Source organism: Fulvivirga sp., assembly GCF_040218215.1.
Classification (GTDB): domain Bacteria; phylum Bacteroidota; class Bacteroidia; order Cytophagales; family Cyclobacteriaceae; genus Fulvivirga.
In genome coordinates this window covers 230,686-288,356 of sequence record NZ_JAVJQL010000015.1, presented here as the reverse complement: position 1 = coordinate 288,356, position 57,671 = coordinate 230,686, and the positions used below count along the sequence as shown (strand labels likewise).

General features: G+C 38.8%; 46 protein-coding genes (2 of these 46 only partly in view). 23 read left to right on the top strand and 23 right to left on the bottom strand.

Annotated elements, in window-relative coordinates:
* From RIB54_RS12685 to hpf, 4 genes are all read left to right on the top strand, one after another.
* Positions 1-891, top strand: the 3' portion of a protein-coding gene (locus RIB54_RS12685) for an acyl-CoA dehydrogenase family protein (protein ID WP_350068313.1). 249 nt of this gene lie to the left of the window's left edge; only the last 891 of its 1,140 coding nucleotides appear in the window; its start codon lies off the left edge, out of view; the stop codon is at positions 889-891.
* A gap of 103 nt (positions 892-994) precedes the next feature.
* Positions 995-1,189 carry a 30S ribosomal protein S21 gene (rpsU, locus tag RIB54_RS12680; protein ID WP_350068305.1) on the top strand — a complete coding sequence of 65 codons (195 nt, stop codon included), beginning with the start codon at positions 995-997 and terminating at the stop codon, positions 1,187-1,189.
* A 73-nt stretch (positions 1,190-1,262) separates the two neighbouring features.
* Entirely contained in the window at positions 1,263-2,144 is an 882-nt protein-coding gene (locus RIB54_RS12675; protein ID WP_350101250.1) for a tyrosine-type recombinase/integrase, read from the top strand.
* Between the two features lie 25 nt (positions 2,145-2,169).
* Entirely contained in the window at positions 2,170-2,466 is a 297-nt protein-coding gene (gene hpf, locus RIB54_RS12670) for a ribosome hibernation-promoting factor, HPF/YfiA family (RefSeq protein WP_350068309.1), read from the top strand.
* 50 nt (positions 2,467-2,516) lie between these two features.
* On the opposite strand, the gene metK is transcribed toward hpf, so the two are convergent.
* From metK to RIB54_RS12655, 3 genes are all read right to left on the bottom strand, one after another.
* Complete coding sequence (gene metK, locus RIB54_RS12665) at positions 2,517-3,770, bottom strand: methionine adenosyltransferase (protein ID WP_350101249.1); 1,254 nt, start codon at positions 3,768-3,770, stop codon at positions 2,517-2,519.
* Between the two features lie 81 nt (positions 3,771-3,851).
* Positions 3,852-4,562, bottom strand: a complete 711-nt coding sequence (locus tag RIB54_RS12660; protein WP_350101247.1) for an SAM-dependent methyltransferase — start codon at positions 4,560-4,562, stop codon at positions 3,852-3,854.
* A complete protein-coding gene (locus RIB54_RS12655; protein ID WP_350101246.1) occupies positions 4,559-5,320 on the bottom strand; it encodes an alpha/beta fold hydrolase in 762 nt (253 codons plus the stop codon). The genes RIB54_RS12660 and RIB54_RS12655 overlap by 4 nt, the downstream gene beginning before the upstream one ends.
* A 113-nt stretch (positions 5,321-5,433) precedes the next feature.
* Here RIB54_RS12655 and RIB54_RS12650 point away from each other — a divergent pair, with 113 nt between their 5' ends.
* Entirely contained in the window at positions 5,434-7,152 is a 1,719-nt protein-coding gene (locus RIB54_RS12650; protein ID WP_350101245.1) for a hypothetical protein, read from the top strand.
* Here the strand turns inward: RIB54_RS12650 and RIB54_RS12645 are convergent, their stop codons facing one another.
* The 3 genes from RIB54_RS12645 to RIB54_RS12635 form a co-directional block, all read right to left on the bottom strand.
* Positions 7,153-7,704 (bottom strand): DUF2911 domain-containing protein, encoded by a 552-nt coding sequence (locus RIB54_RS12645; RefSeq protein ID WP_350101244.1) that lies wholly within the window; start codon positions 7,702-7,704, stop codon positions 7,153-7,155.
* A 153-nt stretch (positions 7,705-7,857) separates the two neighbouring features.
* Positions 7,858-9,096, bottom strand: a complete 1,239-nt coding sequence (locus tag RIB54_RS12640; protein WP_350101243.1) for a toxin-antitoxin system YwqK family antitoxin — start codon at positions 9,094-9,096, stop codon at positions 7,858-7,860.
* Positions 9,097-9,299: 203 nt separating this feature from the next.
* Positions 9,300-9,686, bottom strand: coding sequence for a RidA family protein (locus tag RIB54_RS12635; protein ID WP_350101242.1), 387 nt, complete (start codon positions 9,684-9,686; stop codon positions 9,300-9,302).
* 47 nt (positions 9,687-9,733) lie between these two features.
* Between RIB54_RS12635 and RIB54_RS12630 the strand changes: the two genes are divergently transcribed.
* From RIB54_RS12630 to RIB54_RS12620, 3 genes are all read left to right on the top strand, one after another.
* Positions 9,734-10,315, top strand: coding sequence for an LOG family protein (locus tag RIB54_RS12630; protein WP_350101241.1), 582 nt, complete (start codon positions 9,734-9,736; stop codon positions 10,313-10,315).
* Between the two features lie 220 nt (positions 10,316-10,535).
* On the top strand, positions 10,536-10,925 hold the full coding sequence (locus RIB54_RS12625) for a hypothetical protein (protein ID WP_350101240.1): 390 nt from the start codon (positions 10,536-10,538) through the stop codon (positions 10,923-10,925).
* Positions 10,926-11,029: 104 nt separating this feature from the next.
* Positions 11,030-12,271, top strand: coding sequence for an aspartyl protease family protein (locus tag RIB54_RS12620; protein ID WP_350064184.1), 1,242 nt, complete (start codon positions 11,030-11,032; stop codon positions 12,269-12,271).
* Here the strand turns inward: RIB54_RS12620 and RIB54_RS12615 are convergent.
* Complete coding sequence (locus tag RIB54_RS12615; RefSeq protein WP_350064182.1) at positions 12,268-12,735, bottom strand: hypothetical protein; 468 nt, start codon at positions 12,733-12,735, stop codon at positions 12,268-12,270. The two genes, RIB54_RS12620 and RIB54_RS12615, sit on opposite strands and share 4 nt — an antisense overlap.
* A 79-nt stretch (positions 12,736-12,814) precedes the next feature.
* On the opposite strand from RIB54_RS12615, the gene RIB54_RS12610 reads away from it, so the two are divergent.
* Positions 12,815-13,939 carry an NAD(P)/FAD-dependent oxidoreductase gene (locus tag RIB54_RS12610; protein ID WP_350101239.1) on the top strand — a complete coding sequence of 375 codons (1,125 nt, stop codon included), beginning with the start codon at positions 12,815-12,817 and terminating at the stop codon, positions 13,937-13,939.
* On the opposite strand, the gene RIB54_RS12605 is transcribed toward RIB54_RS12610, so the two are convergent.
* Positions 13,936-14,796, bottom strand: coding sequence for a UbiA family prenyltransferase (locus RIB54_RS12605; RefSeq protein WP_350101238.1), 861 nt, complete (start codon positions 14,794-14,796; stop codon positions 13,936-13,938). The genes RIB54_RS12610 and RIB54_RS12605 overlap by 4 nt on opposite strands.
* 50 nt (positions 14,797-14,846) lie before the next feature.
* On the opposite strand from RIB54_RS12605, the gene RIB54_RS12600 reads away from it, so the two are divergent.
* The 3 genes from RIB54_RS12600 to RIB54_RS12590 all read left to right on the top strand — a co-directional run bounded on the left by RIB54_RS12600 (position 14,847) and on the right by RIB54_RS12590 (position 20,188).
* Positions 14,847-15,920, top strand: a complete 1,074-nt coding sequence (locus RIB54_RS12600) for a type III polyketide synthase (protein WP_350101237.1) — start codon at positions 14,847-14,849, stop codon at positions 15,918-15,920.
* Entirely contained in the window at positions 15,913-16,620 is a 708-nt protein-coding gene (locus RIB54_RS12595) for a methyltransferase domain-containing protein (RefSeq protein ID WP_350101236.1), read from the top strand. Before RIB54_RS12600 ends, RIB54_RS12595 begins: the two co-directional genes overlap by 8 nt.
* A 313-nt stretch (positions 16,621-16,933) precedes the next feature.
* The gene (locus RIB54_RS12590) at positions 16,934-20,188 is read left to right on the top strand and encodes a WD40/YVTN/BNR-like repeat-containing protein (RefSeq protein ID WP_350101235.1); all 3,255 of its coding nucleotides are present in this window, start codon (positions 16,934-16,936) and stop codon (positions 20,186-20,188) included.
* A gap of 71 nt (positions 20,189-20,259) precedes the next feature.
* Here the strand turns inward: RIB54_RS12590 and RIB54_RS12585 are convergent, their stop codons facing one another.
* Positions 20,260-20,841 carry a nitroreductase family protein gene (locus RIB54_RS12585; RefSeq protein WP_350101234.1) on the bottom strand — a complete coding sequence of 194 codons (582 nt, stop codon included), beginning with the start codon at positions 20,839-20,841 and terminating at the stop codon, positions 20,260-20,262.
* A 37-nt stretch (positions 20,842-20,878) separates the two neighbouring features.
* Between RIB54_RS12585 and RIB54_RS12580 the strand changes: the two genes are divergently transcribed.
* The 7 genes from RIB54_RS12580 (at position 20,879) to RIB54_RS12550 (ending at position 30,857) form a co-directional block, all read left to right on the top strand.
* Positions 20,879-22,615, top strand: a complete 1,737-nt coding sequence (locus tag RIB54_RS12580; protein WP_350101233.1) for a M14 family metallopeptidase — start codon at positions 20,879-20,881, stop codon at positions 22,613-22,615.
* Between the two features lie 30 nt (positions 22,616-22,645).
* Positions 22,646-24,136: a cryptochrome/photolyase family protein gene (locus RIB54_RS12575; protein WP_350101232.1), complete on the top strand. Its 1,491-nt coding sequence runs from the start codon at positions 22,646-22,648 to the stop codon at positions 24,134-24,136.
* 55 nt (positions 24,137-24,191) lie between these two features.
* Positions 24,192-24,650, top strand: coding sequence for a DinB family protein (locus tag RIB54_RS12570; protein ID WP_350064162.1), 459 nt, complete (start codon positions 24,192-24,194; stop codon positions 24,648-24,650).
* 97 nt (positions 24,651-24,747) lie between these two features.
* Positions 24,748-27,558, top strand: a complete 2,811-nt coding sequence (gene polA / locus RIB54_RS12565) for a DNA polymerase I (RefSeq protein WP_350101231.1) — start codon at positions 24,748-24,750, stop codon at positions 27,556-27,558.
* Positions 27,559-27,584: 26 nt separating this feature from the next.
* On the top strand, positions 27,585-29,063 hold the full coding sequence (locus RIB54_RS12560) for a DUF5687 family protein (RefSeq protein ID WP_350101230.1): 1,479 nt from the start codon (positions 27,585-27,587) through the stop codon (positions 29,061-29,063).
* Between the two features lie 3 nt (positions 29,064-29,066).
* Complete coding sequence (locus RIB54_RS12555) at positions 29,067-29,795, top strand: ABC transporter ATP-binding protein (protein WP_350101229.1); 729 nt, start codon at positions 29,067-29,069, stop codon at positions 29,793-29,795.
* 9 nt (positions 29,796-29,804) lie between these two features.
* Positions 29,805-30,857 (top strand): hypothetical protein, encoded by a 1,053-nt coding sequence (locus RIB54_RS12550; RefSeq protein ID WP_350101228.1) that lies wholly within the window; start codon positions 29,805-29,807, stop codon positions 30,855-30,857.
* 20 nt (positions 30,858-30,877) lie between these two features.
* Here the strand turns inward: RIB54_RS12550 and RIB54_RS12545 are convergent, their stop codons facing one another.
* Positions 30,878-31,393: a PepSY-associated transmembrane domain-containing protein gene (locus tag RIB54_RS12545; RefSeq protein ID WP_350101227.1), complete on the bottom strand. Its 516-nt coding sequence runs from the start codon at positions 31,391-31,393 to the stop codon at positions 30,878-30,880.
* A 353-nt stretch (positions 31,394-31,746) separates the two neighbouring features.
* Between RIB54_RS12545 and katG the strand changes: the two genes are divergently transcribed.
* A complete protein-coding gene (katG, locus tag RIB54_RS12540) occupies positions 31,747-33,957 on the top strand; it encodes a catalase/peroxidase HPI (RefSeq protein WP_350101226.1) in 2,211 nt (736 codons plus the stop codon).
* Positions 33,958-34,125: 168 nt separating this feature from the next.
* Positions 34,126-37,401, top strand: coding sequence for a two-component regulator propeller domain-containing protein (locus RIB54_RS12535; RefSeq protein ID WP_350101225.1), 3,276 nt, complete (start codon positions 34,126-34,128; stop codon positions 37,399-37,401).
* A gap of 10 nt (positions 37,402-37,411) precedes the next feature.
* Here the strand turns inward: RIB54_RS12535 and RIB54_RS12530 are convergent, their stop codons facing one another.
* From RIB54_RS12530 to RIB54_RS12505, 6 genes are all read right to left on the bottom strand, one after another.
* Complete coding sequence (locus RIB54_RS12530) at positions 37,412-38,428, bottom strand: cupin domain-containing protein (protein ID WP_350101224.1); 1,017 nt, start codon at positions 38,426-38,428, stop codon at positions 37,412-37,414.
* 84 nt (positions 38,429-38,512) lie between these two features.
* Complete coding sequence (locus RIB54_RS12525; protein WP_350101222.1) at positions 38,513-40,084, bottom strand: beta-N-acetylhexosaminidase; 1,572 nt, start codon at positions 40,082-40,084, stop codon at positions 38,513-38,515.
* Between the two features lie 32 nt (positions 40,085-40,116).
* Positions 40,117-41,229 carry an acyltransferase family protein gene (locus tag RIB54_RS12520; RefSeq protein WP_350101221.1) on the bottom strand — a complete coding sequence of 371 codons (1,113 nt, stop codon included), beginning with the start codon at positions 41,227-41,229 and terminating at the stop codon, positions 40,117-40,119.
* 130 nt (positions 41,230-41,359) lie between these two features.
* The gene (locus tag RIB54_RS12515) at positions 41,360-42,370 is read right to left on the bottom strand and encodes a cyanophycinase (protein ID WP_350101220.1); all 1,011 of its coding nucleotides are present in this window, start codon (positions 42,368-42,370) and stop codon (positions 41,360-41,362) included.
* Between the two features lie 82 nt (positions 42,371-42,452).
* Positions 42,453-45,050, bottom strand: coding sequence for an ABC transporter permease (locus RIB54_RS12510; protein WP_350101219.1), 2,598 nt, complete (start codon positions 45,048-45,050; stop codon positions 42,453-42,455).
* Positions 45,047-45,382 (bottom strand): PadR family transcriptional regulator, encoded by a 336-nt coding sequence (locus tag RIB54_RS12505; RefSeq protein WP_350071206.1) that lies wholly within the window; start codon positions 45,380-45,382, stop codon positions 45,047-45,049. Before RIB54_RS12505 ends, RIB54_RS12510 begins: the two co-directional genes overlap by 4 nt.
* Before the next feature lie 206 nt (positions 45,383-45,588).
* On the opposite strand from RIB54_RS12505, the gene RIB54_RS12500 reads away from it, so the two are divergent.
* A complete protein-coding gene (locus tag RIB54_RS12500; RefSeq protein WP_350101218.1) occupies positions 45,589-48,846 on the top strand; it encodes a WD40/YVTN/BNR-like repeat-containing protein in 3,258 nt (1,085 codons plus the stop codon).
* A gap of 203 nt (positions 48,847-49,049) precedes the next feature.
* Positions 49,050-50,603 carry a M20/M25/M40 family metallo-hydrolase gene (locus tag RIB54_RS12495; RefSeq protein WP_350101217.1) on the top strand — a complete coding sequence of 518 codons (1,554 nt, stop codon included), beginning with the start codon at positions 49,050-49,052 and terminating at the stop codon, positions 50,601-50,603.
* Between the two features lie 372 nt (positions 50,604-50,975).
* Here RIB54_RS12495 and RIB54_RS12490 read toward each other — a convergent pair whose 3' ends face one another.
* The 7 genes from RIB54_RS12490 to RIB54_RS12460 form a co-directional block, all read right to left on the bottom strand.
* Entirely contained in the window at positions 50,976-53,240 is a 2,265-nt protein-coding gene (locus RIB54_RS12490) for an aminotransferase class III-fold pyridoxal phosphate-dependent enzyme (RefSeq protein WP_350101216.1), read from the bottom strand.
* A 126-nt stretch (positions 53,241-53,366) separates the two neighbouring features.
* Positions 53,367-53,819: an energy transducer TonB gene (locus tag RIB54_RS12485; RefSeq protein ID WP_350101215.1), complete on the bottom strand. Its 453-nt coding sequence runs from the start codon at positions 53,817-53,819 to the stop codon at positions 53,367-53,369.
* Positions 53,820-53,825: 6 nt separating this feature from the next.
* Complete coding sequence (locus RIB54_RS12480; RefSeq protein ID WP_350101214.1) at positions 53,826-54,320, bottom strand: MepB family protein; 495 nt, start codon at positions 54,318-54,320, stop codon at positions 53,826-53,828.
* Positions 54,321-54,408: 88 nt separating this feature from the next.
* Positions 54,409-55,599, bottom strand: coding sequence for an esterase (locus RIB54_RS12475; protein ID WP_350101213.1), 1,191 nt, complete (start codon positions 55,597-55,599; stop codon positions 54,409-54,411).
* Between the two features lie 247 nt (positions 55,600-55,846).
* Positions 55,847-56,149: a helix-turn-helix domain-containing protein gene (locus tag RIB54_RS12470; protein WP_350101212.1), complete on the bottom strand. Its 303-nt coding sequence runs from the start codon at positions 56,147-56,149 to the stop codon at positions 55,847-55,849.
* The gene (locus RIB54_RS12465; RefSeq protein ID WP_350101211.1) at positions 56,133-56,474 is read right to left on the bottom strand and encodes a type II toxin-antitoxin system RelE/ParE family toxin; all 342 of its coding nucleotides are present in this window, start codon (positions 56,472-56,474) and stop codon (positions 56,133-56,135) included. Before RIB54_RS12465 ends, RIB54_RS12470 begins: the two co-directional genes overlap by 17 nt.
* A 359-nt stretch (positions 56,475-56,833) precedes the next feature.
* Positions 56,834-57,671, bottom strand: the 3' portion of a protein-coding gene (locus tag RIB54_RS12460; protein WP_350101209.1) for a DUF1444 domain-containing protein. Its footprint extends 101 nt past the window's final position; 838 of the gene's 939 nt are visible here — the last part of the coding sequence; the start codon falls outside the window, past its right edge — the gene reads right to left on this strand; the stop codon is at positions 56,834-56,836.

Genomic DNA, 57,671 nt, shown 5'->3' with positions numbered 1-57,671 from the left:
GGGCTATCTATGGCTGCTCATAACTCTTTATGTACAGGGCATATTATGCAGTTTGGAAATGAAACTCAAAAAGAAAAATATCTTCCAAAACTTGCTACCGGTGAGTGGATTGGAGCCTGGGGACTTACAGAGCCCAACACCGGTTCTGATGCCGGAAATATGAAAACTGTTGCAGTACAAGATGGTGATTATTATGTTATCAATGGTGCCAAAAATTTTATAACTCATGGAAAGTCCGGAGATGTAGCGGTAGTAATTGTACGCACAGGTGAAGTTGGTGATAGTCATGGCATGACGGCTTTTGTCGTAGAGCGAGGAACACCTGGCTTCACAGGAGGTCGTAAAGAAAACAAATTAGGGATGCGAGCCTCTGAAACTGCCGAAATGATCTTTGATAACTGCAGGGTTCATAAAGATCAAATGCTGGGCAATGTTGGTGAGGGATTTATTCAATCCATGAAAATACTTGATGGCGGAAGAATTTCTATTGCCGCCTTAAGTTTAGGAATTGCGGAAGGTGCATATCTTGCAGCTCTGCAATACGCACAAGAACGGCATCAATTCAATCAGCCCATTGCAAAATTTCAAGGAATCTCCTTCAAACTTGCTGATATGGCAACAAAAATTGAAGCTGCAAAATTATTGATTTACCAGGCGGCTGATTTAAAGAACAAAGGCAAGTCTGTAAATAAGGAGTCCGCTATGGCGAAACTATACGCTTCAGAAATTGCCGTTGAAGTTGCCAACGAAGCTGTTCAAATTTTTGGCGGTTATGGTTTCACTAAAGACTATCCGGTAGAGAAATTCTACAGAGACGTGAAATTGTGTACAATAGGCGAGGGAACATCAGAAATTCAAAAATTGGTCATTTCAAGAGCCATTTTGAAGTAACCAAAGCCTATTAAGATCATTCAATTTCTTTTTAATGCTCTATAGTTGCTTTAATCCAAATAATTTCTAGTTTTGCAGTCCATTTGAAAGGAGGTGATACAAAATGATTATAATTAACGTAAAAGAAAACGAGTCAATTGACAAGGCATTAAAAAGATTCAAAAAGAAGTTTGAAAAGACTGGTGTTTTGAAAGAGCTTAGATCAAGAACGTTTTATGAAAAGCCTTCAGTTTCAAGAAGAACTGAGATTATCAAAGCAAAATATATCCAAGGAAAATACGCTGAAGAAAATTACTAAGGCGAATTACTTTCCTGTTTTAATTTATTAAATTAGTACTACACAGCTAAGATGCTGGTAGTACTTTTTTTTTATGCAGGAAACCTTCTTAAAATACCTTGAATACGAAAAACGCTACAGCAAACACACCATACTTTCGTATAAACTAGACTTAAGCCAACTTTCCAGTTATATTAAAAATACTTCTCCTGAATTTGATCTGGAGAATGCCAATCATCTATTAATCAGGGGTTGGATTGTTTCTTTAGTTGAATCTGAAATTCAGCCAAAATCAATTAACAGAAAAATTGCCTCATTAAGATCTTACTACAAGTTTCTTTTGAGACAAGGGACAATTCAAAAGGATCCCACTTCAAAAATCAAAATTTTAAAGACCCGCAGGAAACTGCCTCAATTTGTCAATGAGAAGGACATGAATCTTCTGTTAGATAATTGTGAGTTTAATAATGATTTTGAAGGGGCCAGGGACAGACTAGTGCTGGAGATGCTTTATAGTACGGGAATAAGGTTAACAGAGCTTATTAACTTAAAAGGCTCAAACCTTAACTTTCACAATAGAACAATCAAAGTTCTGGGAAAACGAAATAAAGAAAGAGTTATTCCATTTTCTGTTAGTTTAGAAAAAGTAATTAAGCAATATCAGGTAGAAAGGAATAAACTCACTAATGGATATGAAAACCAAAACTTGATCGTTACAGGTAGTGGTGAATCATGTTATCCGATGCTGATATATAGAATCGTAAAAAAATACCTTAACCTTTTTACAACAATAGATAAAAGAAGTCCTCATGTGCTGCGTCACACATTTGCGACTCACTTGCTTAATAAGGGAGCAGAGCTAAATGCCGTTAAAGATTTACTGGGACACTCCAGTTTAGCGGCTACACAAGTTTATACTCACAATTCCCTTGATAAGCTAAAATCGGTCTTTGACCAGGCGCATCCTAAAGCATAATTTTTAACATTTAAATTTTAAGACTATGAAGCTACAAATTCATTCCATCCACTTCGATGCTGACCAGAAGTTAATCGCTTTCATACAGAAAAAAGCAGATAAGCTAGAAACATTTTATGACCGTATTGTGGACGGTGAGGTCTTTTTAAGATTGAATAATTCAGGAATAGAAAATAAAACAGTTGAAATAAAACTTAATGTACCTGGCAACCAACTCTTTGCTAAAGAGCAAGCAACATCATTTGAAGAAGCTACAGATTTGGCTACTGAAGCTTTGAGGAGGCAGTTAAGGAAAGCTAAAGCAATACAACTAGAACACTAATAAAAAAAGGGGCTTTAAAGCCCCTTTTTTTATGTTTCGTTTAATACTCTTTACAGAGAAAACTCTTTTTTTACAGTATCAACAAAGTCGAGTTTCTCCCATGTAAATAACTCAACTTCTTTTATTATTTTTTCCCCATTAGCAGACACAAACTCCTTTTTAACAGTTACATTTTCTCTACCCATGTGTCCGTATGAGGCTGACTCGGAGTAAATAGGGTTTCTAAGTTTAAGCCTGGTCTCAATTGCGTATGGTCGCATGTCAAATATCTTAGCAATCTTATTTGCAATCTCGCCATCTGACAAACCAACCTTAGAAGTTCCGAAAGTATTCACAAAAATTCCCATTGGCTCAACAACACCAATTGCATATGAGACTTGAACCAACATTTCATCGGCTACTCCTGCTGCTACCATATTTTTAGCTACATGCCTGGTTGCATAGGCTGCTGACCTATCAACTTTTGAAGGATCCTTTCCAGAAAATGCACCTCCTCCATGGGCTCCCTTACCACCATAGGTATCTACAATAATCTTTCTGCCTGTCAAACCCGTGTCACCATGTGGTCCACCAATAACAAATTTACCAGTTGGGTTAATGTGGTATTTTATCTGGTCATTAAATAGTTTTTGCAATTCAGGTTTTAATTGCGATTTAACTCTTGGAATAAGGATTTCAATAATATCCCTTTTGATTTTGGCCAGCATCTTACCTTCTTCATCAAAATCATCATGCTGAGTAGATACTACTATAGCTTCTATTCTCTGAGGTGTATTATCATCAGAATATTCTATTGTAACCTGAGACTTAGCATCAGGTCTTAAATAAGTTATATCTTTATTTTCTCTCCTCAATGCTGCAAGCTCAATCAATATTTTATGAGACAGGTCAAGTGCTAAAGGCATATAGTTTTCTGTCTCGTTAGTAGCATAACCAAACATCATTCCCTGATCTCCAGCTCCTTGCTCTTCAGGATTGCCTCTATCCACACCCTGATTAATATCTGGTGATTGCTCGTGTATTGCCGAAATTACACCACAAGAATTTCCATCAAACATGTACTCTCCTTTGGTATACCCAATTTTATTAATCACCTCACGGGCAATTTTTTGAACATCCAAATAGGCAGTTGATTTAACTTCCCCACTTAATACAGTTAATCCTGTGGTAACCAATGTTTCACAGGCCACTTTGGAATCCTTATCAAATGCTAAGAAATTATCAATAAGAGCGTCAGAGATTTGATCAGCTACTTTGTCAGGGTGTCCTTCAGATACTGATTCGGACGTAAATAAATATGGCATTGATTATACTTTAGTTCCTTATAAATTGAAGGCGCAAATTTAGAGTAAAATGGTATGATATTAAAATGAATAGTTTAGTTGTTAGCTGCCTGCATAAATTAAAAATACAGTTGGAACTTTGTGCAGGTCAATTTCCTGGCTTTTCCAATGCCCAATGCTATGTGTCTCAATAAACTCCTGTTCTCCGGTTAAGTCTCTGGCAACACATAGCTGAGTTGAATTATCACAGACAGATAAAATTGTTTTTAACAGTTGATTATTCCTATATGGTGTTTCAATGAATATTTGGGTCTGATTAAACCTGTTAGATTCCGTTGTCAACCTTCTTATTTCTGCTTCCAACGGTTTTTTATCAATTGGCAAATACCCATGAAAACAAAACTTCTGTCCATTAAAGCCAGAACCCATCAGTGCTAACAAAAGAGATGATGGCCCGACTAAGGGAATAACCCTAACACCTTTTTTATGTGCCCATTCTACAGCTTTAGCACCAGGGTCTGCAATACCTGGGCACCCAGACTCAGATAAAATTCCAACATTTTCCCCAGCCAATAGTGGCTGCATCAGACGGGATATTTCTTCGTCAGGTGTTTTTTTATCCAATAAAAAAAACTCTAAATCTTCAATGGTAACACCGAGATTTAGGCTACTAATATATCTCCTCGCTGTTCTGATGTTTTCCACAAGAAACAAGCTCGTTGTCTTTATAGCAGTAAGTACCTGTAAAGGGATGGTATCCACCTGGTTCTCAGAAACAACATTTGGTATAATATAGAGTTTCCCTATGCTCATTTATTTAAAAAATTTGTAAGTGTTTCCATAAACCTATCAGTCTGCTCTGCATGAACCCAATGCCCGGCATTTTCAATAGTCTCAACAGCAGCATTTGGGAAGCACTGATCTATTAATATAAAATCATCATCTTTTATGTAGTTTGAATTCTCTCCTCTAATAAAAAGTACAGGTTTAATTTCGGTAAGCTTTCCACTAAGACCTTCACCGATAATTTCAATGTTATCTGTAATTACAGGTAAATTAATCTTCCAACTAAATCCATTAGAATCCCTGTTCAGGTTTTTAAGCAGAAATTGCCTTACCCCAGGCTCCTGTACATACTCCGCCAGTGCCTTATCTGCTTCATTTCGAGAAGATAAGTTAACTAAGTTTAAAGCGTTTAATCCCTCCAAGATCGAATCATGATGGACTGGATAAGCCCTTGGTGCAATGTCTACCACACACAATTTAATCCATTCTTCGGGGTGATTAACTGCGTATTGCATTGCAGTCTTTCCCCCCATGGAATGCCCTATAATTATTGGATTCTTAATTTCCTGCTCCCGAATAAACTCTTCCAGGTCTGAGGCCATAACGTGGTAGTTGAACTCATCGTGATGCGGAGATTGTCCATGGTTTCGTTGGTCTAACAAATAGACCTTATATTTCTCACTAAGTGCCTTTCCTATAGTGAGCCAATTATCTGACGAGCCAAATAAACCATGAAGAACAATGATAGGCTGCCCCGCTCCCATTTCCCTAAAAAATAATTTCATAGATTAATTAGATTGAAATTTTAGTTGGTATAATCTTGGTATAAACTTAGCTTATTAATCTTTAACCCGTTATGTGGATATAAACTTGTTTAATTCATATATTGAAAAAAAGTATGACCAGAATTATGAATATGCTCAAGACCAGGCTTTCCATATTGTTTATTGTTGCTACTTACTCTCTGGCTCTTGGTCAGGATGAGATCAAAAAATTACCCCCAAATATCAATCACCCATCTTTGAATCTATTTGTTCCGGTGATAAGCGGTAATGGGGAAACAATAGTTTATCAGTCAGACTATTCAGATGACGGTTTTCATACCATGTATTTCACAACAAAAAAGAGTGTTTCCTCATGGAATGATGGTGTTGAAGTTTCGAAAAATGTCAACCGCCCTACATTAAATTATTATGGAGGTTATAGTCTGTCATTTGAAGGTGATATGCTGATTTTCACCTCCAGAAAATCAGGTCTTGGGGGTTTTGAATTATGGTATAGCAAAAGAGAAGGCGACAACTGGGGTGCCCCTAAAAATTTTGGCGCACCAATCAATTCTGCAAGCAATGAGGGTACAGCATCTCTGTCTGTTGATGGTGAGACAATGTACTTTATGAGATGTGATCAAATGACTGAGTATAAAGGTGCCACGGGTTGTAAGTTGATGGTGGCTACAATGAAATATGGCAAATGGCAAGAGCCTGTTGAACTACCAACTAACATTAATACAGGAAACTCGCAAAACCCTAAAATATTGGCCGATGGAAATACATTGATTTTTTCATCCGATCAATTTGGTGGTAAAGGGGGGCTTGATCTTTTTATGACCAAGAAATTGGGTGATAATTGGTCTGATCCAGTGCCTATGGACTTTATTAATACTCCACAAAATGATCAATTTATAAGTATCCCGTCAAAAGGCAGGTACCTCTACACTTCTATGAAAGATGACAGGGTATTTCATATAACGCAAGTTTTAATACCGGAAGAGTTTCAACCTAAGAAAGTTATGCGAGTACAAGGAACTGTTACCGATAAACAAACCGGAGAGCCAGTAAATGCAATGCTAACTGTTTTTAACATTGATTTGCGAGATCGGCTTTTTAATGAAAAGATAGGAGCTAAAGGTGAGTTTTCTTTGGTTATGAATGAAGGCTCCCATTACGATCTTGCCCTGACCGGTGATGATCAGACTTATATGTACTACTCTAAAATTTATGCTCTTGATGAAATTGGCAATAGAGATAAACAAAGTTTGCGTATTCAGCTTGAGCCTATGGCAGCTGGCAGCGAATATGAAACAGCCATTCGTTTTAAAGAATATAGCAGTGAAATTGATGATCTGAGTACATTTGAGCTGAGAAGGCTTGCAGATTTGACCAGAAGAAATTCAAATATGAAGTTTGAATTGGATATTTACCAAAACAACTACAAGGAGGACTCTGTCTTTAGCGATGAAGATTTAACTGAACTGATTGTAGATTCTGTCTACACAGAAAAAGAAGTGGTGGATACCGTATCTGTTGCAAGCGCAGTGTCAAAAATAGATTCTCTTGGGTTATCAGGTCAGCAGGTTGATTCATTACTAGCTGAAATAAATGAAGTCCCACAAAAGGATTCTTTAGTCTATTCAAAAGTAAGAGAACTAGAAATTAGAAAGACCTATCATAATGATAGAACTGAAAAACAAGCTGAAGCTGTGAAAGCTTACCTGGTGGAAAGAGGAGCTAATCCTGATAATATTAAAATAAGGCGATTTAAAAATGTAACTGATGCAACAAAAAGAGGTGATCAGCAAGAAGATGTAATTGTAAAATTAAAAATCCTTTCGCTTTAGCTAGTTCTGTGGGATCATAGGCACCACTACCAAAGTTTGGTCCCACATCAACACCATGTCGATTTCATCATGCATCTCTTCAAATGCTATGGTAAATTGCTCAAACATATTTTTGGTGCTAATAGGAGCTACCTCGACTACCAGCTCTTGAGTTGCAGGATCATTGGCTGCTTCTAATGACAATAATTCAACACCCCAGCCCGGAATGGTGCTATTAAAAATAATTTGCCAGCTTTCCCGGCCTGGTACAGTAAACAAAGCATACTCACCCTTAGGCAAAACCTCATCCCCAATTTTTAGGTCAACATTTGTTGTGAAAATGGTGGGTTCATTGGCTCCTGTCCTCCACACCTTGTCATAAGGCACTAACCCTCCAAATATTGTCCGTTCCTTTTTATAAGGCCTTCCATACACTACTGAAACATCAATATCGTTTTTGGTATAATTAGCTTTATCCTGCGGGCTGAATGATTTGGTATACATCCTGAGGCCGACCATAGACACAGCAATCACAGCAACTACAATACCGGCAATTACAATTATTTTTTTCATCAATTAGTATAAATCATCATTTGTGAGAAACTGATACGCCAATAATAGCATTTTGTTTCGACAAAGGGGTATAACAGGTAAATTAAACCTTTGTTCAGGCATGTAATGTGACTTTACAAGTTAAATAGAAAATTCTAATAAGAATAGGCTTAGCTAATGAGTGATGCTCTCACTTGGTTTTCCACTCCGATAAAAATACTGCCACGCTCCTGACTTTTCCCCGTCAACAAATAAACCTGTTGACTCTAAATTGCCATTTTTATGATAAAACTTCCAGATGCCTGACTTTACACCATTGGTGAATTGGCCTTCCTCAACCAAAGTCCCGTCATCCAAATAATATTGCCATTTCCCGTTAGGAATCCCCTGCTTAAACTCACATTTTATCTCAACTTCACCGTTTAAATAGTAATCAACTTTAACGCCTGTACCCTTGGATAATGTGCCAGAATTAAGGGTATCTCCTGATGTCATATAATAATCACTAATCTCCCATATCAGGCCTTGATTCCACGTTTCTTCAACCATTAGCTGGCCTGTGTTATGAAATATACCCCAAAGTCCATCTTCCAGCCCATCTATAAAAGTTCCCACGGTTTTTAGCCGCCCATTTTCGTGATAAGAAAACCATTGCCCATTTTGTAAGTCTTGTTTATATGTTCCTTCCTCCATCAAAACACCAGACTCGTAGAAAAACCTCCAGTTACCATCACGGAGATCATTTTTATAAAATCCGGTTATTCTTGGTTTACCATTGTTATAATAGCTTCGATAAATGCTGTCCTTTTTACCACTTTTATAAAAGAGTTGCTCTTCAATGGCTCCATTATCATAATAATACCTCCACACTTTATCCTTTTGCCCCTCCTTGTAAAACCCTTCGACAATCAGGTTTCTAAACAGGTTATATTCCTTCCAGATACCATGAGTGGTATCATTAGCATATTCAGCTTCTACAATTAATTCCCTGGTTGGGGCAAATTCCTGAACCAAACCTTCAATTTTTCCATCAACATATTCCACAATCTTCCGTCTTATGCCCAATTCATAGTAAAATGTCCATGTTCCAGACTTTTTTCCATCAACCAACCCTCCCTTTACACTTAAATTACCCGAAGGGAAGTACTGTAAGTATTTTACCGGAACTCCGTTCTCATAATCAATTTTGGCATAAACAGAACCATCAAGATAATAAAAACGCCAATTGCCTGATCGAACTCCCGCATTAAAATCACCTACTTTCTGGAGTACCCCATTATTAGTATAGAATTTCCAAAGTCCTTCCTGCTTACCATTTTCTATAATACCTACACCATAAGACAGGCTGTCCTCTTCATAGACTTTGGATTGTTGAGCCAACACACTATTACTGAATAAAAGAACTATTAACAAAAATTGGTATTGGTTGAAAGGATTTAAATTCTTCACAATAATTTTATAATGTTACTATCCGGTTTATATTTGTTCCCTAAACTTAATCATTATAGATATGTCTGCATTATTAGTTGTATTTGCATTGTTCGTTTTGGCGATTCTTTCTCCTAAAATTTTCCCTAACAAAATGTTCAGTGACAACCAGCACGACATCAATAATTCTACTGAACAATAGCAGTAGCTTCAATTTCTACCAAATATTCTGGAGAAATTAATTTGCTCACTTCAACCATAGAAGTGGCAGGTTTTATGTTTAAAAAGAACTCACCATGAGCCTTGCCAATATCATGCCATTGTTCAATATTGGTCACATAAATTCTTGTTCTAATTACATTTTCCATTTTAGCCTCTAGTTTTCCCAGAGATTCTTCAATTATTTCAAGGCATCTTTTAGTCTGTAAGTAAGCATTTCCTTGGCCAACCAGCTCTCCGTCCTTTAGCGCTACTGTGCCCGACACCTCAATGTGATTGCCGATTTTTACTGCCCTGGAATAACCTACTACATTCTCCCACTGGGCACCTGATGAAATATTAACCCGATTTGTCATATCTATATTTTGTGTAGTTTTAATTTTTGAATCTACAGATTAAAATTATGAAGAATATCTGTGTCTTTTGCGGGTCTAGTTATGGAGTAGAGAAAATTTATGAAGAACAGGCAAAAACCCTTGGCCAGCTGATTGCTTCAAAGGGACTTCAACTTGTATATGGCGGTGGAAAAGTTGGTCTTATGGGCGTGATTGCTGACAAGGTATTGAAGGAAGGTGGAAAGGTAATCGGTGTTATCCCAGAATTTTTAAAAGACAAAGAAGTTGGACACCCTCATATTACTGAAATGCATATTGTAAAAAGCATGCATGAAAGAAAACAACTAATGGCGGAGCTCTCTGATGCATTTATAGCCATGCCCGGAGGTCTGGGAACTCTTGAAGAGCTTGCGGAAATCTCAACCTGGGTACAACTAGAGCTAATAAAAAAGCCTGTAGGTTTGCTTAATGTCAATGGTTTCTATAACGCCCTAATCCAGCAGCTCGATTTCATGACTTCTCAAGGATTCATTAAAGAGCAAAACAGAAAGAATATTATCCATGAAAATAATGCACTAGACCTGTTCAATAAATTATCGAAATTCACTTTTGATGACTACTCACTTTGGTCAGACCTTGACAAATCCTAACTGTTCAATATTGTACATGCTTGTGTTTAAACATCGTACATTCTACTTTAGGCTACCCCTCTTATTTCGCTAGAAATAGCCATTATTAATCTGGTATGATATATGGCCTTTATTGGCCATGATAGGTTTCTATTATAAGATAATTGCTCGAAAGTTTAAATTTCAAAGTGCCAATACGGTATTTCGAATCATTTTTACTTTGCTTTTTTTAATAAACGCTATGATAGAAATTGAAAAAGGGCAAATGATTATCTCACTTATAACCGGATCAATCATTATTATATTACTTATAAATAAGTACACCTCATTCAAGCAAAAAAAATTTGATGCCATTCTCCAAATGCTTGGATCTAGCAAGAAACAGAGCATATTACATCAATTCTTAAATACTTCGTCTGCTGCCTTTATGTCGCTGCTCATACTGCTTGTTTTTGCCGACCTGGCAAAGCTCATCAATACTAATTTTAATTTCTTAGATACTTCCAGTATATTAAGTCTGGATAATCTGCTATTGGCATTCGGGTTAGTGTTAGGATTAAATTTAGCTACTAGTATTGGCGTTAATTTGTTCAAAAAGGATTCTAATTTTTTTCAGATTTTAAGGAAATAACAATATCACCCAGATTGGGTCATAAAGTATTCACTTAAAAAAAATAACCTTGTCTATTGGCTGATTATTACCTTGTTACGTATGATAATTGGCAGGCGTCTTTTATGAGAAAACTTTTACTTACTCTTTTAGCAGCATTCTTAATTTTCAGTCCGACCATTCTTAATGGTCAGGAGCTGGGATTTAAGATTATGAATGACCAAAAAAAGGTAAGAATTCCATTTCAGCTTTTCAATAACCTTATTGTTGTTCCGGTTATTTTAAATAATCAATTACCATTAAAATTTGTGCTTGACACCGGGGTACGAACCACTATTCTGACGGAAAAGGCATTTAGTGATATCCTAAATCTATCTTATGCCAGAAAATATACGATTGCTGGAGTTGGTGGAGAGAAAGATCAAGGGGTAGAAGCCTATATTACCAATGGTGTGTCTATTACACTTCCAGGTGTTCGAGGTTTAGGACATGCTATGCTGGTGCTGGAAGAGGACTATCTGGAATTAAGAAATTATTTAGGAACGGAAGTTCATGGAATATTGGGCTATGAGCTATTTAGCAGGTTTGTAGTCAAAATAGATTATGACAACAAGGTGCTTACCCTTTCAACACCAGAGCACTTTAAGCCTGGCAGGAAATATCATGAAGTACCAATAGAAATTCAGGATACAAAACCATATATCCATGGCACCCTTACTTATGACAAAGATCCTATAGATTTAAAATTGATGATTGATTCTGGTGCCAGCCATGGACTACTTATTGATCCATTATCAGACTCATGCCTTTATATTCCCGAGAATAATATTGAGGCAAATTTAGGTCGTGGACTAGGGGGGGAACTAAATGGCAAGATATCCCGGCTCAAAAGTTTTGAAATTGGGAAAAGAGGCTGGAACAACCTGTTAGTCACGTTTCCTGACAGCAATATTTATCTGGACAGTCTGAAAAAAACCGATGTATTCAGAAATGGCTCGATTGGCGGAGCTATTCTAAGCAGGTTCAAAGTGATATTTGATTTTCCCAATGAAAAAATCTATTTAAAAAAGGGCAGCAATTACAAGAAGAAATTCTTCTATAATATGAGTGGAATCGTTGTTAAAGCCAAAGGCAGCCGATTATCTACGTTCGAGATCGTTGATATTAGGGAAAATTCATCTGGAGCTTTGGCCGGACTAAAGCAAGGTGACATCATTACATCAATCAACAATATCCCAACCAACAGGTTGGAGTTGGGAAACATTGTGAGTATGCTCAATGAGAAGCAAAACAAACGCCTGAGGGTTGAGGTCAGGCGTGGCAACGAAAATCTTAAAGTTGTATTTAGGCTAAAAAATCAAATTTAGCCTTGAATCAAAGACATGATTCTAGACTTGTTCTTTTTATATTTCTTGTAAACATAGGTCTGCATTCTTTTAAATTTGATAGAATTTAATATCGAATGTGATAGAGTATCTGATGTCATAGATTCCTTAAGAACATAGTCCTGCACCTCACCAAAACCTTCTCTATAATTGGAGTTTTTGATAACAGTAATAGGTATGTTTTTAGTTTTATTATCCGATGATAGCCTTTTAATGAGCTTGGCTATATCAAGCCTGCTTAAGTTGTCATCAATTAATATGCATGATGGGCTAAACCTTCTGATTTTATTAACAAGCCCCTTCAATTCAAAACCTATTTCAGTCTTAAAAGTTCTACTTTTAATTTCCTTAAGTTTATCATAAATAGAACTAAGTTCTATAGGATTGTTTCCTATTAAGAAAACATTGATAGAGTCATTAACCGGGTTTGGATTCAGCGTTTCCATAAACAATACATTTTGCTGCAATTTAACGATTTGTAGATTAAATTGTTTTGAAACCAACGTAATTTTTATGTAAGATTTGATGCAAAAAGAAAGTTTTCATGTGATTGTAATTGGAGGTGGACTTGCCGGGCTTGTGAGTGCTATATTACTTCAAAGGCAAAATTTAAAAGTTGCTTTAATTGAAAAAAAACAATACCCCTTCCATCGTGTGTGTGGAGAATATGTATCTAATGAGGTAGTTGACTTTTTAAAACAGCACAATATTTACCCCGAATTTATAACCCCCTCAACCCTTAATGAATTTGTTCTCACTTCTATTAGCGGTAAAAAGGCCTCAGTACCATTGTCGCTCGGTGGTTTTGGTATAAGTCGGTATAATTTTGACCTTTTCCTTTTTGAGAGTGCCAAAGCAGCTGGAGTAGAAATAATTACAGATTCGGTCGATGACGTAAGTTATAGTACCTCCAAAGATATTTTCTCCGTCATTCTTAAAAAAAATGGCACACTGAATTCTAAAATTGCTATTGGAGCATTTGGCAAAAGATCCAATATTGATAGAAGTATGGACCGCTCTTTTTTTAAAAAACAGTCACCATATATAGGTGTAAAATACCACATAAAATATAACCCCCCAACAAACCAAGTTGCACTTCACAATTTCGAAGGAGGTTACTGCGGAATCAATGCCATTGAGAATGGAAAATTGAATCTTTGCTATTTAGGTGAAAGGTCAGCTCTAAAGAAATATGGATCCATACCAGAGATGGAAAAACAGATCTTACACAAAAACCCATACTTAAAAAAGATATTTACTGAGGCTGAATTTTTGTGGGATAAGCCTGAAGTGATTAACGAAATATCCTTCGAAACCAAGATGCCGGTTGAAGGTCATATTCTTATGTGTGGTGATGCAGCAGGTATGATTACTCCTCTTTGCGGCAACGGCATGGCCATGGCTATTCATAGTTCTAAAATTTTAGCCGAAGAGGTCATCGACTTTTTTCACAATCATAAAGACCGGAAAACCTTAGAAAGGTCCTACAAAAGAAAATGGAACAAACAATTTAAAAACCGACTATCGATCGGTCGGGTCATTCAGAATTTATTTGGATCAGCATGGCTTTCAGAATTGAGTGTGGGCATTTGTAAAGTGAAACCTTTAGCAAAATACCTAGTATCACTTACACATGGCAAACCATTTTAATTCAGGTATAGAATGATGAAAAACAAGTTCAGACAAGTAGCAGAAATTGCATTTAACCTCATTGTATATTCAAAATTGACAACATCTTTATTCTTTCGTGCCTTGAAATACCAATAGAAAAAGAATCCTACCACAGGTGACATGGCCAGCACATATAATGAAGCAATATTTAGATTATAATGTTCGATAAAATACAGGCCAAATAGCACCGTAGTTAATGAGAATAAAATCATAGTAAAATGAAAGGTGCCTAAGATCCCAAGTTTTAAACTCAGTGTATTGTCTCCCCTTCTACTATCTTCATCGTGCTGATAAATTTGGGTCATAGGGTATGAACCCCACAGCATTAGTGAAGTCAATAGTGCTGGAATTAAAATATCTTGTTTTAACAGCTCTTCTGGTCTAATCCCATTTAACCCTAAATAGACCATTAAAAAAGTAAAAAAGCCCTGAAAAAGCCCTGCTATAAACCAACTGCCGAAAGGGTATTTTTTTATCCGAATGTAAGGATGGCTATAGGCTTTTGAGACTAAGCCATAAATTAAAAACATCAATAAAACCCAGAAGTCAAAGGATACAAGAAGGAGGGCAATCAGATCAAAAACCAATGCCAAATAATAGAGCCCCTTGCTCACTTTGGGAGGATTCTTCAGTCCACCAATGCTATCCTCGTCCTTATCAAAGTAGCTGTTAAATCCATTGCTGGCCGGGTACAGAAATATATGCAAGGCAATGAAAACAATAATGGCATTAGAAGTATTAACATTGTCAGATACTGCCAATGAAAACAGGTAAACTGGCATTAAATAATATGAGAATGGAATGCGAAGATGCAGCCATGCAGATTTTGAAAACATATGCAGTTGTTTTGACCAAGATATCAAAAATTGACTATACTTGACCTTTAATGAATAGCCACATCACTTCTATATCAACAGCCGTACCTAAATATAAGGTGGGGCAAACGCAAGCCCTCAACTTTATGGCCGGAGTAAATGATATGAATGAAGCTCAAAGGCATGACTTAGAGGTACTTTATAGGGCCACAGGAATTGACACCAGATATTCGGTGCTTAAAGATTTCACAAAATCACCTGAAGAATCAGAGTACTTTAACAAAATCTCTTTGCCCACCACAGCCGAGCGGCTAAAGCTGTTTAGAACCGAGGCATTGAATTTAAGTCTGGAATCTACAAATAGTTGCATAGCCCAAAGCGGTATTAAAAAAGAAGAGATCACTCACCTTATTACTGTCAGTTGTACAGGGCTGAATGCGCCTGGTTTGGATATAGATTTAATCTACAAGTTGGGATTGCGCCACAATATCGAGCGACTGGCCATAAATTTTATGGGTTGTTATGCAGCATTCAATGCCATTAAAGCTGCCGACAATATTTGTAAATCATCAGATGCAAAGGTGCTTATTGTTTGTACAGAGCTCTGCAGTATCCATTTTCAAAAGGGTACAGATGAGGACACATTACTGGCAAATGCGCTCTTCGGAGACGGATCAGCCTCTTTATTGATGGAATCGAAGCCATCAATAAATCAATCTTTACAAATTATTGCAGCGCACTGTGATTTACTGCCTGCAGGAGAGATGGAAATGGCTTGGGGAGTGGGGAATTTTGGGTTTGAAATGAAGCTTTCATCTTATGTGCCAGATATTATTTCAACTGGGATAAGCACACTTCTCAATAAACACAATCAAAGCTTTGATTTCTATGCTATTCACCCTGGAGGAAAAAAGATATTGAAGGTTATTGAAGAACAACTAAACATATCAAAAGAGCAAAACATACAGGCTCACGAGGCACTTAGGAACTACGGAAACATGTCTTCACCAACTATACTTTTTGTTCTACAAAGCATTTTCGGAAATTTAAAAAATGCAGATTCAGGAAAAGATATTCTTGCCATGGCCTTTGGCCCGGGGCTTACCTTAGAGTCACTTACTTTAAAAGTTAATATTAATGCCTGATTTCAGTCAAAGATCCAGCGAAATAGAGTTAATGGACGACCTCGAAAGTTCAGGGGAGGTAATTGCTTTGACATTAAAGGAATTGGAGACTATTAATAAATGGCTAGGTGGAAATTTTGTGACTATAGATGGCATCAGTCAACTAATTAAAAATAAGAAAGAGAAAATAACCATTGCAGACTTAGGGTGTGGAGGTGGTGACATGCTAAAACTGATAGCCAGATGGGGCAGAAAAATAAAGGTGGATTTTGATTTAACAGGCATAGATGCAAACCCAAATATTATTGAGTTTGCCAGAGCGAACTGCAAAGGATACCCTGAAATAAGTTTTGAATGCATTAATATTAATGACGAAGCATTCACAAGTAAGGCCTATGACATCATAACAGCGACACTTTTTACGCATCATTTTACAAATGAAGAGTTAAAAGCACAGCTTTTCTCTTTCAGTAAGCAATCTAAAATTGGAGTGGTTATAAATGATTTGCACCGCCATTGGTTTGCTTATTATTCTATCAAATGGCTGACTAAACTTTTCTCCAAATCAGAAATGGTAAGAAATGATGCTGCGGTGTCGGTTATGCGATCATTTAGAAAAACGGAGCTGCAGTCCCTACTTAAGGAGGGTGGGTTAAATAACTATTCTTTAAAGTGGATGTGGGCCTTTAGATGGCAGTTGGTGATTAAAAGCAATAATTAATTTTACTCGAATACTATGTCCAACTCTCCCAAACTATTGAAAACAAGAAAAGAGAAAATTACTGCCCTGCTTCTAGTCCTTTCCTCCTTGGTGTCAATTTTATTTTTTATTTATGGGGTAACGCAAAGTATAGAGGCTCAAAAATTGAATGAAGAATTAATGAAGTGTCGAGGTATTGAAGTATCCGAATAAAGCATCTTTAATAAAGTTTTGCTCCTAATATTGCTTAAAGAAGCCAATCATCAACTTCCCCTTTTTATCCATCAATATAATTACTAGATTCAGTGCACTAACCTTTTAAACAGTGCGCATCATGAAAAAAACCATTCTTCTCGCCTTCTTTTTGGCAAGTTCATCTATCCTATTTGCTCAAAAGAAAAAATCCGAGCCAGCAGAAAGTAAACCGGAAGTCTCTCTATCAGGCTTAAAATTCAGATCAATTGGACCGGCCATAACCTCGGGGCGGGTATCTGATATTGCCGTAAACCCCAATAATTTTAAGGAGTATTATGTGGCTACATCTTCAGGTGGAGTTTGGAAGACTACCAACTCAGGCACAACATTTACTCCCATTTTTGATAGCCAAGGCAGTTATTCAATAGGTTGCATTACCATGGATCCAAACAATCCAAGCGTTATATGGGTAGGTTCAGGAGAGAACAACAACCAAAGAAGTGTTTCTTATGGAGATGGAGTTTATAAATCTATTGATGGAGGAGCTACATGGGAAAATGTCGGCCTCAAAACCAGTGAGCATATTGGTAAAATTATCGTGCATCCTGACAATTCGAATGTGGTATATGTAGCAGCTATAGGCCCTGTTTGGAGTGGTGGTGGTGAAAGAGGCCTTTATAAAACTACCGATGGCGGTAAAACATGGAAAGCTGTACTCACCATTGATGAAAATACCGGTATCAACGATGTAATCATGGATCCCAGAAACCCGGAAGTGTTATATGCTACTGCCTTTCAAAGAAGAAGACATGTATTCACCTATTTAGGTGGTGGCCCAAAATCAGGCATTCTTAAATCTACTGATGGTGGTGCTTCGTGGAGTGAAGTAAACGGTGGTCTGCCTGCGGTAGACAAAGGCCGAATAGGGTTATCATTGGCACCTTCAAATCCGGAGATCATTTATGCTATAGTTGAAGCCGCCCAAGGCAAAGGCGGTTTCTACAAGTCTACTAATCGTGGTGCTTCTTGGGAGAAGCAAGGTGGCTATAGCTCATCTGGCAACTATTATCAGGAAATCATTGTCGATCCGCTTGATGAAAATAAGATATATGCCATGGACACCTGGATGCAGATTTCCACCAATGGCGGCAAGTCATTTACAAATGTAGGTGAAGACACTAAGCATGTGGATAATCACAGTTTATGGATAGATCCAACCGATACTGACCATTTGCTAGCAGGCTGTGATGGTGGTGTGTATGAGACTTATGATCGTGGAAGCACCTGGCAGTTTAAAGCCAACTTGCCTGTCACGCAGTTTTATAAAGTTGCAGTTGATAATGCAGAACCTTTCTATTTTATCTATGGAGGAACCCAGGACAACTTTAGTATGGGTGGACCTTCACGTACAATCAGTGGTAATGGTATTGCCAATTCAGAATGGTTCATGACGCATGGTGGTGATGGCTTTGAGTCTGCCGTTGACCCTAAAAATCCGAATATTGTTTATGCCCAAGCGCAATATGGAAACCTTGTAAGGTATGACAAGCTGAGCGGAGAAGAACTAGGTATTCAGCCACAGCCAAGAAAAGGCGAGGATGCTTACCGTTGGAACTGGGATGCCCCTTTGGAGGTAAGTACTCATAAAGATGGCCGAATCTATTTTGCCGCTAATAAACTCTTTAGAAGCGATGACCAAGGGAATAGCTGGGAAGTGATAAGTGATGATCTTACCGCTCAAATCAATAGAAATGAATTAAAGGTAATGGGCCAGATTTGGAGCACTGATGCTGTTGCAAAAAACGGCTCCACGTCCCTGTATGGTGCCATTGTGGCATTTGCCGAGTCTCCTAAAAATGAGAATTTGCTGTATGTAGGTACAGACGATGGGTTGATTCAGGTAACAGAAGATGGTGGAGCTAACTGGCGTAAAGTATCATCAGTTAGTGGTGTGCCTGCCAGAACTTATGTTAATGAAGTACTGCCCTCAAAGCATTACGAAAATGTGGTTTATGCAGCCTTTAACAACCACAAAAACGGAGACTTTAAGCCTTACATTTATAAAAGTTCTGACAAAGGCAGAACATGGGTATCCATAAGCAATAACCTTCCCGCCAAGGGCTCTGTTTATGCGATTGAAGAAGATTTTCAAGACCCAAATCTTTTATTTGCAGGAACTGAATTCGGAGTATTCTACTCTTCAAATGGAGGCGCAAGCTGGACTCAGCTGAAGTCAGGCCTACCCACGATTGCTGTTAGAGATATTGCCATTCAAGAAAGGGAAACTGATCTTGTATTAGGAACATTTGGAAGAGGGTTTTACATACTTGATGATTACTCATCTTTGAGAAGTGTCAATACATTAGCATCTAAATCAGCTGAGCTGTTGCCCATCAGAGATGCACTTGCTTTTGAGTACAAATATCCACTAGGATTGCCAGGCAAATCATTTCAGGGCGATGACTATTATCTGGGCGAAAATTTAGGTTCAGAGGCCATATTCACCTATTACATCAAAGATGAAATCAAGTCAAAGAGAGATCAAAGGTTGGACAAAGAGAAAAATACAACTGATGATCGTTATCCTTCTTATGATGAATTGAAGGCTGAACAAACCGAGGAAGACCCATACATTCTATTCACCATCAAAGATACATCAGGCAATATTGTTAGAAAACTAACAACCAAACCTTCAACGGGAGTCAATAGAATACATTGGGATTTGAGAACCGCTTCTACTAACCCGATTGACTTAAGCACGCCAGCGTTTTATAATCCATGGTCAGGAATTACAACAGGTACTATTGTAGCTCCTGGAAAGTATTCTGTAAGTATGTCAAAATTTGTGGATGGTACTTTTACAGATCTTGCAGACCCTGTTAGTTTTAATGTTAAGTCATTAAATGGCTACACTATGCCAGCAACTGATAGAAATGCATTAGCTGCCTTCAAGAAAGAGGTAAACGAATTAGCAAGAGTTGTAGGTGGCGTTCAGAACAGCATATCAGAAGTTAGAAGTGAAATGAGATACGTCAAAGAGGCCGTTAATAGAAGCTCCGTTGATCAACAAGCACTGGCTAAGGCTGCAAATGAGATAAACATTAAGCTGCGTGATATTGCAACTAAATTAAATGGAGACAGAGTGGCGGCAGAACTTGATATGGACCAACCAGCTACTGTTGCTAGCCGTGTAGGCAATATTCAGTATGAGATGTATTATTCTACTTCAGCGCCTACTGCAACACATAAAATGAGTTTTGAGATTGCTAAAGAAGAATTTCAGCCCATTTTAGCAGATATTAGAAAATTGATTACTGAAGATTTGGTGAACCTTCAGAAGCAACTGGAAACTGCCGGAGCACCTTATACTCCTAATAGAGTGATGGTGCCTTAAATTTTTAAATGCTGTCATGTTGAGCTTGTCGAAACATTTCCTTCAGCTTTCGACAAGCTCAATCTGACAATCTATCTGACCCACTTCACTTTATCCTCAATACTTTTTCTTCTACCCTCTGGCCACTTGTCAGATTTAAGCATACCAATAAACAAGAACCCCAACAATTTGTCCTCCTCATCAAGTCCAAAGAATGGTTTGGCTTCTTCGTAAAACGTAACACCGCCAGTACTCCAATAGCACCCAATACCATAAGCGGCTGCAGTCAACAACATATTCTGAACAGCACAAGCTGTGGAACATACCTCCTCAACCTCTGGCACCACACCATGGCGCTTCATTCCTATGGCAATAATGTGTGAACATTCCAGCGGTTTAGCTGCTAGCTTATCAAATGTGGCTTCATTAAAATTGCCATTCCCAACAGCTCTGGTCTTATATAATTCAGATTGAAACTCGCCCAATTTCTTTAGTCCTTCTCCCTCAAAAACAACAAACCTCCATGGCTCTGTGAGCTTATGAGTAGGGGCCCAATTGGCATTTTCCAGCATCTTTTCTATAACCGCATTATCTACTTTCTCACCTGAGAACATACCTGTGAAAATCGATCTCCTGTTTTTGATTGCCTCATTTACAACCTCTGCATTATTCATATTATTGCTAACTTTATTTCGCACTAAAGATAACCCAATGAAAAGACTTCTTTTGCTAGTATTCTCATTTGCCACAATCAATGGATTCGGGCAAAATTTAAAAACAGTTTTTGAACAATCAGAAGGAAGAAAAACAGGCACTTACGATGAGGTAATCAGCTATTATGAAAAGTTAGCCGCTTCATCAGAATATATAGCTATAAAAACTGTGGGCATGACCGACAGTGGGTACCCATTGCATTTGGTGACATTAGATTTAGATAAAGACTTTGATTTTAAAAAGTCTTATAAAAAAGGTAAGACCATTGTCTTGATCAACAATGGCATTCACCCGGGTGAGGCAGATGGCATTGAAGCCAGCATGATGCTTTTGCGCGATTATGCCACACAAGCAGATAAAAAGGCCATGCTAGAGAATACTGTTATAGCTGTTATTCCTATTTATAATATCGGTGGTGCACTAAATCGAAATTCATTTTCAAGAGCTAATCAGGATGGCCCTGAAGAGTATGGATTCAGAGGTAATGCACGAAATTATGATCTTAACAGGGATTTTATTAAAGCAGATACCCGAAACACAAAGGCCTTTTACGAAATCTTCCATGAAGTTAACCCCGACATTTTTGTTGACACACATGTGAGCAACGGAGCAGATTACCAATATACCATCACTCATTTGATTACACAGCACAATAAAATGGGTGGTGCCATGGGAAAGTATTTGGAAAATACTTTCAGGCCACGACTGGAAAAATTAATGGTTGACAAAGGGGCAGAAATAACACCCTATGTAAATGTTTTTAACACTACCCCTGATGAGAGTGGCTTTCCTCAATTTTTGGACAATCCAAGATACTCCACAGGCTACTCCACACTTTTCGGAACGTTGGGTTTCATGATAGAAACACATATGCTTAAACCTTTTGACGTAAGGGTAAACAGCACCTACAATCTGCTACAAGCTACCATACAAATTGCTAAAGAGGATGGCAAAAAAATAAGGTCTTTAAAGGTAGAACGTCAGGCAGATTTTAAAGCTGGCACCAAGCATCCAGTAGATTGGAGATTGACCAGAAGTGAGTCTTCAGAATTGAATTTTAAAGGCTATGTGGGTGAAAAGGTTACCAGTAAAGTTACTGGTCAGGAAAGGCTCTTATACGGACATAATAGGCCCTTCACAAAAATTATCCCTTATTACAATACCTATGTTTCTACTGAAGAAGTAACCATACCAAAAGCCTATGTGGTTCCCCAGGGCTGGTATGACGTTATTGAGCTTTTAAAACTTAATAATGCTCAATTCAAAAGGCTGAAGCAAGACAGCAGTATCTCTGTGGAAGTATATCATATTGATAAATTTAACACCTCTAAATCCGCATATGAAGGTCACTATCCTAACAACAACACTAAGGTTATAACATCTATCGAAACCCTAAGCTTCAGGAAAGGAGACTATATCTTCACTACCGATCAGCCAGCTGCCAGGTATTTGATTGAAACGTTAGAACCAACAGCGCCAGATTCCTTTTTCAGCTGGAATTATTTTGACACCATTCTACAGCAAAAAGAAGGGTTTTCGCCTTATGTATTTGAGGATAACGCTCAACAATTGCTCGAAGCAGAGCCAGAGCTAAGAAAGGAATTTAACAAAAAGAAAAATGAGGAACTGGATTTCGCACAAAACTGGTATGCACAACTTGACTTCATTTTTAAGCGATCTCCTTATTATGAAGAGGCACACATGCGCTATCCAATTTTTAGAATTGTGGAATAAACATAGATACAATGTTGCTGTTAGTTAACAGTGACCATTGCACTAGTTTACCCACACCAATTATTCGAAAAGAACCGGCTATTTGACAAGACTGATGAATTCATTCTTGTTGAGGATGAGCTTTATTTCAAGCAATACAACTTTCATAAAAACAAACTCATACTTCATAGGGCATCTATGAAGTATTATGCCTCTTTGCTTGTAGAACTAGGTAAGTCCGTTAATTATATTGAGTGTTCACCAGGTAATACAACTAAATCAGCAATTGAAAAAGCCAAGTCAAAAGGGGCAACAGAAATCATCATAATTTCCCCAGATGACTATTTGTTAAAAAGACGAATTGACAGGTATGCCAGGAAATTGAGTCTTTCGATATGCTATACTGAAAACCCGGGATTTTTGACTTCTTCAAATGAGCTTGACTCAAGGCTTACAAAAAATAAGACTGGCTATTTTATGGCCTCGTTTTATAAGAACCAACGCACTGCTTTAAACCTGTTAATGGATAAAAATCAGCCTGCAGGAGGTAAGTGGAGCTTTGACGAAGATAATAGGAAAAAGCTCCCCAAAAATATAAAGCTCCCGGACATTGAACAGCTCAATGAAAATATTTTTGTAAAGGAAGCTAACAAATATGTTGAAGCGAATTTCAAATCCAATTTGGGCTCATCTGATGAGTTCAACTATCCAACAACCCACAAGGAAGCAAAGCAATGGTTAGATGCATTTTTAATTGAAAGAATGCAAAACTTTGGTGATTATGAAGATGCCATAGCTAAAGATCAAAATATCCTCTTTCATTCTGTATTGACACCGGCTTTAAATATTGGTCTTTTAACTCCACAACAGGTTATAAACCGAACCATGGAGCTTCATGAAAAGCATCATTTCCCAATCAACAGTCTGGAAGGTTTTATTAGGCAAATCATTGGCTGGCGTGAGTTTATGAGAGGGATTTATTTAAAAGAAGGTGTCTTCGAACGAACAAACAATTATTTTAATTATAGACGGAAAATACCAGCGTCATTCTATAATGGAACAACTGGGATTGAACCAGTAGACCAAACTATTAAAAAGGTATTAGCAACTGGCTATTGCCATCACATAGAAAGGCTCATGGTTTTAGGCAATTTTATGTTGCTCTGCGAGTTTGATCCGGATGAGGTTTACCGTTGGTTTATGGAACTGTTTATTGACGCTTATGATTGGGTGATGGTGCCCAATGTTTATGGCATGACACAATATGCCGATGGAGGGTTAATCACCACCAAACCATACATTTCAGGATCAAATTATATCCTCAAAATGAGCAATTACCATGAAGGTAATTGGTGTCAAATATGGGATGGACTTTACTGGAATTTTATTTATAAACATCAGGAGAAATTCTCCTCTAACCAGCGTATGAAGTTCAGTATCAACATGCTTAATAAGATGAATCCTGAAAAACTAACCAGCCATATTAACCATGCTCAGGAGTTTTTAAAATCTCTGGATAATTCCGTAGTTAAAGAAAGTTAAGTGCGTATCACTGCCTCTTTTTTGTTAATTTCACCCTTAGTTTTATGACATAGTTATGAAGAAGCATTTTAAAGATTTGTTGAAATACAATGAGTGGGCCAACTACAGAATATTGGTGGCACTGGAAGAATTAAAAACACCTGGCGATGAGCTTTTATCCCTGTTTAGCCATGTGCTTACAGCACAGATTATCTGGCTTAATAGGATCAAAGGCATACCTACATCCCCGTTTCCATTATGGGAGCAATATAAACTGACAGAACTCAGAAGTATGACAGAAGAGACATCCAACAATTGGAATAATTATCTGGATACCCATGCTCTTGATACTTTTGAAGAAATGATTTTTTATACCAATTCTGGAGGTAAAAAATATGAGAGCACCATTCGTGAAATCATGACACACATGCTCAACCATAGTAGTCACCATAGAGGACAAATAGCCAAGGCTATCAGAAATAAAGGTGTTCAGCCTCCTGCAACTGATTATATAATCTACGCCAGAATTAAATAATAAGCACCAAAATCAGCGGCCTGTAACTTTAATTTTACAGGCCATTTTTATTTATTTCACTCCTAATTTTTAACCATGCTTTCATACCTTTATAGGTATGACTACGCCTGAAAAAAAACTATTCCTACTTGACGCTTATGCGTTAATATATCGTGCGCACTTCGCATTTAGTAAAACCCCAAGAATTAACTCAAAAGGTATAAACACCGGGGTTATGCTTGGCTTTACCAACACCATGTTAGAAGTCCTTCAAAAACAGAAACCAACACATATTGCCGTGGTTTTTGATACTTCGGCACCTACTTTCAGGCATGAGCAATATGCTGAATATAAAGCCAACAGGGAAGAAACACCTGAAGATATAAAAATTGGTGTGCCTATCGTAAAGGACATTGTAAAGGCCTTCAACATTCCTGTTATTCAAAAGGATGGCTATGAAGCAGATGACATCATTGGCACCCTTGCCAAAAAGGCTGCCCGCCAAGGTTTTGAAGTATTTATGATGACCCCGGACAAGGATTTTGGTCAGCTTGTGGAAGAGCATATTTACCTATACAAGCCAGCCTTTATGGGCAATGGCGTTGATATAATGGGTGTGGATGCGATACTAGCAAAGTGGGACATCGATAGAATTGATCAGGTAGTTGATATGCTTGGTATGCAAGGTGATGCGGTAGATAATATCCCGGGAATTCCTGGCGTTGGCCCTAAAACCGCCTCCAAGTTTCTTAAAGACTTTGGCTCGCTCGAAGGCTTGCTTGAAAACACCGACAAGCTGAAAGGCAAAATGAAAGAGAAGGTTGAAGCCAATGCCGAGCTTGGAAGACTCTCAAAGGAGCTGGCTACCATCAACATTAATGTTCCTGTTGAGTTTAATGAAAAGGAGCTGGAATATACTGGCCCCGATGAAGAAAAGTTAAAACCAATGTTTGAAGAGCTGGAATTCCGAACGTTGGCAAAACGACTGTTCAATACTGATCCTGCGGTAGCTTCATCCAATTCGTCAGGCAGTAGCTCAAGTTCTTCCGGTCAGCTGGACATGTTTAGTGCAGCCAGCAAAGAGGCAATTGACATCAGTGATGAGGAACCAAAGAAAATTGAAGACATAAATACCGTAGAACACAATTACCATTTGGTTGACTCAGCGCCAATGCGCAAATCTTTGATCTCTTATCTGCTCAAACAGGATGAGCTATGTTTCGATACTGAAACCAGCGGTATCGATGCGGTGGAAGCACAGGTGGTTGGAGTTGCATTTTCCTATATCAAAGGCGAGGCCTACTATGTGGCCATTCCGCCAGATTTTGAAGAGGCTAAAGCGATTATTCAGGAATTTGCTGATGTATTTAATAATGATAAGATCTTGAAAATTGGTCAGAATATTAAGTACGATATTTTGGTACTTAAGAAATACGGCATCGAAGTTAAAGGCCCTATTTATGATACCATGCTCGCACATTACCTGATCGAGCCCGAGATGAGACACGGCATGGATGCGCTCTCGGAACATTACTTAAACTACAGACCTGTGCCCATTAGTGCCATAATCGGATCTGGCAAGACACAGAAAAACATGCAAGATTTAGCTCCTGAGGAGATAGTGGAATATGCCTGTGAAGATGCAGACGTTACACTTCAGCTAAAGGAAAAACTGGATAAGGAAGTCAAGGCCAATAAGCTCGAAAAATTACTGCATGAAGTTGAGCATCCCCTTGCCATGGTCTTGGCAGAAATGGAATATGAAGGCGTAAGAATAGATGAGCAGGCACTGGCTACGATGTCAAAGGAATTGCAACAGCTAAGTCTGAAAGCCCAGGAATCGATTTTTAAACTTGCTGGCCAGGAATTTAACATAGCATCACCCAAACAGCTTGGTGAAATCTTATTTGACAAACTCAAGCTTATTGACAAACCAAAAAAGACCAAAACTGGGCAATACGCTACTGGAGAAGAAATATTGAGCAAGTTGGCAATTGAGCATGATATCGCTAACAAAATTTTGGAGTTCAGGGAATATCAAAAATTGAAGTCTACTTATGTGGATGCCCTGCCAAAAATGATAAGCCCTACAGATGGCCGCGTGCATACAGACTATGGGCAGGCAATAGCAGCAACGGGACGATTGAGTTCTAATAATCCCAACCTTCAGAATATTCCCATCAGGACAGAAAAAGGCCGTGAAATCAGGAAGGCGTTTGTGCCACGTGATGAAAACCATGTATTACTTTCTGCAGATTATTCTCAAATTGAACTAAGGATAGCCGCTTCGTTTGCCAAAGATGAGGTTATGATCGAGGCCTTTAAAAATGGCCGGGATATTCACTCAACCACTGCCGCCAAGGTGTTTAATGTCTCTCTAGAAGATGTTGATCCTGGTATGCGTAGAAAAGCCAAGGAGGTTAACTTCGGAATCATATATGGCATTTCAGCATTTGGTCTTGCCCAAAACTTAGGCATCTCAAGAACAGAAGCCAATGAGATAATCACGGCATATTTCAAGGAATTTTCTGCCATTAAGACTTATATGGACAACTGCATAAACACCGCCAAGGAAAACGAGTATGTGGAGACCATAATGGGCCGCAGAAGGTATTTAAGAGACATTAATTCTGGAAATGCTACCATGCGTGGCTATGCTGAACGAAATGCCATCAACGCTCCCATTCAAGGCAGTGCCGCTGATATTATTAAACTGGCTATGGTCAATATTCAAAAGTGGCTAAAAGAGGAAAAACTCAAGACCAGGATGATTATGCAGGTGCATGATGAATTGGTTTTTGATGTTTATAAAGATGAGGTAGAAATTGTGAAGCCTAAAATCATTGACCTGATGATGAATGCAGTCTCGTTGGAAGTTCCATTGGAAGTTGAGGCAGGAGTTGGTGAAAACTGGCTTAAGGCACATTAGAACAATCAATATTTTAAATCTACAGCATGATTAAACATTTTTTGAATCACCAATGGCTACAGTTCCGAAGGTCTGCCTCGTTTGAGCGTGAATTGGGTATAACCATTTTCATATGGATCATGGGTATTTTCGCGCTAGTAAGTATTATTTCTTTGGCTGCAGCCTTGCCCAGAATCCTATACGAAATCCCCCAAATTAATGACCCAATAGTTTTTATTAACGAAGTGCTCATTTATTACTTTTTAGGCGAATTATTGATTCGGTATTTTATACAAAAAGTGCCTGCTTTAGATATTCAACCTTATCTGAATCTGCCAATCACCAGAAGCAGTGTCTCTAATTTCCTGATAGGGAAATCACTCATCAGTATATTTAATATAGTAGCAATTTTGTTGCTGGCTCCTTTTGCATTTCAGGCACTGGAACCTCGCTTTGGTTCTATTGTAATTGCATACTGGCTCGGAAGTATTTTCTTCCTTTCTCTTTGCCTTCATTTTTTCAACATCCTATTCAAAAAGAAGCTGGAAGACATGCCTTGGGTATGGGCCGTGATAATCTTATTAGCCGCTGGTAATTATGTGCTCACAGTATATTTAGATACTAACTTGTTTGCTCCATTTGCGAGCGTATTTCAATCGGCATTGACCTCACCTATTCTACTCATTTCTACCATAGCACTCTTTATTGGCTTGCTGTTACTAACATTAAAATATTTCAGGGAAAACCTCTATCTGGAAGAACTGGGTGATGCAGCATCTGCTAATGTAGAGACCTACTCAGAAAAACTGAGCTTTCTGGGCAAGTCAAGCATTTACAACACACTTATGCTGCAAGAGATCAAAATGATCTTTCGTCATAAGCGTACCCGATCAGTAATGTTGCTTTCTTTAATATTTGTAGGCTATGGCCTCATTTTCTTTGGTGAAGACAACTACTCTGGATCCAAAGGATTTTATGTTTTCCTTGGCATATTTATGAGTGGCCTGTTCACCATCAACTATGGTCAGTTTTTTTGGAGCTGGAATACCAATCAACTCGATTTCTTCTTCACCAAGCCACTGGCTGTACAAACCTGGCTTAAGTCGAGGTATAGACTGCTGTTAATTGCATGTATTATCACTACGCTACTCTGTGTGCCTTATGTTTATTTTGGCTGGGATGTGCTGTTTTTAATTTTAGCAGGAAGTCTTTACAATATAGGCATCAATATTCCGCTGATGATCAGGTTCTCGCTATGGGGGCCTAAAGCCATTGACCTCAATAAAGGAGCTTTTATGAATTATCAGGGAACTGGTGCTGCTCAATGGCTGATGGGAATTCCGTTACTGGCAGGGCCATATGTCATCTATATTCCTGTAAGTAGCTTTTTTGGCTATATACCGGCCATTAGTGCCATTGCCGTTTGCGGTATTCTGGGTTTTACCTTGCGTGATTATTTCATAAAACTTATCGCTCAAAAACTGGCCAAAGTAAAATACAAACTCATTCACGACTTAACGCTTTAATACATGTTGTTAATAAAAGAACTTAAGAAATCATATAAGAAGAACGAGGTTTTAAACATCGAAAAATTGGAAGTGCCTCAAGCACAATCTTTCGGTTTGGTGGGTAACAATGGTGCTGGAAAAACCACCCTTTTCAGGATCATTTTAGACCTGATAAGAGCCACATCAGGACATGTAGAGATTGAAGGCAATGATGTGAGCACTACCGAAGAATGGAAAAGATTTACCGGATCGTTCATCGATGAAAAGTTTTTAATCGACTATCTAACTCCTGAAGAGTATTTTGATTTTCTAGCAAAAATATATGGACTAAGCCAATCAGATCTGGATGCCTTTTTATTACAATTCGAACAGTTGTTTAATGACGAAGTACTCGGCCACAAAAAATACATCCGTGACCTGTCAAAAGGAAATAAAAAGAAGGTAGGTGTGGCTGCTGCACTTATAGGCAACCCGTGCATTGTGCTGCTCGATGAGCCCTTTGAAAACCTTGACCCTACCTCGCAAATCAGGCTGAAAAAGATCATAGACGCCTTCAAAAAAGACAGAAACGTGACGTTTTTGATATCCAGCCATGACCTGAACCATGTAACAGAAATATGCTCCAGAATAGTACTGCTGGAGAAAGGCTTGGTTAAGATGGATGAAATGGTGAGTGAGAAAACCCTTTCTCAACTCAATGAATATTTTGGCGGCAATGCGGTGGAAACAGTAGTTGAAGAACAAGAATAATTATCGATAATGCCACTGTACAAAGGTTTAATACTCATCATCTTTAGTTGCCTTTGTCATGTTTCTGGCCTTAGTCAAACGGTCAATAATGATATGACCGAGGCCATTGAATTACAAATTGATGAGCCTTTCAACTCAAAAACGGATGGCAATACGGTTCAGTATGCTTGTATAGATCAGCAACTAACAGGAAAATGTATTCAGTATCATAACGACCAGTGGTTCACTTTTACAAATACCAATTTCGAGACACTCTATATTAATATTGGTAATCAGCAATGTCGCGATCTGAGGGGTGTGCAACTGGTAGCTTTTGAGGGCGAGTTATGTTCACCCGATACTTATCGTATTCTTGATTGCATTTCACTGGCCACCCAAGACGACATCTACACTACTATTGGACCATTGAAACCTAATCAACAATATTGGCTCAATATTGATGGCTATCTACATGATTACTGCCAATTTAAAATTGAGGTCAGCCCAACACCTAAAGGAGTTTCAGTCAAGGCGGTAGATGTCCTGAAAAAAGTGGGTGGACAGAAAAAGAAAAATGTTGTTCAACTGAATTGGAGCATTAATGATAGCCTTGCCCAATCGTTTCAGAATTTCATTATTATGCGGAGAAATGATGCAGCATTTGCTTTTGACTCTCTGGATCAGGTTCCTGTTGAATTCAATGCCTTTGGTGCCTATCAGCCAGACTATAGTTTTACAGATCAACTGTATGAACCGGGCACTTATTGGTACAGGATCATTGCTCAAAATGCTGAAAGCCAGAAATATCTCACTGAAGAGTTCTCGTTTCAGATTAATTCCATTGACTTATCAAAAGCAATACTATTTCTGGACTATGAAGAAAATGATGACATTGTCATCAGTGTGTATAATGAAAAGGATGAATTGCTTGAGACTATCAGTTTAAGATATCGGAGTCGTGAGCACCGTAACTTTACTTTGTATATTGATAAGTATAAAAAGGATGCTACTAAAGAGCTGAGAATTGTTTTGTACAACAAAGACAATGACCACACTAAAGAGGTTTTTGTTGGGTTGGAGTAGCTTCAACCCAACTTGGTCTTTTAGATGAATAATAAAATTAATGTCAAAACTACCCCGCCAGCAGTAAAGTACATCCCTTTTTTAAAGACTGAAGTTTTGGGCATAAACATCCAAAAAGATGAGATTACAAAGAAGAACAAGGACAGTCCAAAGAAAATGTTTAAAAAGAACAAAGCATCTCCTGATTTGGCTTTGTGCATATGTGTCATTTTATCAAGCACATAAGGCAATGATTTGACAGTGATATTTGCCTCTCCTGTACTTTTGTCATAAGTGCCGTTGCCGAAGTAGACAAGATTCCCTTCTTCCTTCTCAATACTAAAATTTCTAACGCCCAGCTTCTGCCCAATCTCTTCTCCACTTACATTTTTCTCAATGCTTTTGGTTATTACTTTCTCCTGCTTCAGAAAATCTGTATCTCTAAAAATCAGGACTATACCACTTAATGAGTACACTGCCATAATCCCCGCAAGGAAGAACCCCAGGTAGCGATGAATAACCCTCATCTTAAAACCAAAATCTGCTTTTACAGCCATTTCAACAATATTTTATAATTAGTCTGCAATTCTAGAAAATATTATTTCAAACACAACAATTTCTTATTTAGAATTAGTCTAATTTTATTTAAATGGTTGAATAAATGTATTTGGTTACGCCAATATTGGAAAGATCGCTGTTTAAAAACTGACAATAATCAACTTAAATAGTTTTGATGTTATGATATTATAAAGACTGCTCTAATACCTTTTCAAAAGGGGATGAATTCGTTAAATTAAAGGAAATCAGTATGCAATAACTCAATAAGCTGAGCTAATGCCTAAATAATAATTATAAATAAAGATTATAGCATCTTTACACAAATAGCAATTAATAAAACTTAATCAATACAATGGAAAATTACACACATCCAAATGACACCAATGGAGCAGCAAAGTGCCCCTTTCTAGGAGGAGAATTGCACGGTAGTGCAGGTGCTGGCCCCAGAAACCGTGATTGGTGGCCTAACCAATTGAACCTTGGTATTCTTCGCCAACATTCCAACCTGTCAAACCCTATGGGTGAGGACTTTAACTATGCGGAAGAATTCAAAAAGCTAGACCTTAAAGCGATAAAACAAGATTTGTATGATTTAATGACCACCTCGCAGGATTGGTGGCCAGCGGATTATGGTCACTATGGTCCATTTTTTATTAGAATGGCGTGGCACAGTGCTGGTACGTATCGTATCCAGGATGGCCGTGGTGGTGGAGGTGCTGGAACTCAGCGCTTTGCCCCGCTTAACAGCTGGCCTGATAACGCCAACTTAGACAAGGCACGTTTGCTTTTGTGGCCTATCAAACAAAAATATGGTAAGCAAATTTCCTGGGCTGACCTTATGATCCTTGCCGGAAACTGCGCACTCGAATCAATGGGCTTTGAAACTTTTGGCTTTGGCGGTGGACGTGAAGATGTATGGGAACCTGAAGAAGATATTTATTGGGGTTCTGAAGGCCAATGGATGGGTGATGAGAAAAGAATTAGCGGTGATCGTGAGTTGGAGAATCCATTAGGGGCAACCCACATGGGCTTAATTTATGTGAACCCTGAAGGACCAGGAGGAAACCCCGACCCTATAGCAGCTGCTAAAGACATCAGGGAAACTTTTGGCAGAATGGCAATGAATGACGAAGAAACTGTAGCATTGATAGCTGGTGGTCATTCATTTGGTAAAACTCACGGAGCGGCAGATCCAGTGCAATATGTTGGTCCTGAACCAGAAGGTGCAACCATAGCTGAGCAAAGTCTGGGTTGGAAAAACACCTATGGAAGTGGAAAAGGCGCTGACACTATAACCAGTGGTCTTGAAGGAGCATGGACAACTACACCTACAAAATGGAGCAATAACTTTTTCGAAAACCTGTTTGATTTTGAATGGGAATTGACAAAAAGCCCTGCTGGCGCCCACCAATGGAAGCCTAAAGGTGATGCTGGCGCAGGAACCATTCCTGATGCCCATGACCCTGCCAAAAAGCATGCTCCTTTTATGCTAACAACCGACCTTTCTTTGAAAATGGATCCTGTTTATGAACCAATTTCAAGACGCTTCTACGAAAATCCAGATCAGTTTGCCGATGCATTTGCTAGGGCATGGTACAAGTTAACACACCGTGATATGGGCCCGATAGCTCGCTACCTGGGGCCAGAAGTGCCTTCTGAAGAGCTTATCTGGCAAGATCCAATTCCCGCTGTCACTCATGAACTTATCAATGATAGCGACATTGCAGATCTGAAGTCAAAAATACTGGCTTCAGGATTGAGTGTTTCAGAATTGGTATCTACGGCATGGGCATCTTCCTCTACCTTCCGTAACTCAGACAAGCGTGGTGGTGCCAATGGTGCTCGTGTTCGTCTCGCTCCTCAAAAGGACTGGGAAGCTAACAACCCAGCCCAATTGGCCAAAGTTCTAAAAACCCTTGAAGGAATTAAAAAAGATTTTGGCAAGGAAGTCTCTATGGCTGACTTAATAGTGCTTGGCGGTTGCGCGGGTATTGAAAAGGCCGCCAAAAATGCTGGACACACTATAACGGTTCCTTTTACTCCTGGTCGTGCCGATGCTTCTCAAGAGCAAACAGATATTGAGTCTTTTGAAGCATTGGAACCTTTGACTGACGGTTTCAGAAACTACTTTAAGCCGAAGCATAAAACAACGGCTGAAGAAATGTTGGTGGATAAGGCGCAGTTACTTTCACTAACTCCTCCAGAAATGACCGTTCTTGTTGGAGGTATGAGAGTACTGAATACCAATTATGACGGTTCTAAGCATGGGGTATTCACTGATAAACCAGAAGCATTAACCAATGACTTCTTTGTTAACCTGTTGGACATGGGAACTACATGGAAGGCTACTTCAGAGAAAGAAGATGTATTTGAAGGTAGTAACCGTGCAACTGGCAAGGTAAAATGGATAGGCACACGTGTTGATTTGATTTTTGGTTCAAATTCTGAGCTTAGAGCGCTTGCCGAAGTTTATGGATGTGGTGACTCAAAAGAAAAATTTGTTGAGGATTTTGTGGCAGCCTGGAACAAAGTTATGAACCTTGGCCGTTTTGATCTTGAATAATTGTTGCTTAATAATCTAGTTTGGAAGGTGACCCAGAAACGGGTTACCTTTTTTATTCCCATAATTATCGATACTGACGTTATATTAATAACAGGCAGCAAAACATTCCATTGAATTAGTTAATTCAATTTGCTAACTTAATTGCTTGCATTTTTTTAACTCTTGTCTATGGGTAAATTGCTGGCTTCTATATTGTTTTTTGCTACCCTTTCTTCTTTTGGGCAAAATCAGGTACGCTTTGACAGAATTACAGTTGAGGATGGGCTTTCACAGTCATCAATTAAGTCATTGGTTCAAGACAAATTTGGCTATTTATGGGTAGGAACACTCGATGGCCTCAATAAATATGATGGCAATAAGTTTTATCAATACCACCATCGGGAAGATGTACCAGGAACAATTCCAAGAAATAACATTCACAGGCTGTTTATTGATGGTAACCAAAACCTATGGGTTTCCTCCCCGGGTTATTTGAGCCTGTATGTTCAAGAGGAAAATAATTTCACCAGTTACTCCATTACTATTGACAACAAATCGGATTCAGAATTTATCGTACATGAGTTGTACCAGGAGTCTGATAGCATTCTGTTATTAGGCACCAATAAAGGTATTTGGAATTTTAATTTATCAAGCGGGCAATTCAAAAGAAATGCATTATTTGCCCAGTTTGACAATGATGAAGTAAAAAACTTTATTTTCAATGACACGGGTAAAATATGGGTAGTTACAAGCCAAAGTATCTATGCAGGTAAACGGACGGCAGGGATCTTTGAAAAGCTATTTTCTTTTGATAATAGAATCTCAGTTCATCATTCGAAAGCAAGTGATGAAGCCTATCTCCATACCTATGACAGCTTATGCAAATTTGATTTTGAAGCAAATAGAATTAAAACCATCTATAAATTTTCGGAAGCCGATCTAATTGGTGAACAACGAATGCCAATGTTAAAACTCACTAACGGTGAGCTGTGGGTGATGAGAAAAAAGGTTTTTATTTTTAATTCAGAAGAGACACTTACAAAAACCCTAAGCTATGTTCAACAAGATCCCTTTGCTTTGTCCAGTGAATATCTTGCCTGCATCTATGAGACCAAGGATGGGGTGTTATGGATAGGAACCAATGGAATGGGTCTTAATAAATATAGCCCTCAGCTTTCAGTATTCAATTACTTTGCTCACTTTCCCGAGGCGCCAGTCTCTTTATCAAACAATTTTGTAACATCAGTTTCTACAAAGGATGATAACATCATTTATGTCTCTACAATAGAAGGTTTGGATGTTATTGATCAAAAGGCCGGCAAGACCTCCCACTATGAAATTGTTTCGCAAAGTGGAGTAAAATCAAGGGTTAATTCAATGCTGCTGGTCAAAGAGGATAAACTGTGGCTGGCTACCTCCCATGGGCTTCAATTATGGAATGGGAAAGGGATTGAAATTATAAATGACAACAATGGTTTAGGGAGCCACAGCACCAATGTGGACGATCTGTTTTCAATTTCTTCAACACAACTGGTTATTGCATCTAATAAGGGTATTTTTCTTTTCGATACCGATACCAACATTTCAAAGGAGCTTTCGCCAACTGGCACAGCAACCATGAAACTAATTGGCAACACACTTTGGGCAGAAAATTATAATTCAATAGTCGTTTATGACACCAGCACATATCTTCCAACGGCCAAGTTTGAAGTTGATCCTAAGAATATTAATAGCTTTCCCAGCGCAGCTATCAAATGCTTTTATAAAGACGCAGAAGGTAAAGTATGGATTGGCACACATGGCGCAGGACTGGTTTTATACGACCCAAAGCAGAATAGTTTTAAATCTTTCACCGAAAAAGATGGCCTACCGAATAGTGTAATATACGGTATTCTTGAAGACAAAGAGGCTAATCTTTGGCTCAGTACCAACAAAGGCATTGCTGTTTTTAATAGAAACCAATTGCGCTGCACTCGCAGCTTTAATACTAATCACGGATTGCAAGGCAATGAGTTTAATACCAATGCATTCTTTCAATCCCCATCCGGTATAATGTACTTCGGAGGAGTTAATGGACTGACCTCCTTTCGACCTGAAGAGGCAATAAGATTGGCCAGTGACATACCCAAGGCTATTATTGCCGGCTTGTTCGTCAATGGCGCACGTAAAGATGAGGTTCAAAATGGCCAATTGTTCAATCAAATTGTTAATGACAGTAAAATGGAATTGGCCTGGAATGAACGAAATTTTGGGTTTGAAATAAGCAGCCTGGGCTTTTCTTACCCTGCTCAAACATCCTATCAATATATTTTGGAAGGTTATGATGACAACTGGACTTTTATAGAAAATGAGCGCAGAATACAGTTTACCAACATTCCTCCTGGCTATTACACCTTACGCATAAAAGCTTCAAACTCTTTTGGGGAGTGGGAAAACCAAGGATTGGCTTTAGCAATTAATATAAAGCCTCCAATTTGGAGAACTGGTTGGTTTATACTACTGGTGATAGCAGCACTGTTAGGAACAATTTATGCGATATTTAAATATCGCACAAGGGCACTACGTAATCAAACTTTACTTCTTGAAGAACTTGTTGACGATCGTACACGTGAACTTCAGGTTCAACAAGAAGAGATTCAGGCAGCAAATGAGGAGCTTACCGCTCAATCCGAATTAATGGACCACCGTAATGCTGAATTGGAAAAGGTAAAATCTTCGCTGGAAGAGCGTGTTGCAGAAAGAACTATAACATTGCAGAAACTAAACCATGACCTTGTAGATCAAAATACAAAGCTTGAGCAATTCGCCTTCATTACAGCCCATAACATAAGAGGGCCTGTAGCGCAAATAAAAGGGTTAATCAACCTTCTCCGAACAGATGATTCAGAGGTGTTAAACCTGTTGACTTCAAGTGCCAATGACCTTGATCAGGTAATTTCCGATTTAACCTTAGTCCTGAGCATCCGCAAGGGCATGGGCAATTTAATAGAGCCTGTTGAACTTAAAAGTCAATTGATGTTAGCTGTAAAAATGTTAAAAGATGAGATTGGGAATGTAAAAGGAACAGTTGACATCAGTCAATTCAAGATGGTTTATATTAACGGTTTGCACCCATATGCTTATAGTATCTTTTATAATTTGATTCATAATGCATTAAAATACTCAAGTCCGGAACGACCCGTGGTAATCACCTGTTCGAATACACTGAGCGATGATGGAAAAGTAAAAATTATAGTGGAAGACAATGGCATAGGTATCGATATGAACTATGCCGAAGACAAAATATTCAACCTTTATCAGCGCTTTCACCCAGAAAAAATTGGTAAGGGGTTTGGCCTTTTCCTTACCCGAACCCACGTAGAGGCAATGAAAGGTTCCATTGAAGTGGAAAGTACCCTAAATATTGGCACAAGGTTTATTATGGAATTTCCTATTAGTAAAGAAGCAGTTCTTAAGGCAACTTGATCCCAGCAACCTACTCCTCATATTTTTTTATCACCAAGTACTTAAGCTCCGTATCTCCTACATTTTTAATGCCGTGTTCAATATTAGGAGGGCAATAAAAACTGGTATTAGGCCCGGCCACTTTGGTTTTCCCATTTAGGTAAAACTCGGCAGTGCCTTCCAAAACATAAAACATTTCATCTTCAGGATGCTTATGCGGGTCATGGGTTTGCGAGTGCGGTGCAACCACGCTCATTTTTAATGTTCTGCCATCCAAAAACTCACGATCGACAAACCAAAATTGATATCCCACTTTTGTTTCTGTAGCTGCTTCCATAGAAAATTCCGTCACACAATTCTCAATCGTAAATTGCTTCTCCTTATTACCTGTTCCAGCTTCCTTGAACAGCATCGTATTTTTTTGCTTTATAAATGTCCCATCATTCCAAACCAGTTCAAAGTTTGCCCCTAAATCATATTTTTTGTATTCTTCCGGAATCTTACCAAATCTATGGGTTTGTGACTCTACCCTAATGTTTTCGCCATTTTGGGGAAGGTGATAAAGAAAACCGAAAAACCTGGTGAATGCTTCCTTGTTAATTGGCTTGACACCGTCCTTTTTCATACCCTCTATATCAAAAAAGTCTGCAATAGTAACTTCAGGCACCACATAGCTGTAAGGAACTTTAGACACTTTGTTTGATGATTTTATATAAAAACTCAAATCATCGTCACACGGCCCCTCACATTCCCTGTAAGTAACCCCAATCAACTGACTTCCATTTGACACCTTCCAGCATTTGAGTACCTCTGAGCCCTCGTAGGCTCCTGAAAAAGACAGGAAATAATTTTCAGGTTGATAATCAATCAAATAGGGCCTCTCCTTTTCCGTTCCTCCCTTTTGATTTAAAAAGTTATAAACCATCTGCTCCTTCTGCGCTAATGACAAGCCCCCAAGTGGTAATTCAAGAAATATATCTTTAACTGTTTGGCCAAACGAAACTTGTGTTTGAAGTAATAAAGCAACTATAAAAATTCTGTATCTCATGATTTTTAAATCCAACCATAAATATTATTGAGCTATAATTATATAAAATTTAATTATGCTAAGTCATATGTATACGAATTTACCTCAATTCGTAACCCAAGGCACCTTTGTAGATGGGTAGTAATCTACCTGCATTATTTTAAGCCTTGACGACTGTGCAGCTAAGCGCAGTTTGTATTCTTCCCAGTTTCTTAGCTTTACTGGCGACCATCCAATCTCCGCATAACCCATAATTCGTGGAAACATCAAATATTCAATATCATCCATTGTCTCAATGGTCTCACTCCACAGAGGCGCTTCTATGCCCAAAATATTGTCTCTGGTTATGGTGGCATTGAGTGACGCAAGATCCCACTGATATGCCTCATCAACTTCGATATAAGCGGCCCAGTTCTGGCCTAACGTGCTGGCAGAGTCATACTGCATATCAAGATAAGCCTTGTAAGCTGGCGACATAATCACTTTTGCCCCCTGGTTTATAGCCATAACAGCATTGTCTGCCTCAGACCAATATTGAACTATAGTACTACTATCCAATTCAGCGTTCACCACTTCATCCCAGCCAATCATCTTTTTATTATGAGACATAACAATCTCCTGAACTCTGTTAATAAATGGAATATAGTCTTCCATGGCCGTAACATGAGATTCATCTCCACCCACATGAATATAGGAGCCAGGAGTTAAAGTGGCCAATTCACTAATTACATCATCCACAAACTTATAGGTGATCTCTTTATCCGTACAGAGCGTACTGAAACCAACTTCTGTACCAGTGTATAATTCAGGAGCCTCTCCGGAGCAGTTTAATTCGGGGTAAGACGACAATGCAGCATTGGTATGACCAGGCATGTCGATCTCAGGAATTATCATAATATATCTTTCTGCTGCATATTGAACAATCTCTTTATAATCCTCTTGAGTATAAAATCCTCCTTCACCACCGCCAACTTCTGTCTTACCTCCATGCGCAGTGAGGTTGGGCCACGACTTAATTTCAATTCTCCAACCCTGATCATCAGCCAGGTGCAAGTGTAGCCTGTTCATTTTATAAGCAGCAATCAAATCAATATATCTTTTTACATCTTCCTTCCTGAAAAAGTGGCGTGAAACATCAAGCATAGATCCACGGTGCTCATATTCTGGATAATCCACTATTTTACCAGTCGCCACTTGCCATTGTTGATTTTGAACAGATTGAGCCTCAATATCTGCTGGCAATAACTGTCTCAAAGTTTGAACCCCTCTAAACAAACCTTCTGGCTGATTGGCCGAAAGTTTCATGACGTCTTCTGTAACTTCTAATTCATAACCCTCGGTACCTAGCTCATTGTTTTCTGAGGTTAGCGCTAAATAAATACCTGCTTTGGGTTCATTTTCACTCGGTTCTATCTTAAAATCAAACCCAGTGGCAGGGTGCAGTAGGTTGCTTAGATAAGCGGCCACATTTTTAGTTTCATCATTGCTTTCTGATAGGTATATCACAGTTTCACTGGTAATCGTGTAAGCACTTCCAGTCGCCTCAACCGATACCGGAATAGGAATTATGCTAACCTTTGTAAGGTCCGTAGGCTCAGGCTGAGTACATGAAAATATTAGAATAGGGAAAATAAAAATGATGAGATGTCGCTTTGTTTTTTCTGTGACAGAATGCATAGGAGTAGGATTAATTTGAAATTATTTTTGGCTCAGACCTTAACATATATCTTCCTTTTATCCATCACATACCCTATAAACCAATTAAGCAAGGTAAATAATATGGCGAAAAGCAATGATGCATTAGCCGGAGTCATGTAATATTGAAGACCTTCCATGACCTGGCCAATAAGACTTTCTTCCTCGACCCGGATGGTATAGTATAATGTGGCAAGCACCCACGATAGAATGTAAATGAATAATGGATTGCGACCAAACACTTCAAAGAAATAAGTCCAGTGTTTAACCTGTTTTATTTCTATTAGATAGATAAGCATGGCCAGCAGTGACATACAAATACCTGAGGTAATAATTGTATAAGAGCTGGTCCAAATCCTTTTGTTAATAGGAAAGAATAGATCCCAAAATAAAGCTGTCAAAATCATAGCTCCCCCCGCCAACATCAGTTTGGCTATAGTCTCAAAAGAGTGGTTTTGTTTTCTGATGTACATTCCTGTAAAATACCCAAGCACAACATTCACTACAGCAGGCAATGTGCTCAACAACCCTTCCGGATCAAAAGGAAGACCCTCTCCATTATAGATGCGCTCAGCCCCAAAAACTGAAATGTCTATGGCATTGCCAATATAGCTTGTGATGCTAAATGGGTCGGGAGCAGCTCCAAAAAGAAATAATACAAACCAATAACCAAGCAATATGAGCAGGCTTATGCCTATAACTTGCCTTTTTGAACAATAGTGTATGAGTACCGATGCCATTAGATAACATAAAGCAATCCGCTGTAGCACCCCTGGAATTCTAACTGCTGAAACTGGGATAGCAGAACCTGAACCAAAATCATAAAAGGGGAACCACTGTAACAAGTAACCAATCAGAAAAATAATAAAACTGCGTTTCAATATTTTCTTCCAAAAAGTGGCATTGCCCTGCTGCTCATACTTTTCCATTGCGAACGCCATGGCATTACCTACCGCAAATAGAAAGGCCGGAAAAACCATATCGGTCAAGGTCAGCCCGTGCCACTGTGCATGCTGCAGTGACCCATATTGAATGCCCCACTCACCAGGGTTGTTGACAGTGATCATCAGACAAACCGTTGCCCCACGGAAAACATCTAGTGAAAGGTATCTTGGTTTTTTATTCATTTAAAATTCTAAGGAAGAAAGTTTTTTCGGCTGTAACAAATTATAGTTCAATATGCCTCGATTAGGTCCGACAATTAAACATCGTATAAATATAAGAATGAAACACTTCGAGAAGATGGAAATAACTAATTCAATCAAAAAATTCGCCTTCCTTAGCTGACCAATAAGTCATATCAGCATCTGAAGTAGTCCAGCTAACAAGATCAAATGTATTGGCTCCATCAAAAGTGCCGTTAACAATTAACGCTTCCACCGCCTTGCCATCATGATCCCAAGTAAGCGATTGATTATTCTCACAAACTTCAGGTTGTGAACTACCTTTTAAAAAATAAACATCGCCATTTCCAAAAATTCTGGCTTTCCCTTTATTATCAATTATAGCCGCTGTAGCCTCATCTACTCCTATGCCATAGACTTTACTCAATTGATTGTCCTTCATCAGTCTTGCCATAAATGCAAAGTGCCTTCCCTGTCTACCTCTAGCGCTATAATGAGAATCCGTAATCACTTCACTCAAAAAATCGGCTTTAATTAAGGGCTCATTAGTAAGACCTTCCATGTTTGGATGATAAGGATTTGCTAAAGCCTCTGATGAAATAATGCCGTCTGATAATGCACCATAGTAATAACCACCTAAAACTGCCAGACCTGCACTGGTACCTCCAATTGGAATTTTCTTATCATTTAAAACAAAGTTAAGTGCCTCCTGAAGCTCAGAATCAGCCCAATAATTTACATAATTGCTCTGGTCTCCTCCGGCTATAAATACCGCTTCAGCATTCTTAACAGTTTGAGTAACAAAGCTATTATTGGCATCTTCCTTTGATCTAATGACTAAAGTAGTAACGGAATTTACACCTCCGATATCTTCGAAAATATAGTCGTTATATCCATCACTTCCTGATGATCTTAAAACAACAAAATCTCCACCTCCCGATTTTTCAACTAAAAATTTAAATGACATTTGCTCGGCAATGGTATTAGCATCTGCCCCGCCCATTAATACTATCCCAAATTCAGTTTGGGTATTAACATCAGCATTTCCAGTAAAATAATGTTCAGGTTTGATTTGCTGACTATCGCCTTCTTCTCCACATGATAGCAATATCATAAATAAAAGTAACGCACCTAGCTTCTGCATGATAGTTTATTAAATAATCCAGAAAACTAGTCAATTATCCCTTTAGGACAAATAGACTATAAAATTCTGTCCATTTAAATATCTACTCCATCCTCAGCGTATCTACCGGATTGCTGTTCTTTACTTTTAATAGCTGCAGACTTACGGTGATCAAAATAACAATGAGTAAAAATGAAACACCAAATAATAAAGGCAGAGCTCCTACACCTGCATGAAAAGAATAAACTGAATCTAGTAACGCTCCGATGGCCATGCTTCCTAATACTCCCCCAACACTGCAGCCTATAACCCAAAGAATAATAATTCTTTTAACAATGATTTTTGAAAGCTGAAAAATTGTAGCGCCAAGTATCTTTCTAATACCAAAGTCCTTCATCTTATTGTTGATATTTAGTGAAACAAGCCCAAAGAGTCCCATGGCGGAGAGAATAACCGCAAGTGTGGCCGTAAAAAGCATTGTATTTCTTAAGCCCTTCATCTCAAAAAAATACATATCAAATATCTCCGCCTGAATTATCCCTTGGTAAATATCATTATTCACTTTTTTGTGCCACAATTCTTTGACAAAAGCAGCCATAGCTTCAGTTTGGTCTTCCGCCACCTTTATCGTAAGATAGTGCATATTACTGTCGGGTAAGGCTCTTATCACAACCGGATTAATTGAAAAAGCGAAATTCTCCGCATGAAAATCTTCAACTACACCAATAATATTCATCTCACTACTATCAATTATAATAGTCTGCTCTATTGGAAATTCAAGGTCATACCAATCCATAAATGTGCGATTAACGAGTATGCTGTTTGTAATGTCAGTAGTCATAGCCGAATTAAATAACCTGCCCTCTGATAATCTAAAACCCATGATATCTGGATAATTAGCAGTCGACTGGATTAAGTCCACTTCCTTTTCTTCATCCCCTATACTAATAATAGTTTCAGAAATACTGCGCCCAACAAGATCCATACTGCCTGCTGTGCCGAGTACTTGGCTTTGTTGTACCAGCTCATTTTTAATTTCTTGATATTCCTTCTCGCCAGGAATATTCACAACTATTTTAGATGAATTGTCATAACCCCAATCACGGTCATGATTTATGTTATTTGTCTGAATAAAAGCTATTCCTGATATTATGGTAATAATTGCCAATACGAATTGAAAAGTCAGTAATACACTAGTAAAAATACTTTTGTTGCTCACCCGCTGCTTACCTGAAAATATATCCACTGGCTTAAAAGAGCTAATATAAAAAGCTGGATAAGCCCCTGAAGCGAGCGTAACAAACACCAGCAGGCTCGCAAAAAGTAGATAAATATAAGGGTCATTTAGTAGGTCAACTTGAAGATTAGTGGTGGCCATATCATTAAACCATGGAATGAAAAGTGTAATGGCAATTAGTACTCCAAGCATAATAGAGATAAGACAGGTGATTAGGTTTTCGGTCAGGAATTGGAACACAAGTTGTCTTCTTCTACCTCCAATGACCTTGCGAACACCTATTTCTTTAATTCGTTTGGTTGCCATTAAAATAGCTATATTGACATAATTGAAAATGGCAAGTGTTAACATGAAAATACCAATGGCTGCTAATACAAATTGTGGAGCCAGGCTCGCTCCATTGGCTGCTCCTCCTTCGATTTGCTCAGATTTTCTGGAGAGTACCATCATTGGTTCCAGCTGAATGCCAAGGTATTTATTATCTTGGTCCACCTGATTCTGGATATCTACCAGTCTTTTCAAACCAGCCTCCAATTCTATTATACTTCCATTTTCTTCTATCTGTAAAAACGTCCATGAAGACTTCCCCCAATTTTCATCTAAAGAAGTTATGGTATTAAGAAGGTTGTTATTAAGGAGTATTTCGAAATTAAACAAAGCGACATTGGATAAGTCTTCCATAACAGCGCCTATTGTCAACGCCTTAGCCTCTCCGTTTATGTATACTCTTATTTCTTCTCCTACCGGATATTTATCGTGAAAGAATTTCTTGGCAACGGATTCAGTAACAATAACTTGATTAGGGTCATCAAGTGCTTTAGGCGAACCGTAAAGCACATTGTATGTGAACATATCCATATATTGAGGATCTACATATTGGACAAATTGTGAAAAATTCTCATTCTTGCAATTGACAATAACCCTGGCATTATTGATTCGTGACACATACTTTACTGAAGGAAAATCCTCCTTGATAACATTTGCCAAAGGAGCGGCTAAGTGCCCGAATTGACTGACCTCACCATTTTCTGAAGCTGTATGAGTGACCATGTAAATATGATGTTTGTTTTCATGGTGCATCCCCTTTAGCCAGTTGCCCTCTATAAAAAGATAAGCCACCAGACAGCAGGCAATAGCAATAGCCAAACCTAGTATGTTGATAAGTGACGGTTGCCTTTGCTTAAGAAGATTTCTCCAGCCGATTTTGAAGTAGTTTTTGAGCATTGCTGTTGTGTTAAATTGTTGTTGTTGAATTGTTGACCTTTTTATATTTCTCCATCTAAAAAAGCGAATGATGTCCCACCAAAATGCTCTGTTTGCATGCTTCTCCCCTTTTTCACTGAGCCTCCAATAGTATAATTCATGCACATCACCTTGAATTTGCTCCAGTAGTCTGGGGTTGCAGTAAAATTCAAGCAGACGATCAGCCCATTTTGGTGGGGAAGTTGTCCTCTTACTTTTCATGCTGAGAAATTGTATGATAGTGGTGGAAGTTGGCTGTATAGCTTATCTCGCATGGCCTTCATATCATCAACGGCTGACCTCCCTGAGGCTGAAAGTGTATAAACTCTTTTTCTCCTGCCACCTCGCTCATTGGTTGCACCTCCCATTTGAGAATTTAAAAACCCTTTTTCTTCCAGCCGATTGAGAACCGCATGAATAGCACTGATATTAACTGATCTTCCAGTTTGATCAGACAATTCTTTTAAAACCGCTACACCATATGCCTCCGTTTGCAAAATGCCAACGGTCAGTAATATGAGTTCTTCCAACTCACCTATATGATTTCCTTTCATCTGAAACTATTTCATTTACAAATATAGATCAAATATATATAATCTATATTTGTAAATGAAATAAAGTCTAATTTTTCTCAGCTAAGTCAAATATATTTATGCCTTTATAATCATCTTATTCAAAGTCCGAAATACATTATTTTACAAGTGGTTCTTTATCGTCAGTAATTAATTTTAAATTAATTGTTCAATAACAAGTACCCACAATGCAAAAATTAAACGCGCTATTAACTTCTCTGCTATTCAGCATACTTTTATTATTCAGTTACAGTACTCAAGCTCAGCAAAACAAGATTTCCACCGAAGTAGCCAAAGGCCTGAAATTAAGAAGTATAGGCCCTGCTGTTATGGGCGGGAGAATAGCAGATATTGCCGTAAATCCTCATAATTCCAGCACTTGGTATGTTGCTGTTGGCTCTGGTGGCCTTTGGAAAACCACGAATAGTGGCATCACCTGGACACCTGTGTTTGATGAACAGTCATCCTACTCCATAGGCACAGTAACCATTGACCCAAACAACCCCAAGATAGTTTGGGTAGGCACAGGGGAGAATGTGAGCGGCAGGCACGTTGGATGGGGAGATGGTATTTACAAAAGTACCGATGGTGGTACTACCTGGCAAAATATGGGTTTGAAGAAATCTGAGCACATTGGTAAAATACTTATTGACCCCAGAAATAGTGAAGTGGCGTTTGTAGCTGCCGAAGGACCTTTATGGTCAGCTGGTGGTGAGCGTGGACTATACAAAACCACAGATGGTGGCAAGACTTGGAAAAATACTTTGCAAATAGATGCTAATACTGGAGTCACTGATATAGAGTTTGATCCTTCAAACCCAGATGTATTATATGCCGCTGCTTATCAAAGAAGAAGGCATACGTGGTCATTGCTAGCCGGAGGCCCAAAAGCTGGCATCTTCAAGTCAACCGATAATGGAGATACGTGGAAGCAAGTAACCACAGGGCTTCCTAAAGCAGATATCGGCAAAATAGGGCTGGCTGTAACCAAAGCAAACCCACAATTAGTTTATGCAACTATAGAGTCTGACAATAAAAACAAAGGGTTTTATAAATCCACTGACAAAGGCGAAAGCTGGGCAAAACAAAACAGCTACACTTCTGGTGGTACAGGCCCACATTATTATCAAGAAATAGAAGCTTCTCCGCAAAATCCCGATTTAGTTTATCAAATGGATGTTTTTCTTCACGTTACTCGTGACGGAGGCAAACATTTCAATTATCTGGGCACAGGTAGAGAAAAGCATAGTGACAATCATGCCTTATGGATAGACCCGAAAAATGGTAATCATTTGATTGCTGGCACCGATGGAGGCCTGTATGAAAGTTACGATGAAGGCACAACCTGGAGACACTTCCCTAATTTGCCTATCTCGCAGTTTTACAAACTGTCACTCGACAATTCAGAACCGTTTTACAATGTAGTGGCTGGAGCTCAGGATCTAGGGACTTTAATTGGCCCGTCACGCACCATGAATGTTGAGGGTGTGCGAAATCAAGACTGGTATGTGCCATTAGGTGCTGATGGTTATGAAGTGGCATTTGATCCAACTGATCCGAATACCGTGTATATGGAAATTCAGGAGGGCCGGCTCAATAGGCTCAATAGACTGACTGAAGAAGTAATTGATATCCAGCCACAACCGGCACCTAATGATCCTCCGGAGCGATGGAATTGGGACAGTCCAGTTCTGATCAGTCCGCATGACCATAAAACCTTATATTTTGGCTCACAAAGAGTATGGAAAAGTACAGATCAAGGCAACTCATGGACGCCCATCAGTGGTGATTTAACCACTAACCGCAATAGATATGAACTTGAGATGATGGGCCGGGTATGGAGTGTAGACGCACTTTATGATAATGGTGCCATGTCAAAATATGCTACGCTTACTTCTATTGAAGAATCGCCATTGGTAAAGGGTCTGTTATTTACTGGGTCTGATGACGGCCTTATCCAAGTCAGTGAAGATGGAGGACAAAACTGGAGAAAAAGTCAATTGCCAAAAGTACCGGCATTGTCATTTATTAATGACATAGAAGCCTCTAAACATGAAGCCAACACATTTTTTGCAGCTGCTGATGCGCATAAACTTGGGGATTACAAACCATATCTTTTTATTAGTAAAGACCGTGGCAAATCATGGATATCAATAGTGGGTGACCTACCTGCCGAAACCATTGTTTGGTCTATCAAGCAAGATCATAAAGATGAGAATTTACTTTTTGCTGGAACTGAATATGGCATATATTTCTCCATTAACAAAGGTGTCAATTGGATAAAGCTGAATAGCGGAGCACCAACTATTGCATTTAGAGACCTTGAAATACATGAGCGTGACAATGATCTGGTAGGAGCTTCTTTTGGACGTGGTATTTATGTACTGGATGACTATTCTCCGCTAAGGGAAATAAGTAAATTATCTAAATCAAATACCCTTTTACCGATAAGGGATGCATGGTGGTATGTTCCAAACACACCCATGCAGGCCAACGGAATGCCTTCACAAGGTTCTACAAGCTTTAGAACGGAAAACCCACCCTTTGGCGCAACATTCACCTACTATTTGAGTGATCTGCCAGAAACAGCCAAGGCAAAAAGAGAGGCAACTGAAAAACAATTAAATCAACAAAATACAAGCATAGCGTTTCCAGGATGGGATAAACTTCGTCAGGAATCTTTAGAAAGCGAACCCAAAGTAATGCTATTAGTAAAAAATGAAGATGGGGAAGCTGTACGCTGGATTGAAGGTTCAAAAGAAAAAGGCCTGCATCGTGTAAACTGGGACTTGAAACTCTCTGCGCCAGACCCAATTAGTCTAAATGAGCCGGAATTTAAACCTCCATGGGTAGGCGATGCAGAAGGGCCACTTGCTGCACCAGGCCAATATAGTGCGGAGCTATTTATTGTTCATAACGGCAGCTTACAATCGCAAGGTGCTGCACAAAATTTCATGGTCAAGCCAGTGCATAATTTGGGAGTAGATTTTAAAGCAGTTGCTGCATTCCAAAAGCAAACCAGCGATCTGTCAAGAGAGATTTACAATGTCAACAAAAAGCTAAGTGAAGCATCAGAAAAATTAACCTATATAAAAGCGGCCTTGCTACAAACTCCCAAGGCTACTACTCAGCATTTTGAAACATTCAATGCGCTGAATAAAGAATTAAGTGGCTTAAGAATGACATTAACAGGAGACAGGATTCGCGGAGGGATGAACGAGTCAACAACACCATCCATCATGTCGCGGGTGGGTAATGTAGCCTATGGACATTGGAGCACTAGTCAGCTGCCAACAGAAACGCATAAACATAATATTGAAATTGCAGAAGCTGAATTTCAGAAATTTCAAGAAACTTCTACCAAATTTTTCAATGACCTTGCTGGCTATGAATCAGCGCTTGAAAAAGCTGGTGCACCCTGGACACCCGGGCGAAAGTTGGAATAAAACTTATGGTTAATAGTGTAATCAAAAGTGAGTTAGAATGGCTTACTATGTCACACTTCACCATTTAAACTAATGGAAAACCATTAGAAAGATTCGGATAAAGAATTTTATGCTGAAGCAGTGCTGACGCCAAATTTTTATAGAAATTCATACTAGAGAAGATAACCCTTCTCTAGTATGCTTACCCTCAAACCAAATAAAATATGAAGAAAATCTACACCTCTCTTGTAATAGCATTGTTATTGGCAGGCAATACATCTATTGCCCAAAACATTGAAGTTCCTATTGTTAAGGACATTGTTAAAGAAGCCAATGAAAACTCTCAACTTGAGCGACTGGCTCATGAGCTTATGGACGTTATTGGTCCACGCTTAGTAGGAACGCCACAAATGAAAAAGGCCAATGACTGGGCTGTCGAGCAATATGGCAAATGGGACATCACTGCTAAAAATGAACAGTGGGGCGAATGGCGAGGTTGGGAAAGAGGTATTACCCATATAGACCTCATTCATCCAAGAATTCAGACTTTGGAAGGCACACAGCTAGCATGGAACCCCGGTACTTCAGACAAAGGGGTGACGGCAGAAGTAATAGTATTACCTACTGTGAAGGATTCATTGGAATTTCAGGCATGGCTACCAAAAGTAAAAGGAAAAATAGTACTAATCTCAATGAAGCAAGCAACTGGACGTCCTGATTATAATTGGGAAGAGTTTGCAACTGAAGCGTCATTCGAGAAAATGAAGGCTGAACGTGATGCGACCGAAAAAGAATGGAATGAAAATATGGATCGCACTGGCTATGACAGGCGCTCAATAATTGGAGCATTAGAGGAAGCCGGAGCTGCTGCATTAGTATCATCATACTGGAGCAAAGGATTTGGTGTGAACAAAATCTTTAGTGCAAGAACTAAGAAAATACCAACCATTGATATGGCACTAGAAGATTATGCCATGATCTACAGAATGGTAGAATATGGTGATAAGCCCCAAATCAAAATTGTGGCTAAGTCTAAAGAATTAGGCAATGTGCCTACTTTCAATACTATTGCTGAAATAAAAGGCACCGAAAAGCCAGAGGAATATGTGATTCTATCTGCACATTTTGACTCATGGGATGGTGGAACCGGAGCCACTGATAACGGAACAGGTACCCTTGTGATGATGGAGGCCATGAGAATTCTTAAAAAGCTTTATCCTAATCCTAAACGCACCATATTGGCAGGTCATTGGGGTAGCGAAGAACAAGGACTTAATGGGTCAAGAGCTTTTGTAGAAGATCATCCTGAAATTGTAGAAAATGTTCAAGCCTTATTCAATCAGGATAATGGTACAGGCAGGGTGGTTAAATTATCAGGAGGTGGATTCTTACACTCCTATGAGTACTTAACCAGATGGCTTGATGCGGTACCAAGTGATGTTTCCCAACACATCGAGACGGAATTTCCAGGTATACCGGGAGGTGGCGGATCAGATTATGCCTCCTTTCTGGCTGCCGGTGCGCCTGCCTTTAGCTTAAGTTCTCTAAGCTGGTCTTATTGGAACTACACATGGCACACCAACCGTGACACTTACGATAAAATAGTTTTTGATGATGTTCGAAATAATGTCATACTAACAGCGGTATTAGCGTATATGGCTAGTGAAGACCCTGAAAAGACATCTCGTGAGCAGATCGTTTTGCCAATAAACCCAAGAACGGGCGAGCAAAGAACATGGCCAACCCCAAGGTCTCCTGAAAGAAAGGGAGGTCAGTAAAACTTTAGAATCGTCATCGCGAGGAATCGAAGCGATCTCAAGGATACTTACGGAGTATTAAAAAGATTGCTTCTCCGCTTAATCGCGGATCGCAATGACGATTCATTTTGAGGCAGCTAATGATCTGAGTTCTATTAATAAAAAAGGACGTCATGCCTACCCTACGTACAACTTCGGGAGGTGTGACGGAAAATAAAGGTTTACATTTTAAAATCCTTTATTTATCCGGTATCTCGATAATATTGAGATGAGATTACGGACAATTATCTTCATTCTTGAAAAAATTATGAAGATAATTTCCGCAATAGCCAGCCCCGTACTTGTTACGGGAACGCACTTGAATTGTATTCCACACTATGAATAGAACTCGGGTTAACACCTACTTTTCAATACCTTCTCAATACTCTCCACCACTAACTCGGCATTTTCTCTTGTGAAACACAATGGTGGTTTTGTCTTCAGCACACTATCATGCGGACCATCTGTACTGATCAAAATATTGTTATTTCTCAATTCATTTTTGATCAAATGCGCAAGCTCAGTATCCGGATTAAGAGTCCCTTCCTCCACTATCTCAACACCCAAAAACAATCCTGAACCACGCACATCTCCTATGCAGGGATAGTTTTTCTGCAAGCCTTTAAGAAGCGACAAATAATAATCACCTACATCTTTTGCATTCTGTTGCAGCTTCTCCTCCTCAATAACATCCAACACTGAGAGTCCAATAGCACAGGATACAGGGTTGCCCCCAAATGAGCTGAAAAACTCTACTCCTTTGCTAAACGACTCAGCAATTTCATCGGTACAAACCACCGCGCCCATTGGGTGGCCGTTGGCCATTGGCTTGCCTAATATTACAATATCAGGCACAACATCCTGAGCTTCATAACCCCAGAAATGATCTCCTAAACGTCCAAAACCCGTTTGCACTTCATCGCTGATGCATACGCCTCCTTGATTACGAATAGCCGGATAAATTTCTTTCAAGTATCCTTTGGCCAAAGGCACCTGTCCACCACAACCGACAATTGGCTCGGTAATGAAAGCAGCAATCGGATGATCAGCCATTTCCATTATTTCAATGGCCTCTTGGGCATAAGATCGCCCTGAGGAGCCATCATTGTTAGTGAACTTGCCTCGATAGGTATCTGGTATTGGTGCCTTGAGTATGTATTCCTTTTGGCCCTGCCCTTTCTTATTATTGAATTTATAGTCGCTCACATCTATCCCTATCTGCGTATTGCCATGATAGCCATGCTCCATCACCATAATATTTTTACGGCCAGTATGAGCAGATGCCAATCTTATAGCCAAGTCAGTAGCGGCACTACCAGAGTTCACAAAAAACACTTTGCTCAGTGAAGCTGGAAATTTAGATAAAAGCCGCTCGGCATAGGTTGGTAGCAGATCATAAAGGTACCGCGTATTCGTGTTTAAAAGGGCCATTTGCCGCTGACCGGCAGCCACAACTTTCGGGTGCGAATGACCCACATGGGGTATGTTATTATAAGCGTCTAAAATAGCGTTGCCTTCATTATCGTACATGTACTGAAACGCAGCATGTGTCATTGATATTGGTCTTTTATAGCTTGTCGACAATATTGGGCTCAATGACTGATACCTCCTTTTTAATTGATCTTCAGTAGTTGATATGGGTCTCAAAGGCATACCAAGGGCCTCTTTAAATGCCATTTCCACTCCAAGTGGACTGGTCTTGAGCCATTTGTGCAACATCGCCCAAGCCGCATCTTCACTAACAGTGGCATAATTATTATCAGGGTCGGTCTTACGTGCATGCGCTGAATTGCAAACACTGATACACAGCCTGGCTGCTATCAAATAATACAGCACCTCCACTTCATTTTCCTTTAATGGCAAAACACTATGATAGGCTTTCAGCATAGTAGTAGCCCAGGGCAATGGATCAGTTTTATCAAAACATAAATAAACTATGGCCACTGCGAGCTCATTGATTAAATAAGTATAGGCCAGATCACCAAAATCTATGATGCCATTAACTTGCCCTCTATTGACTAAAATGTTCCACTCGTTAGGGTCATTATGGATGATCTGCTTTTTAAGTTCTGAAGATTTAGGCACTACATGCTCTTCGAACTGAAGCATGAAGTGATTGACAATACTCCTATTATGAGCATTTGGAATATCATTCAGGTATTTCTTGTTAAAATGAAGGTATTGAATGTCCCATTCCCACTGACGCGCTCTAAAGACATAGCTGTCAAAATTTTGAAGTTTTAAATCCAGCTTGGCCAGAAAAATACCGAGGGACTGTGCCAGTTCTTCAGTGGCTGATACATCTCCCATAAAATCACCTGCCAGAAAAGACAACATCCTGCAGATAGTAGGCTGACCATCTAAGGTTATGACCTTGACTAATTGACCATCTTTAAACGCTATTGGCTTTGGATATTCTGAAGCAGGAGGATTCTGAAGACGAGTAAGTGCTTCACTTTCTGCTTCGGCAATGGCGAGCTGCTCTTTATCATATTCATAGGTTTTGAAGATGTATTTAAGGCCATCACTCTCGACTAAATAATTAGCATTTATATAACCATTTAGCTTTTTAACTATTGGCGATTGAAATCCGAAATGCTCTAATAATAACTCTTCCATCCTGTTGATTTGAATAAGTGCTACCGCTTAAATAAGTATCAGATATCTAAAAGCTGAAAGTAATATTTTATGAAGGTTTAACCAACCACAGAAACCCTTTGATCTAATAAGAATATAGTCTACCAATTAGTCTAAATTAAAATCCATTGGAATACTAATTTGAACTGCAACATTTTCGCCTCCAACCATGGCTGGATTCCACTTTGGCATTTTCGAAATTATCCTGATGGCTTCAGTGTCAATTGACTTACTTACGCCTTTCACAATTTGAACATTAACTATTTCGCCTAGCTGAGTTACTACAAATGATACAATGACCTGCCCTTCTTCATGATTTTTTCGTGCTTCAAATGGGTATTTCATCTTTTTCATGAAGTACTTCTCAAATTCTTTCCAGCCACCGGGAAACTCAGCATTTTGATCTACCTGCGCAAGGCTCTTCGCTTCATCATATCCACTTTTAACTACCACATTCGAAGCGCAGGAAGTTAATAATATGATTGTCATAATGCACATCAATTTTCTTAATGTGTAATACATGTTTGGCAAAAGTGTATTTCTAAAATTGATCCTTTTCATTCCTCTCTACTTATTCTGATATAAAGATTTTACCTGTTCAAAGTTTGTGTTTTCACCAATCTCATAAAAATAATCCTCCTGCCACTTTTGAGTGCGCTCAGCTTGTTTGCTATTGGCAATATTCCACAGGGTATAAACACGGAACGCTCTCTTGCCTTCCTTTTTGTCTGTTGAGATAATGCCTTTTTTTATCAGTACTGTTTTAGGAAAAACAAATTGGCCAAGCTTATCATCAGCCCGCAGGTTTACCACATAAAAATCAAATGCATCCGTTTCGTGAAATGGCGCTATTGGCCCATTCCCTTTTCTTTTCCAAAAGGTTACAAACTGACCGCCCTTTTTAGGTGTGATTTTAGCGCTTCTGCTAATGATTTTAAGACCATTTAATACAAATCTGCAAGCATCATATTCTTTGCTCTCAGTCTCAATTGTCAAATCTGAAATCTCAAAATCGATTGGCTTATAAACTTGAGCTTGGATTTGTTTTAGAGTATTGTCCATGCGCAATACTCCAAAAAAATCTATAGACTAAACCTATTTTTAAAGCACTTTCAACCAAATAAATACTGAACCATAAATTGGTGAGGAATTAAAAAAGTTTAGGTGCAAATTCTGATAGATAGATTCTCCAATTCCTCCAGATGTGTCCGCCATCAGTTTCCACGTACTCATACTTCATGCCCATGTCATCAAGTTTCTTTCTAAAATCCGTGTTGTTTTTATATAAGAAATCGGTCTTTCCAATGCCTATCCAGTACAGCTGATAGCCATTTTTCATTTGAGTGGCCAGGGTGCTTTCAAAATCAGAATAAACCTTTCCTGTGGCATCTTCCCTTGGCATTATGGCTGCTGAAAACAACCCTACATAATCGAAGGTATTAGGGTAGTATCTGGAGATATGCAAAGCATGGTATCCACCCATTGAAAGACCAGCTATCGCCCTATTGGCCTTGCCGACTTTCACTCGATAATTACCTTCAACAAATTTTACAATGTCCATAAAATTAGCTTCATATTCGCCATTCATAGTTCTTGGCGCCATGAATTGTGGCTTGTAATACCCATCAGAACCTTTGCCGGGCGCAGCATCCTGTATTACATTGCCGTTTGGCATGGCAACAATCATTGGTTTTACTTTGCCTTGTGCAATCAGGTTATCCATAGTTTGGGCTGTTCTTCCCAAGTCCATCCAGGCCTCTTCATCACCACCCGCTCCATGTAAAAGATATAGCACAGGATATTTTTCATTAGACTTCTCATAGCCTGGAGGAGTATAGATGGTAATTCTTCTGTCCATTTTAAGACCAGGGGATTGATACCACCTTTTCGCCACAGTACCATGAGGAATATCATTTACCTTATACAAATCAGCATGGCCGCCACCGATAATGAAGATGTTGGTTATTGAGGCCACATCCCTGATTAAAAATGGACTGCTAGGGTCTGTGGTTCTAAGCCCATCCACTATAAAAGCATAACTGTATAGCTCAGGTTTAAGCGGTTCGGTTTTATAGGTCCAAAGGCCTTTGTCATCTTTGACCAAGTTTGCACTGCCGGGTGCATCCACCTCTCCAAAAGGCGACTGCACTTTTATGGTGGGTAAAAAGTCTCCGGTTACTTTAACAGAATCTGCCGTTGGGGCAAACAGACGAAAGGTTACGGTATTGTCATCATGAATCTCGGGCGATACAATTTGCTGGGCATTAAACAATGCCTCCTGAGCATAGGTATGGGTAAAGATGATTGCTGATAAAAATAGAAGTGCCAGGTACTTTTTCATGGGTTTATTTTTACTTATTGTTAGTTCTAATATTTAATGTGTCTGTTTGACACATTGAAAATAGTACTTTATTTTTTCTCAGGCAAGTAGTGGGAATAAATAAGGATCGTACTGATTAATGCTCTTTTCAAACGAGCACTAGCTGGGGTGTGTGCCATCGTTGTTAGATGCACTAAAGCATATGGTTTAAAACATTCTTTCAAATAGCACAATTCGCATATTTATTCTAGTGCTTGTTATCAGCTTTTTAAAGTTTTATTGATAAGTCAATTCGGCCACCGAGTCCAAGTTCAACGATCTTTTTCAAGGTAGATAGGCGAACTTCTTTAATGTTGTTTTCAATTTTTGAAATGTAGGATTTTGTTGTTCCCACCTTCTTGGCAAGTTCTTCCTGTGTCAATCCCTTTTCGAGTCTGGCATCATGAATTAATGCGCCAATTTTAAAATTCTCGTAGCCATCCTCAAGTTCATCTCGCTTAGTTGTTCCGACCTTTCCAAAGTGTTTTTCTTTGAATTGATCAAGGGTCATTATGTTAGTTTTGTTGCTCATATTCTTTCTTAATTTTCAGTGCTTTCTCAATCTCATTTTTCGGTGTTTTTTGTGTTTTCTTTTGAAAACCATTCATCAAAACCACTAGTTGACCCTGATCAAAGAAGCAAAATATTCGAAAAATGTTACTGCCAACTTGTGCTCTTAACTCATAAAGTCCTTCAGTTCCTTTAATGTGTTTGAGGTACGTTTCAGGAACATTTTGGATCTCTTCAATTAAGTTAATAGTCCAAATAATCTTCTTTTGAACTTTTTCATTTTGCTTTACAAAAAAGGATTCAAAATAATCCTTAAAGAAAATGACAGTTCTTACCTTTTTGCTCACGTATCAAAGGTATTTAAAGTTTCACTTTAGTGCAACTTTATTGTTTAGGCTATGCATGGATACTATTAGATTTTGCCTAACAATATTTTTAAGTTTTGCGTTAGTAAACATCCCATTCCTGCTACAATTATAATGTTAGGTAGTATAGATACAATTTTGCACTTTGCTGTTTCAAGTGTTCTGAAAGCTCACTTGGAATTTTCTATGATAACTGTGTCTTCAGACACGATATAGCTTATTCTAAATTAAATATAATTGCCTGCCAAATCGTGTCAGACCTGTCTGCCGCAGGCATGAGACACTAGAGTTCATCACTTACTTTGAAGTCATCTTTTAGAAGACTTCAAAGAACTGGTTTATTATTTCTCGTCTAGTAAGTTCAGCATGTCTACAAAAGCTTCTGGAGGCATGAATTTAAGCTGGTTGTCATCGGTTATTTCAGACGGAAGCTCGATGAATCCATCTTCTTTATACCAATAAAGTTTAGAACTCAGAGAGCCAGGTCCTTCAGCATTCATCCCTTTAATAGTTGGAATCAGCTGATTTACAGCCTTAACAATTTCCAAATTCTCTATTGGGTAAACAATTACAGCATGCCGATGTGGAACACCAATTAATGAGCCATTCGATCCAATCATCTTGGTGTATTCGTTCAACTCCAGGAGTATATTAGGAGCAAAAAAATGATCTGTTTGCACAAACCAAACCTTAAAATTCCCAAGATCTTCCTCTGATATTTCAAAATCATACTTGCTCCTGATATTAGCTTTCCCGATTTCAAACAACTCATCAATCGAAACATCCCATTTCTCAGCCTGCTGGGGTTGAATGCTTGTTACTGAGTCTGGTAAATCAAATATTAACATCGCATTAATTTCAGGAGCAATATTTTTGGCAATTACTAATTCGCGTCCAATTTGATCCAGGTAGTTGTCGTTATACAGCCGAACTCCTATATATTCCTTTACTTTTCCAAAGTCTTCAACGAACCCCTTGAACCGTGTATCAAACTGATGCGCTCGAATTAATCCTTCAAAGTGATTTTCAACTAGTTTATCTGATTTCCCAATTCCTTCTAATTTGCAGAGTTGAGCAACATTAGCCAGACCAAGCTGATTAAATCCGAAATCGTCTTCCTTGACATAAATAACTCCCTCTGAAATCTGATATACTATCCCTTTTTTGGCAAAATATTTA

What these genes read in the sequence shown, in the direction of transcription:
- metK (WP_350101249.1), bottom strand. Translation starts at nt 3,770, where the DNA reads ATGCCATATTTATTTACGTCCGAATCAGTATCTGAAGGACACCCTGAC.
- RIB54_RS12505 (WP_350071206.1), bottom strand. Translation starts at nt 45,382, where the DNA reads ATGAAAGGAAATCATATAGGTGAGTTGGAAGAACTCATATTACTGACC.
- katG (WP_350101226.1), top strand. Translation starts at nt 31,747, where the DNA reads ATGGAAAATTACACACATCCAAATGACACCAATGGAGCAGCAAAGTGC.
- RIB54_RS12585 (WP_350101234.1), bottom strand. Translation starts at nt 20,841, where the DNA reads ATGAATAATGCAGAGGTTGTAAATGAGGCAATCAAAAACAGGAGATCG.
- RIB54_RS12525 (WP_350101222.1), bottom strand. Translation starts at nt 40,084, where the DNA reads ATGCATTCTGTCACAGAAAAAACAAAGCGACATCTCATCATTTTTATT.
- RIB54_RS12645 (WP_350101244.1), bottom strand. Translation starts at nt 7,704, where the DNA reads ATGAAAAAAATAATTGTAATTGCCGGTATTGTAGTTGCTGTGATTGCT.
- RIB54_RS12495 (WP_350101217.1), top strand. Translation starts at nt 49,050, where the DNA reads ATGAAGAAAATCTACACCTCTCTTGTAATAGCATTGTTATTGGCAGGC.
- polA (WP_350101231.1), top strand. Translation starts at nt 24,748, where the DNA reads ATGACTACGCCTGAAAAAAAACTATTCCTACTTGACGCTTATGCGTTA.
- RIB54_RS12560 (WP_350101230.1), top strand. Translation starts at nt 27,585, where the DNA reads ATGATTAAACATTTTTTGAATCACCAATGGCTACAGTTCCGAAGGTCT.
- RIB54_RS12590 (WP_350101235.1), top strand. Translation starts at nt 16,934, where the DNA reads ATGAAAAAAACCATTCTTCTCGCCTTCTTTTTGGCAAGTTCATCTATC.
- RIB54_RS12630 (WP_350101241.1), top strand. Translation starts at nt 9,734, where the DNA reads ATGAAGAATATCTGTGTCTTTTGCGGGTCTAGTTATGGAGTAGAGAAA.
- RIB54_RS12530 (WP_350101224.1), bottom strand. Translation starts at nt 38,428, where the DNA reads ATGAGATACAGAATTTTTATAGTTGCTTTATTACTTCAAACACAAGTT.
- RIB54_RS12650 (WP_350101245.1), top strand. Translation starts at nt 5,434, where the DNA reads ATGACCAGAATTATGAATATGCTCAAGACCAGGCTTTCCATATTGTTT.
- RIB54_RS12660 (WP_350101247.1), bottom strand. Translation starts at nt 4,562, where the DNA reads ATGAGCATAGGGAAACTCTATATTATACCAAATGTTGTTTCTGAGAAC.
- RIB54_RS12490 (WP_350101216.1), bottom strand. Translation starts at nt 53,240, where the DNA reads ATGGAAGAGTTATTATTAGAGCATTTCGGATTTCAATCGCCAATAGTT.
- RIB54_RS12635 (WP_350101242.1), bottom strand. Translation starts at nt 9,686, where the DNA reads ATGACAAATCGGGTTAATATTTCATCAGGTGCCCAGTGGGAGAATGTA.
- RIB54_RS12515 (WP_350101220.1), bottom strand. Translation starts at nt 42,370, where the DNA reads ATGCAGAAGCTAGGTGCGTTACTTTTATTTATGATATTGCTATCATGT.
- RIB54_RS12675 (WP_350101250.1), top strand. Translation starts at nt 1,263, where the DNA reads ATGCAGGAAACCTTCTTAAAATACCTTGAATACGAAAAACGCTACAGC.
- RIB54_RS12615 (WP_350064182.1), bottom strand. Translation starts at nt 12,735, where the DNA reads ATGGAAACGCTGAATCCAAACCCGGTTAATGACTCTATCAATGTTTTC.
- RIB54_RS12470 (WP_350101212.1), bottom strand. Translation starts at nt 56,149, where the DNA reads ATGAGCAACAAAACTAACATAATGACCCTTGATCAATTCAAAGAAAAA.
- RIB54_RS12655 (WP_350101246.1), bottom strand. Translation starts at nt 5,320, where the DNA reads ATGAAATTATTTTTTAGGGAAATGGGAGCGGGGCAGCCTATCATTGTT.
- RIB54_RS12595 (WP_350101236.1), top strand. Translation starts at nt 15,913, where the DNA reads ATGCCTGATTTCAGTCAAAGATCCAGCGAAATAGAGTTAATGGACGAC.
- RIB54_RS12625 (WP_350101240.1), top strand. Translation starts at nt 10,536, where the DNA reads ATGATAGAAATTGAAAAAGGGCAAATGATTATCTCACTTATAACCGGA.
- rpsU (WP_350068305.1), top strand. Translation starts at nt 995, where the DNA reads ATGATTATAATTAACGTAAAAGAAAACGAGTCAATTGACAAGGCATTA.
- RIB54_RS12480 (WP_350101214.1), bottom strand. Translation starts at nt 54,320, where the DNA reads ATGGACAATACTCTAAAACAAATCCAAGCTCAAGTTTATAAGCCAATC.
- RIB54_RS12605 (WP_350101238.1), bottom strand. Translation starts at nt 14,796, where the DNA reads ATGTTTTCAAAATCTGCATGGCTGCATCTTCGCATTCCATTCTCATAT.
- RIB54_RS12475 (WP_350101213.1), bottom strand. Translation starts at nt 55,599, where the DNA reads ATGAAAAAGTACCTGGCACTTCTATTTTTATCAGCAATCATCTTTACC.
- RIB54_RS12550 (WP_350101228.1), top strand. Translation starts at nt 29,805, where the DNA reads ATGCCACTGTACAAAGGTTTAATACTCATCATCTTTAGTTGCCTTTGT.
- RIB54_RS12485 (WP_350101215.1), bottom strand. Translation starts at nt 53,819, where the DNA reads ATGAAAAGGATCAATTTTAGAAATACACTTTTGCCAAACATGTATTAC.
- hpf (WP_350068309.1), top strand. Translation starts at nt 2,170, where the DNA reads ATGAAGCTACAAATTCATTCCATCCACTTCGATGCTGACCAGAAGTTA.
- RIB54_RS12580 (WP_350101233.1), top strand. Translation starts at nt 20,879, where the DNA reads ATGAAAAGACTTCTTTTGCTAGTATTCTCATTTGCCACAATCAATGGA.
- RIB54_RS12620 (WP_350064184.1), top strand. Translation starts at nt 11,030, where the DNA reads ATGAGAAAACTTTTACTTACTCTTTTAGCAGCATTCTTAATTTTCAGT.
- RIB54_RS12500 (WP_350101218.1), top strand. Translation starts at nt 45,589, where the DNA reads ATGCAAAAATTAAACGCGCTATTAACTTCTCTGCTATTCAGCATACTT.
- RIB54_RS12510 (WP_350101219.1), bottom strand. Translation starts at nt 45,050, where the DNA reads ATGAAAAGTAAGAGGACAACTTCCCCACCAAAATGGGCTGATCGTCTG.
- RIB54_RS12570 (WP_350064162.1), top strand. Translation starts at nt 24,192, where the DNA reads ATGAAGAAGCATTTTAAAGATTTGTTGAAATACAATGAGTGGGCCAAC.
- RIB54_RS12555 (WP_350101229.1), top strand. Translation starts at nt 29,067, where the DNA reads ATGTTGTTAATAAAAGAACTTAAGAAATCATATAAGAAGAACGAGGTT.
- RIB54_RS12600 (WP_350101237.1), top strand. Translation starts at nt 14,847, where the DNA reads ATGAATAGCCACATCACTTCTATATCAACAGCCGTACCTAAATATAAG.
- RIB54_RS12610 (WP_350101239.1), top strand. Translation starts at nt 12,815, where the DNA reads ATGCAAAAAGAAAGTTTTCATGTGATTGTAATTGGAGGTGGACTTGCC.
- RIB54_RS12545 (WP_350101227.1), bottom strand. Translation starts at nt 31,393, where the DNA reads ATGGCTGTAAAAGCAGATTTTGGTTTTAAGATGAGGGTTATTCATCGC.
- RIB54_RS12520 (WP_350101221.1), bottom strand. Translation starts at nt 41,229, where the DNA reads ATGAATAAAAAACCAAGATACCTTTCACTAGATGTTTTCCGTGGGGCA.
- RIB54_RS12535 (WP_350101225.1), top strand. Translation starts at nt 34,126, where the DNA reads ATGGGTAAATTGCTGGCTTCTATATTGTTTTTTGCTACCCTTTCTTCT.